Origin of the sequence: Sinomicrobium weinanense, from assembly GCF_018863395.1 — a bacterium.
Lineage (GTDB): Bacteria > Bacteroidota > Bacteroidia > Flavobacteriales > Flavobacteriaceae > Sinomicrobium > Sinomicrobium weinanense.
On record NZ_JAHKRR010000003.1, the window covers coordinates 461,372 to 519,042 of the forward strand.

Below are 57,671 nucleotides of genomic sequence, written 5' to 3' on the forward strand. Positions count from 1 at the left end.
GCTCCCCTTGGTCTTTAACCGGATTGTACCGAAAGGAAGATTGATATCATCGGTAACGACCAGCACATTTTCCAGGGGTATTTTCTCTTTGTCCATCCAGTATTTCACGGCCTTTCCACTCAGGTTCATGTAAGTACTGGGTTTTAACAGTATAAGGTTCCTCCCTTTTACCTTGCACACACATTTATCCCCGAGTTTTACGGTTTCAAAGCTCTGGGACTCTTCTTTTGCAAGGCTGTCCAGCACCCGGAAACCGATATTGTGACGGGTATTTTCATATGCTGCCCCGATATTGCCCAAACCTACTATTAAAAATTTTTTCATCGTGTCCTGTTCGTTTAGTACAGATGGCTTTCGTTTAAATAATGTTTTGACAAAAGAGATCATTTTTACCGTAAATACTATAACTCAAAATGAGTTCAGTGGGTAAAAATAAAAAACATCCCGACAAAGGCCGGGATGTTTTTCTGAAAAATATGAAATATCATTATCTGTCTGCAGGAGCTTTTTCCTCTTTTTCTGCTTTTGCCGCATCCTGGGCAGCTTTCATAGCCGCACGCGAAACCCTTACCTGGCAAACCACGGTATTGTCCGGGTGTACTATTTTATAATCTTCATTGCCAAGGGCTGTTACATAGAGCTTGTTCCCTATTTCCAGACCGGAAACATTTGCTACGATATAATCCGGCAGGTTAGCAGGCAGTGCTTTTACTTTCAGCTTGCGCTTGGTAAGGCGAAGTACCCCACCTTTGATAACACCGGGAGCACTTCCTTCGATTTTTACAGGGATCTCCAGTGTTACTTCCCTATCGTCATACAACTGATAGAAATCGATGTGAAGGATTTCATCAGTAACCGGGTGAAACTGGATATCCTGCAGGGTAGCATTGAATTTCTCCCCGTTTTCCAGGTCAATCACTACGGTGTGTACATCCGGAGTGTAAACCAGTTTGCTGAATGCAAGTTCATCTGCTGAAAAGTGTAATGGCTTATCTCCTCCGTATAGTACGCAAGGAACCTTTCCAGCATTACGTAAGGCCCTGGTCGCTGCCTTGCCCACGCTTTCTCTTTGAGATCCTTTGATTGTAATTGACTTCATTATATATAACTATTAAAATATTTCCGTTTAATCCCCTAAACCTTGTTTCCCTGTTCCTACATGAGGAACTTGGAACTGATAGAGGTGTTGTGGTGTACTCTGTGCATCACATCGGCGAACAGGTCGGCACAGGTCAGCACTTTTATTTTGGGGCTTTCTTTCCTCAGCGGAATGGAATCGGTAACGATCAGTTCTTCCAGCCTGGAATTTTCTATTCTTTCGTATGCATTACCCGAAAGCAGAGCGTGGGTGGTAATAGCCCTTACGCTTATAGCACCCCTTTCTATCATAAGGTCTGCCGCCTTGGTCAGCGTACCTGCTGTATCTACCATATCATCTACCAGGACCACATTTTTGCCTTCCACATCGCCTATGAGCTCCATATGGTCAATGATATTGGCTTTTTTTCGTTGTTTATAGCAGATCACTACCTCGCTTTCAAGGAACTTGGAATAGGCATAAGCTCTTTTGGAGCCTCCCATATCGGGAGAAGCTATCGTCAGTTTATCCAGTTTAAGCGATTCCAGATAGGGCAAAAATATAGTGGACGCAAACAAATGGTCAACCGGTTTTTCAAAAAAGCCCTGTATCTGATCGGCATGCAGGTCCATCGTTATGATCCTTGTGGCCCCTGCGGTCTCCAACAATTTGGCTACCAGTTTTGCCCCTATGGGCACCCTGGGTTTGTCTTTGCGGTCCTGCCTGGCCCATCCGAAGTATGGCAATACTGCGGTGATGTGCCTTGCCGAAGCCCTTTTTGCAGCATCTAGCATCAACAGCATCTCCATGAGGTTTTCCGTACCTGGGTTCGTGGAACCTATGATGAATATCCTCGATCCTCTTATGGACTCTTCAAAAGACGGTTGAAATTCTCCGTCGCTGTATTTAGAGAACGTTACACTTCCTAATTTTGCCCCGAAAGATTTTGCAATTTTTTTCGCAAGCCCCATGCTTTGCTCACATGCAAAAATCTTGGGTTCAGGCATTGTATAAGACATTATTATGGTGTTGTTTTTAGTAGTTTATGTCCTGTTTCCAAATGAGGTGCAAATTTAGAAATTATTTTGACATGCGCACTTTTTATTTGCCTTTTTATTGATTTACACGGGTATACGGGTGCGCGGGTATTCGAGTAAGAATAACCCGTACACTCATACACCCGAACACCCGTTTATCAGCCCAGCATTGCTTTGGCTTTTTTCACAGCAGCCACAAGGGCATCGATCTCTTCCTTAGTGTTGTAGAATGCAAAACTGGCTCTTACAGTACCCGGGATCTTGTAATAATCCATAATGGGTTGTGCACAATGATGGCCTGTACGCACTGCAATTCCCAGTTTGTCGACTATGGTACCTATATCGTACGGATGGATCCCTTCCAGATTAAAGGAAATCACCGAGGTTTTGTGTTTTGAGGTCCCGTAGATCTTCAGCCCTTCAACCTTCAGGAGTTCCTTTGTAGCGTAGGCCAGCAGTTCGTGTTCGTATTCCTCGATATTTTCGAAGCCTATACCGTTGAGATAATCTACGGCCACACCAAAAACAATACCACCGCAAATATTTGGAGTTCCGGCTTCAAATTTGTGAGGCAAACCGGCATAGGTGGTTTTCTCGAAGGTCACTTCGGCGATCATTTCACCGCCTCCCTGATAGGGCGGGAGTTCGTTCAGCCACTTTTCCTTGCCGTAGAGCACCCCGATCCCGGTAGGACCACACATCTTATGGGCCGAAGCCACATAAAAATCTACATCCAGTGCCTGTACGTCGGGTTTTATATGCGGACAGGCCTGCGCTCCGTCCACCAGGACGGCAGCACCGGCACGATGCGCCTTTTCTATAATCTCTTCGATCGGGTTTATGGTCCCCAGGGCATTGGAAATATGGTTACAGAACACCAGCCTGGTCTTTTCGGAGAGCAGTTCTTCATAGGCATCCATCAACAACTCTCCTTCGGTGTTCATGGGAATTACCCTGAGTATGGCCCCGGTCTTCTCGCACAGCATCTGCCACGGAACTATATTGGAATGATGCTCCATAGCAGATACAATAACTTCATCGCCCTTTTTCAGGAAAGAAGCAAAACCGTTGGCCACCAGGTTAATACCATGTGTGGTCCCGGAGGTAAAGATCATTTCGTGCGCTTTGGCCGCGTTGAAGTGTTTTTGCAGCTTTATCCGTGATTTTTCATAGGCATCGGTAGCTTCCTGCGACAGGGTATGCACTCCCCGATGGATATTGGCATTGTACCGGGAATAATAATCCACAATAGCATCGATGACCACTTTCGGCGTCTGGGAGGTCGCCGCATTGTCAAAATATACCAAAGGGTTTCCGTTTACCTGTCGCTGCAGGATGGGAAAATCTTTTCGTATTTTCTCTACGTCAAAAGGTGTGGTATGTGTTGATGTTGTGGTCATGTTACTAGGTGTTCGGGTATTCGGGTACACGGGTGTGCGGGTATTCGTTTCATCACATACCCGCACACCCGTGTACCCGAATACTCGTTTATTACAATTCAAAACCGAGATTAACCCCGAGTTTTTTAGCTATGAGTTTATTGATACGCGCTTTTACTTCCGGTATTTTTACGCTTTCCAGCACGTTGTTGGCAAAGGCATACATGAGCAATGCCTTGGCTTCTTTCGCAGGGATCCCCCTGGAGCGCAGGTAAAAGAGAGCATCTTCATCCAGCTGCCCTACGGTACAACCGTGCGAACACTTTACATCATCGGCAAAGATCTCGAGCTGGGGCTTGGTGTTTATCGTAGCCTTGTCGTCCAGCAAAATGTTATTGTTTTGCTGGAAAGCATTGGTTTTCTGTGCTTCTTTCTCCACAATGACTTTACCGTTGAACACGCCTGTACTTCTGTCGCCGAAGATCCCTTTGTAATCCTGGTGGCTCTCACAATTGGGATACGCATGGTTTACCAGGGTATGATGGTCTACGTGCTGTTTATCCCCTATGATGGTTATTCCTTTTAATGTTGAGTCCAGGTGTTCGTCCTTGTGGTAAAAATTGAGATTGTTACGTGTAAGATTCCCCCCAAGTGAAAAGGTATGCACGAAAGCATGACTGTTCCTCTTCTGGGAGATATAGGTATTGTCTATAAGTGACGCAGACTGTTTGTCGTTCTGTATCTTGTAATAATCCACTATTGCCTGTTTATTGGCAAATATCTCAGTCACGGAATTGGTAAGTACCGGGTTGTCCGTGAGACTTTGGTGGCGTTCGATGATCTGTACGTGTGCATTTTCACCAACAACGATCAGGTTCCTCGGTTGAAGCATGAGCGCGGGCTCTTTCCCCGTAGAAAAATGAAGGATCTGAATAGGTTTATCCACCACTTTCCCCTTGGGAATATTGATAAAGGCACCTTCTTTAAGGAATGCCGTATTCAGTGCGGTAAGGCTGTCTTCTGTATTGGCCACCTTATTGAAATAGTTCTCTATGATGATCCTGTATTTGGGCTTGCTCAGGGCAGAACTCATCAGGCATACATCCAGTCCGTCATGCGACGTGGCAGACAGGTTAGAGCTGTACCTTCCGTCTACAAAAGCGATCTTGTACGAATCGATCTCGTGAATGAAATACCTCATTACGTCCTTGAACTCCAAGCCTGTATCTCCCTTGGGGTACAGATTGTAATTCTGCTTCAGGACAGCATTTAGCGAAGTGTATTTCCATGCTTCTTCTTTCTTTGTGGGAAATCCCTTTTTGTCGAACTTCTTAATGGCATCCGAGCAAATATCGTGTATGGGCGAATGTACATCCAGCCCGTTGCCTTCATACGCGAAGAAAGAAGAAACCAATTTATCTTTTAATTCCATTATTCTTTGTTTCTGTTGTTTCTGGTTTTTACCAACCTGAAACTCTTTTTTGTTTCTGTTGTTTCTTGTTTCTGTGGTTTCTGGTTTATTGTCTTGCTAACCTGAAACTTGAAACTAGAGAAACCTGAAACTAATTACTAACTTTTTCCTGTTTTATCCAGTCATATCCTTTCTCTTCCAGTTCATGGGCCAGTTCGGCACCTCCGGATTTTACGATCTTTCCGTCCAGTAATACGTGTACGAAATCCGGAATGATGTAGTCCAGCAACCTTTGATAGTGCGTGATCAATACTACGGCATTGTCTTTGGACCGTAAACGGTTTACCCCGTTGGCTACAATGCGGAGGGCATCTATATCCAGTCCGGAGTCGGTTTCGTCAAGGATGGCCAGTCTGGGTTCGAGCATGGCCATCTGGAAGATCTCATTCCGTTTCTTTTCTCCTCCGGAAAAGCCTTCGTTGAGAGAGCGGGACAGGAACTTCCGGTCTATTTCCAGCAGCTCAGACTTTTCCCTGATCTTTTTCAGCATTTCACTGGCGGGCATCTCTTCCAGGCCCTGGGCCTTACGGGTTTCGTTGATAGCGGTTTTCATAAAGTTGGTCACCGATACGCCCGGGATCTCCACAGGATACTGGAACGACAGGAAAATCCCCTTATGCGCCCTTTCCTCGGGCGAAAGTTCGTCAAGGTCCTCTCCTTCGAAAACAATATTGCCTTCGGTAACCTCAAATTCCTCTTTTCCGGCTATAACGGATGACAACGTACTCTTACCGGACCCATTAGGCCCCATAATAGCGTGTATCTCCCCGGCATTGACCTCTATACCTATACCTTTTAATATCTCCTTGCCTTCTACTCCGGCATGTAAGTTGTTTATTTTTAGCATTTCTAATTAAAATTTAAAATCGGACACCTGTATCCCGTATCGCCGTACCGGAGCCGGGATATCCGGTTATCAGACTTTTGCATTACTACTCATCGGCTGTATTCCAAAAAAATATATGGTGATTTTTTTAAGACTGTTATCCTACGGACCCTTCCAGGGATATTTCCAGCAGTTTCTGTGCTTCCACCGCAAATTCCATCGGCAGTTTATTGAGCACTTCCTTACTGAAGCCGTTTACGATCAGTGCTATGGCTTTTTCGGTGTCTATACCCCGCTGGTTACAATAAAATATCTGGTCTTCCCCGATCTTGGAAGTGGTTGCTTCGTGTTCTATCTGGGCTGTCTTGTTTTTGGCTTCTATGTACGGGAAGGTATGCGCCCCGCAATTGTTGCCCATCAGCAGGGAATCGCACTGCGAAAAGTTTCTTGCATTTTCCGCCCTGCTGTTTACCTGCACCAGTCCGCGATAACTGTTCTGTGACTTCCCGGCAGAAATACCTTTAGAGATGATCGTACTTTTGGTATTTTTCCCGAGATGTATCATTTTGGTCCCGGTATCGGCCTGCTGATAATTATTGGTTACGGCAATGGAATAGAATTCTCCCACCGAATTGTCTCCTTTCAGCACACAACTGGGATATTTCCAGGTTATGGCACTACCGGTCTCTACTTGTGTCCAGGATATCTTGGCATTGGTTTCGCAAAGCCCCCTTTTGGTCACGAAGTTGTACACCCCGCCTTTGCCGTCTTTTCCACCAGGGAACCAGTTCTGTACGGTAGAGTATTTGATCTCGGCATCATCGAGGGCAATCAGTTCCACTACGGCTGCGTGGAGCTGGTTTTCGTCACGCATCGGAGCGGTACATCCTTCCAGGTAGCTCACATAGCTGCCTTTATCGGCAATGACCAGGGTCCGTTCGAACTGCCCGGTTCCGGCTTCGTTGATCCGGAAATATGTAGACAACTCCATGGGACATCTCACCCCTTTGGGGATATAGCAAAACGATCCGTCGGAGAACACTGCCGAATTCAGCGCCGCATAAAAATTATCTTTCTGAGGCACCACAGAGCCGATATATTTCTTTACCAGTTCCGGATGTTCTTTGATGGCTTCACTGATGGAACAGAAAATAATGCCTTTTTCGGCCAGGGTTTTCTTAAATGTGGTAGCTACCGAAACGGAGTCCATAACCACATCAATGGCCACTCCTGCCAGCTTTTTCTGTTCGTCCAGGGATATCCCCAATTTATTGAAGGTCTCGAGCAATTCCGGGTCTACTTCATCCAGGCTGTTGTATTTGTCCTTTTTCTTGGGTGCGGAGTAATAGCTGATATTCTGGAAATCGGGTTTTTTATAGGTGACATTCGCCCATTCCGGCTCAATCATCTGCTCCCAGGCCCGGAAGGCTTCCACCCTCCATTCAGTCATCCATTCGGGTTCTTCCTTCTTTCTGGAAATAGCCCTTACGATGTCTTCATTCAACCCCACGGGAAATGTATCCGACTCTATGTCAGTATAGAAACCATACTCGTATTCTTTGGTTTCGAGTTCTTTTTTTAATTCTTCTTCAGTATATCCCATCCTTTAAATTTCATACGATTAACATTCGTCCTGCCATATGCAACAAAGAACTCTCTATAACGAGAAACTCTCCCCGCATCCGCAGGTTCGCTGTGCATTCGGGTTGTTAAACACAAATCCTTTTCCATTCAGCCCCCCCGAATATTCCAATATAGTCCCTACCAGGTACAAAAAACTCTTTTTATCTACCAGGATACGCACTGTATTATCTTCAAACACCTTATCATTTTCATTCTGAAGTTTATCGAACTTCAACTCATAAGATAAACCGCTGCATCCGCCGCTTTTAACGCCGACGCGTACAAAGTCGTTTGAAGCGTCATAACCTTCTTCGGTCATGAGCTCCACAACCTTTCGTCTCGCTGTATCTGAAACTTTTATCATGGTCTTATTATGGTTTGATCCTAAATTACAATGCAAAGATAGGAACTATAATAGACTTAATAAACTATTTATGCAGCAATTACGTTAATAGCGGTATAAGGGAAATTTATTGCATAACCACTTAAAAAAGTGGTAAATCCACGTACCGGGATCATTTTTTACCGATCCCCGGTATCAGACTACTATTACCCTTTAACAATATCTCTCAAAAACCGCTACCTTTGCAACATGATAGAAGATAAAAACCCGCAACGGACCTCCCTGTCCGAACTCGGTGAGTTCGGGCTTATAGAGCACCTTACCAAAGATTTTAGGATCACGCAAAAATCTACTGTAAAAGGCGTAGGAGACGATGCTGCTGTCCTCGATTTCAAAAACAAAAAGGTAGTCGTTTCCAACGACCTCCTGGTTGAAGGCGTACATTTTGACCTGGCCTACATGCCGCTAAAGCATTTGGGGTACAAGGCTGTTATGGTAAATTTATCGGATATCTATGCCATGAATGCCACGGCTACGCAAATTACCGTTTCCATCGCTGTTTCTAACCGCTTTCCCCTGGAAGCCATGGAAGAGCTCTATGCCGGGATTGCCCTGGCGTGTAAACTCTACAATGTAGATATGGTGGGGGGTGACACCACCTCTTCCAACAAAGGATTGCTTATTTCTGTCACTGCCATAGGCGAAGCCAAAGAAGAAGACCTGGTGTACCGCAACGGGGCGCAACCCAACGATCTCCTCGTAGTCACCGGCGATATCGGCGGGGCTTATATGGGACTGCAGGTACTGGAACGTGAAAAAGAGGTATTCAAGGTCAACCCGAATAACCAGCCCGATCTTTCGATGTACACTTATATCGTAGAAAGACAATTAAAGCCCGAAGCCCGGAAAGACATTCCGGAACTCCTCAGGGAACTCGGAGTAAAACCCACTTCCATGATCGACATTTCTGACGGCCTTTCTTCGGAAGCCATCCATCTGTGCAAGGAATCGGGAGTAGGGTGTAACCTGTATGAAGACAAGATTCCACTCGATCCGCAGGTGATCTCTACCTGTGAGGAATTCGAGCTCAACAGCACCATGGTTGCCCTCAGTGGCGGAGAGGACTACGAATTGCTCCTCACCATCTCACAGGACGATTATCCGAAGGTCAAGGCCAATCCCCATCTGAGCATTATAGGCCACATCACCCCCGAAAGCGAAGGCATGCACCTTATTACGCGGGCAAACACAAAAATTCCCCTGAAGGCACGAGGGTGGAATGCCCTGAAAGAAGAAGAATAGCCCGTCAGGCCGCAGAACTGGAATGTTGCTTTTTCTGGTGTAACTCGGCCAGTGTTTCATTGATCTCCTTAAGCTGGGAGGTCAACGAAGTAAGGCGGCCCTCATCATTCACAGTGACTTCGGCCCTGCAACAGCTGCATTGATATTCTTTGATATGAGAGGTAACTTCTTTGGTTACTTTAAATCGATGTCCGAAGATAAAGCAGAGCATTCGGGCCATAGAAAAAACGGATTTATTAGACTTTATACGCATAGGTTTGGGTAGTTTTGGTTTAACGACCCCGAAGATACTATTTTATAAATCAAATATCAAAAAAATTGACCCTATTTATTTAAAAACCAACATATTGCACGCAAAACTTCATTTTTATTCTCAATATGCCCCATGTGTCCGTCCGGAATTTCAAATATCGTAATATCTGCTCCCCGGGCCTGGTCCATTAAGGTATCAAAATCCAGAACTGGATCTTTTTTTCCCGCGATCATCATCTTCCTGTAAGGCGAAAAGTGCAGCAACACCTCCCTGTCGTCTCGTATTTTCATTCCTTCCAGGGCAGCAACAATACCCTGTAAAGGTGTTTTGAGAGCCTCAGTTTTGATCTCTTTAATCTCTTTACGGAATATGCTGCGGTTTTTAGGCCGGAAAATATTGGTAATGGCCATCCGGATAAAGCTCTTGTGATCTTTTTTCACAGCGGCGATAGCCCGATCCCGGTTTTTCCTGCGCATTTCATCATCAGCCCTGGCGGTAGAATTAAGCAATATCAATCCTTTTACGGTATCCGGATGTTCTTCTGCAAAGGCCAGGGCCACATACCCTCCCATGGAATGCCCTATAAAAACCGCCCTGCGTACTTTCAGGTACTTTAACACCTCTTCCACCGCCCCGGCCATCATTTCCATGGTATGCACATAGCCCAGGCAGCCTGTCTGCCCGTGACCGAGAAGGTCTATGGCGATCACCCTGTTTTTCCGGGACAATTCAGGAACAAGGCCGTTCCACACCCTGGAGCTTTCCAGAAGGCCATGTAAAAGCACTACGGCCGGGCCTCTGCCTCTTTCTTCATAAAAAACAGGGATACCTTTGTGGTCAATTGTCATTTGCTGTACATTCTGATTATGAATTTACAATCTCTTCTCGGGGCAAAATAACAAATTAGATACTACGCGTGCAAAAGCCTTTTTACTGAAAATACAGAAGACCATTCTTTTTTTTATTTTTGAAAGAAAACAGAAACCAATTCTCGCTCAAAAAGACCAATCCATTCGTAAATGTTCAAAAAAATAAAACAACAACTATTGAATCAAAATAAGATTAAAAACTATTTGGGTTATGCCGTCGGAGAAATCTTATTGATCGTGATCGGTATACTGATAGCCGTCTCCATAAGCAATCACAACGAAAAAAAACGACAGGAAAAAGTGACCCATGGCATTTTTAATATTATTGTTGAGGATATAAAACAAGACACCACTGAGGCCAACGCAATACTGGATTTTTACAATGAAAGAAAAGCGACATTTCTTGAAATCACCGACGGTATCCTGACAAAAGATGAAATTACGACATGTGACCCCTGTTGTTATTTAATTACCAACAGAAGGTTATTCAACATAAACAAGAGGGGATTTTATCAGTTAAACAATTATAAGGATCTCGCCCTTAATGACAAAGACCCGCTTATTTTTGAACTTATGAATTTCTATACTGATTTTATTCATGAGATTGAGCCTACGACAGACAGAATATCAAAGGATATTCATGAAAATCTCACTTTTTGGCGGGACACCTATCCCTGGTTTGCTGCTTATATACAAGTACAATTAAAAAAAGAGGACAGGACATATTTTGTAAGCCAGGAATACAGAAATAAAGTAGCTTATCACCGCACTTTAATTTACAACATATATATACCGTCTATGGAAACATTTAAAAAGGAGTCTGAAATTATTTTAAAAAAACTAAATGACAGGCTGAAAAATCAATAAGAGTATAAAAATCATAGGGAAGACCACCGAAAAGAAATGTTTTCCCGGCACTTCCCTATTCTATTCGCAAAGATGCTATGCTTTTGCACGAACAGCTTTTTCCATCCCCGCTACGGGTTGACCACCCATGAAACATAATACTGACTTCCAACCAACCCCGTTCCTACGGCCGTAAAATACTCACTGCCCCCAATATTGGCAGCCCCGATCTTAAAAGTGGATTTTAACGATGGCACGCGGTAATTGAATTGCGCATCAAACACCGAAAAAGCGGGTACATCACCATCGGCAAAGCTGGCCTGCCAGAAAAAGGCATCGCTCCACCGCCAGTTGACCTGAAAGCCAAAATTTTCGAACAGGTCCGTATTGCCGAAGGAGGCCTTGACCTTGTGTTTGGGCGTATTGAAACCGGGGCGGAAATCCGGGTCCTTGTCCTCATCAAAATCAAAATCGGCATAGGTATAGTTTATCCCGAAGTCGTAATTTCCGAAAACCCTGGCATCCACCCCTACCGTAGCTCCATAAGAATTGATGTCCACGGATGAATTGGTATAGGTCTGATAGGCCTGAAAATCGCCCTGGCTCAAAGCTATCAGCGCCATAGGCACAGGCCCTGTTCCCGGGTCTACGGGGTCTGAAAGGTCCAGAGCACCATAAAACGGGACCACTACGGTCTCATTGGCAATAAAGTCTTTATACTGATTGTAATACACACTGGCGTCTATGGTAATATTTTCTAACTGCCCGCGGTACCCTACCTCAAAAGCAGTGATCTTTTCGGGCTTTACTTTTTCCACATCGGCAACGGCCAATAGTGAAGGATCGGGTGCCCCTGCCTCTGCCGAGGCGGTGAAAGCCTGTACGGACCGGGCGGAAAAAGCCCGCTCATAAGCCTGCCTCCCTGAAACCTCCATAGTAGGGCTGCCTGTTAACGCCGCCCCGGTATCGCTTAAGTCATATGTGCGCACATAACGGTCCAGGTTTTCTTCTGCTGAACCCACCAATATTGCTCTCCCGACATCCAGGCCGATAAAGAGGTCCTGCGTGGTGGGATTCCGGAAACCGGTCTGGAAAGAGGCCCTGAAATTATGATTCCTGTCCTGTCCTGCGGTATACCCCAGGGAAAACCTCGGCGACACAAAACCGTCAAACAGTTGGGATTTATCATAACGAAGCGACCCTGTAAACTTAAAGCGTTCATCCATAAACTTTTTCTGTACCTGGGTATAGGCCCCATATTCCGAATAGCTTATAGGTCCTTCATAGTCGGTAAAGATGGTCCCGGAAGAGTTGAGCACATATTCCCGGAACGACCCGCCTACCTGGATATCGGCAAAACTTCCGGTCAGGTGACTGAAATTGTAGTTGACATCTATATGACGTAACTTGGTATTGTCCTGGAATTTAGATCCATTGGCCAGGTCCGGGCTTCCTGTCACCTGGCGAAAAGCGTTTTTAAATTCCGGGGTGCCGGGCTCCAGCCTACCCATATCAGCTACCTGCCTGGCAAAGGCATGGGAAGCCGTTTCATCACCGGGAGCGAAGCCGGCCCCACCCTGGAGGGCTGTAAGATATGCCCCGACATATTCCCCGTACCACTGTTCGTCGGGTTTCCACAACCGGTTCATATTGATCCCGGTAAACCTCATATCATAGGAATCTCCCGCTTTTTCGGCAGTGATATATCCCCGGACAAAAAAATTGTCGTTCCTGAACTCCAGCTTATGCTGCTGGATAAAAAAGTCGCGAAGGGCATAGCGATTGGCCCCCTGATAGACCGTAGACCCACGGCCCAGCCTACCATTATAGATAATTTCGAAATCATCGGCAAAAGGGCGGTAGTGCAATGCAAAATCGGCCTTGACACTCTCGGCCTTGTAATCCGTAAGGTTCCTTTCTGCATATCCGGTACGGCTTACTATCTGGTCGGGCACCAGGTTCTGGGCACCGTCGGGTAACAGGCCCTGCGCCACCATGGAATTGGCTACACCTTTGATATTGGTACTTACCTCGTCTCCATAGATATTCATCCCGTCATAATCGGGGTCTGCCCTCGTAGCGCCGGGGTTCAATACATCTTCCTCACTCACGGCATACCAGTCAGTACCGCGCAGGTAGGAGAAGTTGGCCTTGCCGGCGAATTTATCACTGAAGGCATGTGCCATTCTAATCCCAAAATCGTAAAAAGTATGGTCCCCGGCCGCTTCCTGCGAGGTGATACCGCTCTTGGCATAAGCACTTATTCCCTGATCATCGAAAGGGCTTTTGCTGGTCATGAACAGAATACCGTTAAAAGCGTTGGCCCCGTACAATGCGGAGGATGCCCCCGGGAGCAGCTCCACACTATGGACGTCGAGTTCTGACATCCCCACCAGGTTTCCGAGCACAAAATTCAGTGCCGGAGAGGTATTGTCCATACCATCTACCAACTGCACGAAACGCGTATTGGCAAAAGTGGCAAAGCCGCGGGTATTTACAGACTTAAAGGTTAATGAACTGGTATTGATATCCACTCCTTTCAGGTTTTCCAGTCCGTCGTAGAAGGTAGCGGAAGAAGTATTCCGGATCTCCCGTATACCGAAACGCTCTACCGTAACGGGCGATTCGAAAATACGTTCCGGGGTTCGGGATGCGGAGATCACAATCTCGTTCAGCAGAGTTTCCTGTTCCTGAAGCCGAACATTCACCTCCTGACCGGAAGAGGTAACGGTCACGGAAACGGGAGCATATCCAATACTGGAAACCTTTAGTGTAAAAGGCAGATTTTCCGAAGTTTCGAGGACAAACATGCCCCCGGTATCCGTCACGGTGCCTATGGTTTTACCGGCGATAACCACGTTAGCGTCGGAAACAGGCATTCCGTTTTCATCGGTCACCTTCCCGGAGACCGTAGTCTGTGCGTAGGAAAAAAATCCCCAGAGAAGGCAAAGTGTAAAAATGGAAATCCTCATAATATGTGTGTTGTTGATTTAGCAACAACAAGATACTAATTTTTACAACACACTAATAATCAGGAGATATAATTAATTAACGTGAATAATGGATAAGCCACAGGGAGCACAAATATCTCAAAATTACAACCTCTGTTTGAGATTTTTAAAAAGCTCCTCCCTTAAGACAAAGGCGTGGTACTGAGCCTGTCGAAGTGGAGGTGGTCCCGATTTCAATCGGGATCGGAGGGTTTGAAAGCCCAAGCCATTGGATAAATACAAAAGTTGGGGGTATGCCCAAGGTTTGGGCATGGTTAAACTCCCCGTCCCGCAAGCGGGACACCCCTCTTCGTCTCAAGAGGGAATCCCTTTTTCTTATCCATTATTCACGTTAATTATCAATATTGAACCCGTTAAAAACAAGAAAACTCAATAAATAAGAGACCCCATCCGGGAGGAAAACATTTTCACACTCCGAACGGGGCCTTTTTTAATATTCTATTGCCGTTTATTCCACCGTCACCGACTTGGCCAGGTTTCTTGGCTGGTCTACATTACATCCGCGCATCACAGCGATGTGATAGCTCAGCAACTGTAACGGGATCGTTGTAATGAGGGGGCTCAGGACTTCGGTAGTTTCCGGTATTTCTATAACGTGGTCTGCCAGTTCCCTTACCGTGGTATCTCCTTCCATAACGATGGCAATGATCTTTCCTTTCCTGGATTTTATTTCCTGGATATTGCTCACCACTTTATCGTAGTGTCCGTTCTTTGTAGCTATGATCACTACGGGCATCTGCTCGTCTATCAGTGCAATAGGCCCGTGCTTCATCTCAGCAGCAGGGTACCCTTCTGCATGGATATATGATATTTCTTTCAGTTTCAGTGCGCCTTCCAAAGCTACGGGGAAATTATACCCCCTGCCCAGGTAAAGGCAGTTCGGTGCATCCTGGTACAAGGCTGCGATATTCCTAACGCGATCGTTATTCACCAGGCATTCCTCCACTTTGGCCGGTATGGCTTCCATTTCAGTCAGATAGCGTTGGAGTTCCGGCCTGGAAATAGTTCCCTGGGCCGAAGCCAGTTTCAGGGCCATCAGGGTCAGGACTGTGATCTGAGTGGTAAATGCCTTGGTAGAGGCTACCCCGATCTCGGGCCCGGCATGCGTATAAGCTCCGGCATGAGCTTCCCGGGCAATGGAAGAACCTACTACGTTACAAACTCCGAAAACAAAGGCTCCTTTTTCCTTGGCCAGCTTTATCGCGGCAAGCGTATCGGCCGTTTCACCGGACTGGGAAATAACGATCAGTACATCCTTCTCCGTGATTATGGGGTTGCGATACCGGAATTCCGATGCATATTCTACCTCCACCGGTATCCGGGCAAGGTTCTCAAAGATATATTCGGCGACAAGGCCGGCATGCCAGGAAGTACCACAGGCGGCAATAAGTATCCTTTCAGCCTGAAGAAACTTCTCCAGGTTGTCTTCCATACCCGCCATTTTTATGATGCCTTCATCTACCCGTAAACGCCCGCGATAGGTGTCACGGATAGCTTCCGGTTGTTCGTAGATCTCCTTGAGCATAAAATGGTCGTATCCGCCTTTTTCTATCTGCTCCAGGTTGAGCTGCAATTCCTGCACATAAGGATCTACCTGTGAATCGTCCTTGATCTTCCTTACCTTGATCCCTTTTCCCCGCCTTAAAATGGCCATTTCCTCGTCTTCCAGGTAAATGGCATTGTTGGTATATTCAATAAAGGGAGAAGCATCAGACGCTACGAAAAATTCGTCCTCCCCGATGCCGATCGCCAGCGGACTTCCGAGCTTGGCCGCCACTATTTCATTGGGCTTGGTCCTGTCAAATACTACAATGGCATAGGCGCCGTGTACCTGGTTCAGGGCTATCTGCACTGCCTTGCCCAACTTCAGATCGTGATTCTTCTTTACATCTTCGATCAGGTTCACCAATACTTCGGTATCGGTCTCCGAGGTAAAGGTATATCCTCTTTGTTGCAGCTCCCGCCGCAGGGGTTCATAATTCTCGATAATCCCGTTGTGAATGATCACGAGGTTTCCTGAATTTGAATAATGCGGGTGCGAATTAATATCATTGGGTTCTCCATGGGTAGCCCAACGGGTATGCCCTACGCCAAGAGTGCCCTGCAACGCAATTTCCCCTTTTGCTTTCTTATCCAGGTCTGCCACCTTTCCTTTGGTTTTGGACAACTGAATGTCAGTACCGTCATACAACGCAATACCAGCACTGTCATAGCCCCGGTATTCCAGCCGTTGAAGGCCTTTTACGATAACAGGGTAGGCTTCCCTGTAACCAATGTAACCTACAATTCCACACATTTTGTTTTTGTTTTGTTTATTTTGATCTGGGTTTAATCCACCTTTGTATAGAATATCTCCAGCTTCAGCCGCTTATCTTCATTTCCGGTTTCCATATCTCCACCTCCGTAGAGTATTGTTCCCAGCGGATTTATAACTGAAGCCTCGGGAACGTGCAACTCCGTATCGCCGTTTTCCCCGGCTCCGGCAGAGACATTATTGGTGTAATTGATGTTGGCTGTAACGGCAAGACCTAGTTTTACATTGGCCGCATCTTCATTCAATATCTGGTTTATGTGTTCTGTGATCCTAATTTTATAGCGCACTCCTTTATCGTCTTCCTTTTCCAGGATTCCTCCGAAGATCTGCTTGGCCAGATTATTGTCCTGGCTGGTGGTATAATCCAGTTCCACATCTGCAAGTACTTTGTTATCTTCCAGGTTATAGACATATATCCTGGGCGGTTCTGTAAGGCCCTGAAGGGCATCCAGTTTTTCCCGGTCGATATAGAACGTAAGGTTGGCATCATTGATGATCCACCCTTGCCCTTTTACTTTTTTCAGCTCCGTACTATCTCCGGGCGGATCGAACAGGCGGAGTTCCGGCAGGGTTCCTGCACCGCCCTTCACATAGATCCGGGAGGCATTGGTCTCCGTATCCATTTCTCCTTCGATCTCCGAGGGATAAGGATCATTCGTCAGTATATTCACTACATTATTTTGCTTACTCCGTCCTCCCGTATTAGAATTTATCGTAAAAGCAGCCAGACTCAATGAAAAAGAAGAATTATTCTTAACGATTTCGTTGTTATTGGAAGTATTGACCCTGTCGTATTGATATTCTACCTGGATATTCGCGTTGTTCCAATCGAGGAGCATCAGGACGTCATTCGAAAAATTATAAGCGGAAAAACGCAAGCCTTTGATAAACTCCTTGAAGTTGTTACTGCTCAGCAGTTCATCCGAACCTTCTTTATCGAGTATCTGCTGAAAGAACTCATTTTTTAGCGGCACCCGTATCCTCGGGGTTAACCTTTGGCTCACTTCATCCCCTTCATTGACATCATCGGTATCGGGATCATCTTCTTTATAGATCAATATTTCCTTGTTGTCGATCTTTGCCACACTGTCATACAGTATCATCCCGATATGCCCGGAAAAATCCCTGTCCGAAAAATACTCCTGCTGCTCCACAAAGCCGCTGGAAGGATCCAGGTCCCTGAGGTAATAGGTAAGCTCTTCTACTTTTAACTGGAATTCTGCACTTTTATCTCCAAAGATAGAGTCCAGGTCATATTTTCTCGCCACAGGATTTCCATCCTCGTTGTTTTCCGTTTCGCCGTCGGCCACCCTGCTAAAAAACGGGATATTCAGGTATACTTTGGTTACCTTTTCGTTCTCGGGGGTTGTGCTCGCCTTACCGTCGTTTGCGTATTCCTCTTCTTTTGGCTGGGAAACTACTCCGAAGGTACTGGTTGCCAAATACAATTGCGACACAATACCGGCTTCTGTTTTTCCGTAGATCGGGTCGTTAAAAACCCCCAACTGATACAACGGCATTCCATTGGTCTGGACAGCGCTCAATTTGTGGTTATAGGCGTATACATCAAATTCAACCCGTTCCGTTTCAAAATTACCGCCCCCTATGATATCGGTGCCGAGCGTATTGACCTCATTATCGCAAGAAGCAAAAAAAGCAATGCCGCCCAAGAGCAGTATTGCTTTGTATAATCGAAAATTCACTTTCTTCATTCTGTCTTTTATTTTTTCGGACTGATGCCCCGACTTCGGTTTATCCTGAGCTCGCCTGCATTGAGCACTTCGATAAACTCAGTATATCACTTGTCGAAATGTCGAAGGACTCGGCAACCGTAGACATTTCCTTTTTGTCCCGATCTGTATTTTAAACCCGGCCCTAAAAAGGCGGGAGAGCTTCGTCACATCATTTTATCAACCCTGATTTAACCTAAAACCTTTGTTTCGTAAAATTGTTCGTAAGCATCTTCAAACTCGTAAATGGAGACATAGGGCAACACAGGCTTGTCTACATTTTTCAGATATTCTTCCAGGTCTCCGGGTATTTTTTCCGAAGCTACCACAACTGCATCGGAATTGTCGATAGCCACCCTGAGGATATTGGAATAATCCGGATTTTCCAACGCACCGACATCGTCTCCGGAAATACCGTCGAACTTCACCTTTTCTATCATTTGCTTATCTAACGTGCCATCGAAATCTTTGTTGTATACAGAAGTAACTATTTTACTGTCTGCAAATAACGGCTCATCGGCATAATATTTTTTCAGGTAGAGCGGTAACATGCTGGCCATCCAGCCGTGAACGTGAATAATATCGGGAGACCAGTTCAGTTTTTTAACGGTTTCTACAACTCCCTTGGCAAAAAATATAGCCCTTTCATCATTGTCCGGAAAGAGATTTCCGTCTTCGTCGGAAAAAGTGGCTTTGCGCTTAAAGTACTCCTCGTTATCTATGAAATATACCTGTATCCGTTCTTTGGGAATAGATGCCACCTTGATGATCAGGGGCATGTCCATATCGTTAATTACCAGATTCAGTCCGGAGAGGCGTATGACTTCGTGAAGCTGGTGCCTTCTCTCATTGATATTCCCAAACCTGGGCATAAAAATTCGTATTTGCCCGCCTCTGTCATTTACCATTCTCGGATTTTCATAAGCCAGTGAAGACACTTCGTTCTCCGGCAAATAGGGTATCATTTCGGAGGCAACAAATAACACTTTTTTATCAGTCATAAATTCGTTTTGTTTACAATAAAACTTTTGTCCAAGAAGCTGTTCGTTTTTTTCAAAAAACTCTCAAAGCACGCAAAAATACAAAAAATATGCCTAACGAACTCATTTCTACTTCCTCTATTCCCGGCAAAATCATCATTTTGAGGCGACTTTTTAATTTCCCGGTATGGAGCTTCCCGATTTTTGGAAGAAATCCCTTCCAAAAGTTAAAAAAGGCCACATAAAGGCCTGTTCTCAATGATTTTACCCGAATATCTGAACACAAATATGTTCAATTCCATTAAAATACATAGTTTTGCCCTTCCCTTCGGCTTTAGTTTATGCTGAGCACAGTCGAAGTGCTCTGGGACCGATGATGTTTTATTAATACAAATTTGACCATGGCTGTTTTCCATAAAAAAGAATTGCTCCGGGCAGAACTTCTCGGGCTGAAAAAGGAAGGAAAAAGCATAGGGCTTGTCCCGACCATGGGTGCCCTGCACCAGGGCCACCTTTCTCTGGTAAAAGAGGCCGCCGCCAAAAACGACGTGGTGGTGGTAAGCATTTTCGTAAACCCTACCCAGTTTGACAATAAGGACGACCTGAGCAAATATCCCCGCGACCTGAATACCGATGTGCAACTCCTCTCCCCGATAAGCCCGGACATCATCGTCTTTGCCCCAACCGTAGAAGAGATGTACACCGACAACGTATCTTCGGCCTCCTTTGATTTCGACGGGCTGGAGCTGCCGATGGAAGGCCGGTACAGGAAAGGGCATTTTGACGGAGTAGGCACTATCGTAAAACGCCTTTTTGAGGCCGTGGAACCACACCATGCATATTTTGGCGAAAAAGACTACCAGCAGTTACTTATTATAAAAACGCTTGTAAAAAAACACCGGCTTCCCGTACAGGTACACGGATGCCCCATTGAAAGGGAAGAGAACGGCCTGGCTATGAGCTCCCGCAACGAACGCCTGACAAAAGAGCAGCGAGAGGAAGCAGGTTTCATCTACCGCACCCTGCAAACTGCCAAAGAAAAATTTGGCACGGATAGTGTAACAGAGATCAGGGAATGGGCAACGGAGCAATTTCAAAAACACCCTATGTTTAACCTGGAATATCTGGAAATCGCGGATGCCAATACCCTGAAACCGGCAGATCATAAGGTAAAAGACAAGAAATACAGGGCTTTTATCGCAGTCTATGCGGATGATGTACGTTTAATAGACAACATTGCCCTGAATTAGTTTTGGAGTCGTGGAGTTTTGGAGTTGAGTAGTTTTTGAACCGACACCTAACAAACTACACGACTCACCAACTCCAAAACTAAACAACTCAACTTAACACAAATATAATTACCTTTGCACCATGCAAATACAAGTAGTAAAATCGAAGATACACAGGGTTACGGTCACCGGGGCCGAACTCAATTACATAGGCAGCATCACCATAGACGAAGCACTGATGGAGGCTGCTAACATCATTGAAGGAGAAAAAGTACAGATCGTAAACATCAACAACGGGGAACGCCTGGAAACTTACGTTATTAAGGGGAACAGGGGCAGTGGAGATATTACGTTGAACGGTCCTGCTGCCAGGAAAGTGCAAAAAGGCGATATTGTCATTATCATTTCTTACGGCATTATGGATTTTGAAGAAGCCAGGTCCTTTAAGCCCTCTCTGGTTTTCCCCAACGAAAAGGACAATTCCCTCAGGTAAGAAAGCCCGGCAACTTTTCAAACCCGATCTGATCCGAAAACAACATGGCTCCGGCCTCCTGATATGGAAACGGGGATCGCGAAACGGCAAACCGAATAGTGAAAAAGAAATTATCCAAGACCATTCAGATAGTGCTCCCCCTTGCCCTGGGTGTTTTTTTGATCTGGTATACTTATACCAAGTTCACTCCCGAGCAACTGAAGCAACTGAAAGAAAACTTTCTCAAAGCAGACTATCTCTATATCTGGATTTCCATGATCTTCGGTATGCTGAGTCATTTCTCCAGGGCTTATCGCTGGAATTATCTACTGGAACCCCTGGGGCACAGGGCCCGGGTTCCCAACAGTTTTATGGCGGTCAGTATCGGTTACCTTCTCAATTTTGCCATTCCGCGTTCGGGAGAGGTATCCCGGGCAGTGGTGATCAACAAATACGACAAGGTTCCCTTTGAAAAGGCTTTCGGCACCATTGTGGCAGAAAGGATAGCAGACCTTTTTATATCGGTATGCATTCTTTTCCTGGCTCTTTTTCTGCAATTCGATACCTTGTGGGGATTGCTCAACACCCACAATATCAATGCCGGCAAACTGCTCATCATCGGAGCAGCCGGGATCTTGTTCGCCTCCCTTTTCTGGATCTACCTCCGCCGCACCCGTTCTGCCCTGGGCCAAAAGATCAAAAATTTTGTCAAAGGGTTGAAGGAAGGTATGTTGAGCATCCTTTCCATGAAAAAAAAGTGGCTTTTTATTGCACATACCCTGTTTATCTGGATCATGTATGTGCTGATGTTCCATATTTGCATCTATGCCTTTCCCGAAACACAGTCTATCACCTTCTCACAATCGCTGTCACTTTTTGTAGTAGGGTCTTTTACCATCGCTTTTACTAATGGAGGTTTCGGCACTTACCCTTTTCTCATCGCCGAAGCGATCCTCCTGTATGGTATCGATTATACCGTCGGCACCTCTTTCGGATGGATCGTGTGGTTGTCCCAGACCGCCGTTATTGTGTTCCTGGGTGTGATTTCCTTTCTTTTCCTCCCGGTTTACAATAAAAATAACTGAGTGTTTACCCCAGGGTAAATGCATCTTATACAAAAAAGATTGTGCTTCTATCGCACGGTTCTTAAGGTAGGGTGGTGGTCGGTATTCAGTAATCGATATTCGGTGATCAGTATTTAGTTATTCAAAAAAACTGATCACTGTTTACCGAATACCGATTACCCCCCTTCCTCTTTAGCCTACCCTGGTCTTCACGTTGTCTTTTCGTTAAAAAATCTTTCGCAATTTGAGATTGGAGCAATATTTAGTATCTTGCCATATCATCCAAACTGCCTATACACGAGTACAATAAGATATTGAACGGGAATATCGAAGACAGCATTTCCTTTGTTAATAAGTCCGAAGCTACGGTTCCGGCCGGGCATCCGGAAATTTTGTGTTTGTTGTTCCCGAATACATAAATACCCCAGATTAACCATACGCCAAACCTTATGATGTCTGTTTATATATGAAATCTTTATGCTATATCCTGTTGGGATTCCTTACCGTAACGACTATGTATCCCCAAACCCGGTCGGTCCCTTTCGATTCTGAACACCTTGAGGAAACAAGGAACATACAGCTTTATGTACCGGAAAACTATTCGGAAGACCATCCTCACCCCCTGATCCTGGTACTGGATGCCGATCGCCTTTTCGATCTCGTGGTAGCCAATACCAAATTCTACGCGGCCAATGGCCAGATGCCGGAAAGTATCATCGTGGGGATAGACCAGAAAGGAAAGGCCTCCCAGGATTGCAGCTATGATGCCCAAAGCGGGTTCCCCGCCGGAAAAGGGGCTGGTTTTTTCGAGTTTATAGGCATGGAACTACTGCCTTCGATATCCGAGAAATACAACCTGGCCAACTTTAAAATGATCATCGGGCATCTTTTTACAGGCAATTTTATTAATTACTACCTCTTTAAGGACGACCCCCTGTTCGATGCTTATATCGACATACACCCGGACTTTGCCCCTAATATTGAAAAGCTCCTCCAAAAGCGGTTATCCGGCATAAACTCGGTGAAATTCTATTACCTTGCCGCCGGGGAAGACGGGGATAAAAAACAGGTAGAGCGCATTCAGGACCTCAACACCTCATTAAAGACCATAAACAATGATAAGCTGTTCTACTTTTTTGACAGTTTCGAAAACACCGACGATTTTTCTGCCGCTTCCTGCGCCATCCCCAAAGCGCTTAACCAGATATTCTCCATTTACCGGCCTATTACCCCTAATGAATATAAAAATAACATACTCACTTCCGAAGCCCCGGTTTTCGAATACCTGGAAAAAAAATACCAAAGGGCCGAAGAGCTTTTTGGTTTTCACAAACAGGTAAGCCTCAACGACATGATGGCCATCTATGCCGGATGCCTTAAAAAAGAGGATTATTCTTCGCTGGAACAACTCAGTAAACTGGCCAAAAAGGAATTTCCCGGGACTATGATGGGATATTTTTTCGAAGCGGAATACCTGGAAAAAACAGGAGATCCGAAAAAAGCGACCCGAACCTACAAAAAGGCTTTCGGCATGGAGGAGATAGACTTCATCCACAAAGACCTTATTATGGAAAGGATTGAGGCGCTCAATTATTAGCAGGACCGGGATATTTGGTGATCGGTGTCTGGTGTGTTGCCAGTTGCAAATTTAAAACTCAAACTTTCATTCTGAAAACTTTAAATGTCCAACCATCCAACCCTGGTGTATTTTTGGATTTCTCCCTGTTGAATCCAAAAAATAATACCTACTTTAGACCGGGAAAACACCTTATCCGAACCCGATAAACATGGCTAAAGTCAAGACCTCTTATTTTTGTCAGAACTGCGGTGCCCAGTATGCCAAATGGCAGGGGCAGTGTACCTCGTGCAGGGAGTGGAACACCATTGTAGAAGAGGTGATCCAGAAAGAAGAAAAGCATACCTGGAAACAAGGGCCGACCAGGAGCAAAAGGGCTGTAAAACCGCTTAAAGTCAATGAGATCGTCCGTTCTGAGGAAAACCGGATGTCATCGGGCGACAATGAATTTAACCGTGTCCTGGGCGGAGGTATCGTACAGGGGTCGGTGATCCTGCTGGGAGGTGAGCCGGGTATAGGAAAAAGCACCCTGCTGCTCCAGATCGCATTGCAACTCCCTCACAAAACCCTCTATGTCTCGGGAGAGGAAAGCCAGGCCCAGATAAAAATGCGCGCGGAACGCATAAACCCCAGCAGCGAAAACTGCTATATCCTTACCGAGACCAAAACACAGAATATTTTTAAGCAGATAGAAAGCATAACGCCCGATATACTCATTATCGACTCCATTCAAACCTTACATTCCGACTATATCGAATCGTCGGCGGGGAGTATTTCACAAATCCGGGAATGCACGGCCGAATTTATAAAGTTCGCCAAGGAAACAGACACCCCGGTCATCCTTATCGGGCATATCACCAAGGACGGGAACATCGCCGGACCGAAGATCCTGGAACACATGGTAGACACTGTGCTGCAGTTTGAAGGCGACAGGAATTACGTATACCGCATCCTGAGGGCCTTGAAAAACAGGTTCGGCTCAACAGCAGAACTGGGCATATACGAAATGTTGGGCAATGGCCTTCGGGAAGTGACCAATCCGTCGGAAATACTTATTTCCCGGAATGAAGAATCCCTCAGCGGAACGGCCATCGCCGCTACTGTGGAAGGTATCCGCCCCCTGATGATAGAAATACAGGCACTGGTGAGTACGGCCGTCTACGGCACACCGCAACGCAGTACCACGGGCTACAATGCAAAACGGTTGAATATGCTCCTGGCCGTCCTGGAAAAAAGGGCCGGTTTCCGGTTGGGCACCAAGGATGTCTTTCTGAACATCACCGGCGGGATCTCCGTGGACGACCCCGCCATAGACCTGGCTGTCATTGCCGCCATATTGTCCAGTAACGAAGATATAGCCATTGAAAAAGATATTTGCTTTGCGGCCGAGATAGGCCTCGCCGGAGAGATCCGCCCCGTACAACGGGTGGACCAGCGTATCCTGGAAGCGGAAAAGTTAGGGTTTTCTACGATTTTCGTATCAAAACAGAATAAAATCACCATAAAAAAACCGGGGATACGGGTGGCCTTAGTCTCCAAAATAGAAGACGTTATCAGCGATCTATTCGGATAAGACCGTGAATAATTCATCAATAGAGACGCACGGCCTTTTTGCATGTTTGAGACGCACGGCCGTGCGTCTCTACCGGAAAGGCAAAGACCGGGTGTTACAGCCCTACGGTAATTATTTTATAATTGCATTTCGGGAATATCACCTTCTACGATCAGCCTGCCTTCGGTAGCCCCTTTTATTTCTTCCACGGATACTCCCGGCGCACGTTCGAGCAGTTTGAATCCCTGGCCGGTAACCTCCAGCACGGCCAGATTGGTCACTATTTTCTTTACACAGTTCACTCCGGTCAGCGGCAAAGTGCATTTTTTCAGTAATTTAGACTGGCCTGCCTTGTTGGTGTGCATCATCGCCACTATAATATTGTCTGCAGAAGCCACCAGGTCCATCGCTCCGCCCATGCCTTTGACCATTTTTCCGGGGATCTTCCAGTTGGCTATATCGCCGTTGTCCGCCACTTCCATAGCGCCGAGTATCGTCAGGTGTACATGTTGCCCGCGGATCATCCCGAAACTTGTTGCCGAATCAAAAAAGGAGGCGCCGGGTAAGGTGGTCACTGTCTGTTTTCCTGCATTGATCAGATCGGCATCTTCTTCTCCTTCATACGGAAAAGGACCCATGCCCAGAACACCGTTTTCGCTTTGGAACTCTACATCTACCCCTTCCGGAACAAAGTTGGCCACCAGGGTAGGGATCCCTATACCGAGATTTACATAATATCCGTTCTTTACTTCCCTGGCTATTCGTTTTGCTATACCGTTTTTGTCTAACATAATAAGTGGATCATTGAAAGTTTAAGGGATGACTACCTTTTCCTCACGGTTCGTTGCTCTATTCTTTTCTCATAGCGCTTTCCCTGGAATATTCGCTGCACGTAGATCCCCGGTATATGCACCTGGTTAGGATCCAGTTCGCCCGCAGGTACCAGTTCTTCCACTTCCGCCACCGTGATCTTCGCGGCACCGCACATACAGGGGTTAAAATTCCTTGCCGTTCCTTTGAAGATAAGGTTCCCGGCTTCGTCTCCTTTCCACGCTTTTACTATGGAGAAATCGGCCCGGAAGGCTTCTTCCATGACATACATTTTACCGTTGAACTCCCTGGTTTCTTTTCCTTCCGCTACTTCGGTACCGTAACCGGCAGGGGTAAAAAAAGCGGGGATCCCCGCCTGTGCCGCCCTGCACTTCTCGGCCAGGGTACCCTGGGGGGTGAGCTCTACCTCGAGTTCGCCACTGAGCATCTGGCGTTCGAACTCGTCGTTTTCCCCCACATAGGACGATATCATCTTTTTGATCTGATGCTTTTGAAGTAAAAGGCCAAGGCCAAAATCATCCACCCCGGCATTGTTGGAAATACAGGTTAGGTCCCTGATGCCAAGACGCACCAGTTCTGCTATACTATTTTCGGGAATTCCACACAAACCGAAGCCTCCCAGCATAAAGGTCATCCCGTCCCGGGCACCTTGCAGGGCTTCGGCAACTGAAGCCACCCTTTTGTTTATCATTCCGTAAATTTTTAGGGGAAAAATACGAATAATTTAACAAAAAAGACGGTTTTGGCAGCCTGTATTTTCAAATACCTAAAAAATAGCCCCTAAAAATCAATTTCCTCAAAATCCCCTTCTTCCGGTTCCCCGGATATCGGTACTTTGGAGCAGTCCAATTCTATGGAAAGATCTTCGGGTTCCCTGAAGTCTTCTTTGGAAATGCCCAACTCTTTATCTGCGTAGCATTTTTTCATATACACCGCCCAGATGGGTAGCGCCATACTGGCTCCCTGCCCGTACTTGATACCCCTGAAATGGATAGCCCTGTCCTCTCCGCCTACCCATACCCCGGTAACCAGATTGGGCACCATTCCCATAAACCAGCCATCGCTCTGGTTTTGTGTGGTCCCTGTTTTTCCGGCTATGGGATTGGTAAACTCATAGGGATATCCTGTGACGATCTCTTTGTAAAAGGTATTATTCACCGCCCAATTACCACGCAGCCTTGCTCCGGAACCGGACTGTGTAACTCCCTCCATGAGCTTTACGGTGGTATAGGCCACTTCATCACTCATGACATCCCTGGTTTCCGGCACGGATTCGAACAGTACGGTACCATTCTTATCTTCGATACGGGTAACCATTACGGGTTTTACATACACTCCCTGATTGGCAAAAGTACCGTAAGCCCCGACCATTTCATATACGGTAAAATCGGGGGTCCCCAGTGCGATAGAAGGTACCGGGGAAATATCGGACTCTACCCCGAGGTTTTTTACCAACTGTGATACCGGCACCGGCCCCACCTTGTCTATAAGGGTAGCCGTAATACTATTTACAGATTTAGCCAGTGCTTCCTTAAGCGTCAGCATTCTACCCGTATACTTGCCGCCAGCATTCTTTGGGCACCAGGGCTTGGCATTCCCATATTTATTGGCCTCTACACAATGCTGTACATCCGGAAGCCGGTCGCAGGGCGACATACGCAGTTGGTCTATCGCAGTGGCATAGACAAAGGGCTTGAATGTGGAGCCCGATTGCCTGGCACCCTGTTTTACCTGGTCGTACTGAAAATGCTTATAGTTTATTCCGCCGACCCAAGCCCTTACATGGCCCGTCTGCGGCTCCATGGACATCATCCCGGTACGCAGAAAGAACTTGTAATAGCGGATGGAGTCCATCGGGGTCATAATGGTATCTTTTTCCCCGTCCCAGCTAAAGACGGTCATCTCGGTCTTCTTTTTAAAGGACTCCCGTATTTCATTTTCAGACTTATCCAGGTCGTCCCTCATTTTGCGCCAGCGTTCCGATCGTTTCATGGAACTTTCCATGGTAGCATCGACCTCTTCCTGGGTCAGCCCTAAGAATGGTGCTGTTTTATTCCGGTCGGGCGTATTCTGATGAAAAAATTCTGCCTGGAGTTTTTTCATATGCTCGGAAACCGCCTCCTCGGCATATTTTTGCATACGGTAATCTATCGTAGTGTAGACTTTAAGCCCGTCCAGGAAGATATTGTATTTATCACCGTTGGGTTTACGATTTTCAGGGTCGCTGGTCCAGTCTTTCAGGAAGCCCTGAAGATACATTCTGAAGTAGGTAGCCAGGCCTTCCCGATGGGATTCCCTGTTGAAATTGAGTTTTATGGGAAGGTTTTGTAACGAATCCTTTTCTTGTTCGGTTATGAAGTCGTTTTTCTCCATCTGGCGCAATACCACGTTTCGGCGGCGCTGTGTCAATTCCGGACGCCTCACAGGGCTGTAATAGGATGAATTTTGCAACATTCCCGCAAACATGGCAGATTCCTCTATTTTCAGGTCCCCGGGTTCTTTTCCGAAATATATCCTGGAAGCTGACCGTATCCCGTCGGCCATATTATCGAAATCGTAGATATTGAGATACATCGTTATGATCTCTTCTTTGGTATATTGTCTTTCCAGGCGGACCGCAATGATCCATTCTTTCATTTTCTGGATTACCCTTGCCACTATATTATTAGAGACCTTCTCTGTAAAAAGTTGCTTGGCCAACTGCTGTGTAAGCGTACTGGCCCCTCCCTTTTTCCCCAGGAAAACAATAGCCCTTAATGTTCCTCTTGCATCTATCCCGGAATGTTTAAAATACCGTTCATCCTCCACGGCAACCACCGCTTTGACCAGATGATCCGGTAATTCATCATACGAAACCGGGGTTCTGTTATCGTTCAAGTAAAATTTACCCAAGGTTTTCCCATCGGCCGAAATGATCTCCGTAGCCAGGTTGGTCTGCGGGTTTTCCAGGACCTCAAATGTAGGCATGGTGCCGAACAACCCCCACGATGCCAATAAGAAGAACAACCCCGCCAGGGCAATCCCTCCGAAAAAAAGTCCCCAGAACCATTTTATATACTTGCCAAAACCTCGTTTTTTATCTTTTTTAGCAGGCTTTTTTTCCATTACTCTAAGTTATTTGGTTATGGGGCTACCAGGTTATTGGGCTATGGGAGGGGGACTTAATAACTCAACAACCAAGTAACCAACTTTATTTTTTATCCGGTTTATCTATCTCTATTCCCACATCGGTGATCCCTTCCAGCTCTCCTACGCCTTCTACTTCCCCTACTTTCCTCATCGCGTGTTTAATGGCTACGGTATAGTTGCCCGAAGCAGGGAAAACCACATTTTCCTTATACCACAACTTACTCTCCTTCAACTCGGTAAACCCCTGTCCCAGCCATTCCCCGTCGGGCCTTGCCATTTTGTATTCGAGGGTATCCGCAATGACCTTGCCATCGGGAAAATTCAGGTTAACAATAAGAAACAAGTTACTGAATTTATAGTTTTCATCGTTCCGCAAATGGATAAACATATTGTAGGGCTGTACGGTATCGGGGGGCCGGAAGGTAAAATCCACACTTTCGTCCTTGTCCCAGGCATTGTGAAGAGCCTGGTAATCGGAATACACATTGTTGGAATTACAGGATAACAAAAACATACATCCTGTCCAAAAAAATGATCTGATGATCTTATCCATCCGGATTTTAGATTTACGGTTTACGATCTCAGATTTACGGTCTCAGGTTTGTTCTACTGTAAAATCCCAACGCGGAAATCTAAAATCGCAAATCATTAATTATGTTCATCCTCTTTTCTTTGTGGCCCTTTTGTGGTTTCTCTTTTTCCTGGTCTTGTTCTTCCGTTTCTTTTTGGGCTGGTCGAACCTGGTGAGGCTATCCTGTCCTACAACGTTTTCAAACTCCCGTTTAGTATCTTCCTCGGCAATTTCCGAAGCGTATTCTTCCAGGCTTTCCACCTTGACATTGTCCTGATTCTTGCCAATGATCTCCTGTACCTGGTCCAGCATCAGTTTGTGCCAGTTGGCACTGTTTTCTTCATAGGCATACCACAGAAAACCTTTGAATATATCTATTTTCTGGCAAATGGCCTTTCCTTTCCTGGTCTGCAACTTTACATCGGTCTTGGGAAATTCCTGGAGGGCATCGAGATAGGCATCCAGTTCGTAGTTAAGGCAGCACTTCAGTTTGCCGCACTGCCCTGCCAGTTTTTGCGGGTTGAGAGACAATTGCTGGTACCTGGCCGAAGAGGTATTGACCGACCGGAAGTCGGTAAGCCAGGTAGAACAACACAATTCCCTTCCGCAGGACCCCACACCTCCAAGGCGTGATGCTTCCTGGCGAAAACCTATCTGCCGCATCTCTATGCGTACATTAAAGGCCCGGGCCATATCTTTAATGAGTTGCCTGAAGTCTACCCGTTCATCAGCCGTATAGTAAAATGTGGCTTTAGAACCATCTCCCTGGTACTCAATATCGGAAATTTTCATCTGAAGGCCCAGGGCAATAGCCAGTTCGCGCGATTTTTTCTTTACTTCTTCTTCCTTGTTCCTCACGGCGGTCCATACATCGACATCCCTTTGAGAGGCCTTGCGGTATATTTTAGGAAGGGAAGGGTCTTCCCAATCGGTCTTTTTCTTTTTCATCTGTACCTTTACCAGCTCGCCGGTAAGGGTAACGATCCCTACATCATGGCCCGAAGCGGCTTCGGTAGCTACGACATCTCCCATGGAAAGCGGTAGCTTTTCACTATTTCTGAAAAATTCCTTTCTGCTGTTTTTAAAGCGGACCTCCACACAGTCAAAAGATTGCTGGCCCGACGGAAGTGCCATATTGGAAAGCCAATCAAATACAGTAAGTTTATTGCAACCATCAGTCCCGCATGTTCCATTATTCTTACATCCTCGTGGCTGTCCTCCCTTACCGGTTGAACAACTGCTACATCCCATATTTCATATATATTGTACCCGTATATCCCCGTATTTTTCACGGAAATATGCAGTAAAAGGTTCATAAATAATTCTCTCCGCGTAAGGCACCTCTGCACCTTACAAAATGTAAAGATACGGCTTTTTTTAGTTTACGGGTATTCGGGTATACCGGTATTCGGGTTGCGGGTTTTTGGTTTCATATTCATACACTGGAATACCCGAATCCTCGCCTACCCTTTAAATTTGAGTACCTCCGAACGTCCCTTCTTAAAAATGTTGTTGCTCTTATATTTTCCTTTGCGCAGGGCTTTTTGTTCTTCATACGGAAGGGCTACGACCTCCATACAGGCTTCCGAGCAACATCTGTTCATCTTTTCGGCGCATTCTTCGCATTGGATAAACAGCAAATGACAGGCTTCATTGGCACAATTCACATGAGTGTCGCAGGGTTTACCGCATTGGTGACAATGGGCTATGATATCTTCCGATATACGCTCGGCCCTGCGTTCATCGAAGACAAAGTTCTTCCCTATAAACTTATTTTCCAGATCTTTGCCTTTCACCTGCCGGGTATATTCAATAATACCACCCTCCAGCTGGTACACATCCTTAAAACCTTTGTGCTTAAAGTATGCACTTGCCTTCTCACAGCGGATGCCTCCGGTGCAGTACATCACCAGTTTTTTGTCTTCCTTGTGCTCCTTGAGGTCTTCCTCTATGATGGGCAGGGAATCCCGGAACGTATCTACATCGGGGGTGATAGCATTTTTAAAATGTCCTATCTCGCTTTCATAGTGGTTACGCATATCCACCAGAATGGTATCCGGGTCTTCGATAAGTTCGTTGAATTTTTCGGCATCTACATGCACCCCTTTATCGGTGACATCAAAAGTATCGTCGTTCAGTCCGTCTGCGACAATCTTGTTCCTTACTTTTACCTTCAGTTTCAGAAAGGACTTGTCATCGTGCTCTATGGCGATATTGAGCCTTACATCCTTCAGGAAAGTAATGCTGTCCAGGTGTTCCTTGAACGCCCTGAAATTATCTGCCGGGACGGAAAGCTGCCCGTTTATTCCCTCTCTGGCAATATATATCCTGCCGAGCACATCCATTTCGTCCCAGGTAACAAAAAGGTGATTCCGGAAGATCTGCGGATTTTTAATGTGATGGTACTTGTAGAAAGAGAGTGTAAGGCGGTCCTTACCCGCTTTTTCGATAAGCTCTGCTCTTTCCTTAGCACTTAAAGTATTGTACAGTTGCATGCTATACGAATTTTTAAGATTAAAGAAATCGAATAAGAAACTATCTAAGTTTTATCCCTTCGGCAAGCTCAGGGCATCGCCTTTGGTTCTTTTACGCGTCTTTTTCCGCCATGCTTCGGCTGCGCTCAGCAACCGTACTTCAGCTATTTTTCGCCACGTAGCTTTAAAATACCTTCGCCTGACGAAAAAATACACTATAAAATATTCCAAAAACAAAACATAGACAGCTTCTAATTTTTTTTGCAAAAGTAACTTTTTTTAACAGCACTGCAAAGTCCGCGTATTTTACGGAACACAGGCCATTTTTTCGCAGAGGGCATACGAAAGGGATAAACAACACCTTTCAACCCGTTGTTACTCTGAAAAAGAAACACTAATTTAGCACGAATTATTTTTTAGAAAAAACGCAGTAATGAGTTCAGAGAAAGACGCAAAACTAAAAGCCCTGAAGCTAACGCTGGATAAACTAGACAAGACCTACGGAAAAGGGGCGGTGATGAAAATGGGAGACCATGTGGTGGAAGACATGGAAGTCGTGCCCTCAGGGTCCATAGGCCTCGATATCGCCCTGGGAGTAGGCGGTTATCCAAAAGGCAGGGTCATAGAGATATACGGACCGGAATCATCGGGTAAGACCACCCTTACACTTCACGCCATGGCTGAGGCACAGAAAGCCGGCGGGATCGCGGCCTTTGTCGATGCGGAACACGCCTTTGACCGTTTTTATGCCCAAAAGCTCGGTGTGGATGTGGACAACCTCATCATTTCCCAGCCCGACCACGGGGAACAGGCCCTGGAGATCGCCGACAACCTTATCCGTTCGGGAGCCATTGACATCGTTATTATCGATTCTGTTGCGGCACTGACCCCGAAAAGCGAGATCGAGGGCGAAATGGGAGATTCCAAAATGGGACTGCACGCCCGGCTTATGTCTCAGGCCCTGCGAAAACTCACGGCCAGCATAAGCAGGACCAAGTGTACCGTAATATTCATCAACCAGCTCCGGGAAAAGATCGGGGTTATGTTTGGCAATCCGGAGACCACTACCGGAGGTAACGCCCTTAAATTCTATGCCTCCGTACGGCTCGATATCCGGCGGTCTACCCAGATCAAGGACAGCAACGGTGAGGTAGCAGGTAACAAGACCAAGGTAAAAGTGGTGAAAAATAAGGTGGCCCCTCCCTTCAAGGCTACGGAATTCGACATTATGTATGGCGAAGGTATTTCCCGCGTAGGTGAAATACTGGACCTGGGCGTGGAATACGAGATCATTAAAAAGAGTGGTTCCTGGTTTAGTTATGGCGACACCAAACTGGGACAGGGGAGAGATGCCGTAAAACTCCTCCTGGAAGACAACCCGGAACTCCTGGAAGAACTGGAAAGCAAGATCAAGGAAGCCCTGAAAGCCATAAAAAGCTAAGAGACCGTCTAATAACTGCATTTTATATTCGAAATCCTGCTCCCCTGACACAGAGAGCAGGATTTTTTTTGTTTTCTGCGCAACCATATTATTCCATCAGCATCTTCTAAGCAGAAAATCGTCGTTAATTGCGTTTGTGCGATAAAAACCACAAATGTAATTTTACACCCGAGAAGAAAATAAAAATACGTTTATAAAATAATAAAACCTCCTAAAATTAAAAAGAAATAACATGAAAAAAGTAAGTATTGCAGCAGCATTTTTAACTCTGGTATTAGCTTTATCCGGATGCCTGAATGATGATGGTGTGAATTTTTATAACGAACCCATCCCGATAACGGAAATAACCGATCTTCCCGACACCCTGGAGCCCGGAGAAACCTACACCATTGATTTTACATATAAAATCCCTACCGACTGCCACTCATACATTGGCTATCAAGGATTTATAGACAAGGAAAAATCTAACGATTCCGTACGTGTAGTTACGTTTGCAGCACTTGCCCAGGTTCAGACGAGCAAGGATTCGTGCCGGACATTAAACAGCGAAAAAAGCAGTACCATAGACGATTTCAAAATATCCGATGCCTCTCCAATCCCTTCTAAATATACAGTTCAATTCTGGACGGGAGTAGATGCTGACGGAGAAAGTGAATATATAATTTATGACATCCCGGTAAAAAAAGAAGAAGACGAAACTAATTAACCCCGATCCCTGTAACCATTACAACAGTCCTACAGGGCCACCAAAACTAACGTAAAACTATAAGTGAGTTTAGAAGAACTCATAAACCGGTGCAAGGACCGGGACAGAAAGGCACAAGAGCAGTTATACCGTTTATTCAATGGTAAATTATACAGCATTTGTCTCAAATATTCCCGGAACCAGACAGAGGCGGAAGACAATCTGCAGGATAGCTTTATGGCCATATTCAACAAGATCGGCCAGTACCGGTTCAAGGGTTCTTTTGAAGGCTGGGTGCGGAGAGTAACCGTAAATACCGTACTCCAGAAATACCGCAAGGAAAAGGTCTTTAACATCGTTTCGGAGGAAATCGAAGATGAAGTAGAAGTAGAAATTGAAGACGAGGACATCAGCCTGGATTACCTGCTGAGCATTATACAGAAATTGCCGGACAAGTACAGGCTGACCTTCAATCTCTATGTCATGGACGGCTATTCCCATAAAGAAATTTCCGAAATGCTCGGGGTAACGGAAGGGACCTCCAAATCCAATCTCTCCAGGGCCAGAACGATCTTAAAAACATATATCGAAGAAGACCATCGTAAAAAAAAAGTGACATCACTATAAGGTAATGGGCAATAAAAAGAACATAGACAGATTGTTCCAGGAAAAGTTCAAGGACTTTGAGGTTTTTCCCGATCGCGACCTATGGGCTGATATTGGAGCAAAGCTGGACGGCATTCCTTTGGGAGCAAGCAGTGTACCCGAAAGGCAGAAAAAAGCCACTCCCGCATTCTGGTGGCGCCTTGGAGGGATCGCCGCTGCCATCGCCCTGTTACTCTCTCTCGGGTTGAACTTCCTGTCTACAGAACCTGCAGACATCCCCGATGACGTCCTGGAGAAAGTCGTGAATGGCCCTGATAAACCCGCCGAAGGAAAAGAAATTTCCCGGGAAGGAGACCTTGAAGATAACGATCCACTGGTATCGACAGGTAATGCTGCAAAACCCGGAAAGGATGGAGGTAAAACCACCGATCCTTCCCAATCCGTAAAGACGCAAGGCCCCCGAAATACCGGGACAGGCAGTGCGTCTCCGCAGGAAAGCAACTCCCAAGGGGGTACCGGAATTGCTCAACAGGGAAATGATCCTAAAAACGCCAATACAGACCAACAGTCTGCAAATACCGAAATTGCCGTGACGGATCCGCCATCTGCCAAAAACAAAGGGGAGATCAATAAAGGAAATCAAATCGAGAACCCCCGCATTGCAGACGTTTCAGACAAGGAGCAAAACAAAGCTGAAGGCACCGGGGCTACTGAAAAAAACACTGCCCAGGCCACCACGGACAAGGAAAAAACAGGTATTAGAGACAAAGAAGAAAAACCGAAGAAATCCCTGCTGGAAGCCATTGCCGAGATGGAAAATGAATCGGAACGGGAGAAGGAACTGGCCTCAAAACAAGGAAAAGGCACCGGAAAATGGAGTATAAACCCCAATGTAGCCCCTGTGTATTACAATTCGATCAGTGGCGGATCGCCCATTGCTTCCGAATTCAAAGAGAGTCCCAAATCGGGGAAGGTCAATCTAAGCTACGGTATCAATGTGGCTTACAAGGTGAGCAAAAGAGTCAGTGTGCGTTCGGGAGTAAACAGGGTAAACTATGGCTATAATACAAACGATGTCGCTATTACCCCCAGCCTCCTGGCCCAATCACTGGACAATATCAATTATTCACGCCCCACCGAAAGAGCGTCCGCACCATATGTTTCCAATGCCAAAGACAAAATCGACCCTCCACTGGCTGCCAACCAGGAGATAGCTTCCAGTTTTGCTTCGCAGGAAGGACACATGCAACAGGAATTTGGTTATATCGAAGTCCCCATGGAAGTCAAGTACAGGGTTGTAGATCAAAGGTTGGGGCTCAACCTCATCGGAGGAGTCAGCTCCCTTTTCCTCACCGACAATGCCCTGCTGGTAAAATCGGGATCATCGTCTACAAAACTGGGAGAGAGCAACAACTTAAACGACGTTAATTTCAGTACCAATGTGGGCCTGGGTGTGGATTATCTGCTATCAGACCAACTCCAGCTCCAGATAGAGCCCATGTTCAAATATCAATGGAATGCATTCTCCAATGACAGCGGCGGTTTCAGGCCGTATTCATTTGGTGTATATACAGGTTTTAGTTTTAGGTTTTAGTTAGTTAGGTTAGTTTTATTACTCAAAAAGCGCGTTAAATGCTGTAAAAAGGTTGTCTAATTTATTGGCAACCTTTTTTCATTTTTAACACTCCGGTCAACGCGGCTCCAGGAGATCCCAGAGATTGCCGTATAGGTCCTCAAAAACAGCTACGGTTCCGTATTTCTCTTCTTTAGGAGGACGTACAAAATGCACTCCCCTTGCCTTCATCTTTAAATAATCTCTTTGGAAATTGTCCGTATACAAAAACAGGAAAACCCGTCCCCCAGCCTGACTGCCTATATATCTTTCCTGTTCTTTTCCATCCGCCCTGGCCAATAACAGGCAACACCCATCTTTTCCCGGCGGCCGGACCAGCACCCATCTTTTCGTGGCACTCAGCCGGGTATCTTCAACAAGGGTAAAGTCCAGTTTTTTGGTATAGAAATGTATGGCTTCGTCATAATCGGCCACAAGCAGGGCCAGGTGTGCTATAAATTGTTCCATGTCCGTATTTTGCCACGCCGGTCAGAACGGTCCGGGCGATCTGTTATTTTTTGAATTTTTCCAGCGCCTTACGGGTAAATCCGGAAAGGACCAGCCTTCCGGTGATCTCAGCCCTGGAGCCCAGCAGTTCATCCCAGTGCGAAGTTCCTTCCCACAATACCTTTTTCATTTCCGAAAGGGCATCCGGATTGTACGAAGCCAGTTTTTCGGCAAAGAGCATCACTTCCCTGTCCAGTTCGCTTATACGGTCAAAAACGCGGGCATACAGGCCTTTTTCTTTGGCCCAGTAGGCATTTTTCCACTGGTCGGGTGCCAGGGTAAGCTCTGCCAGGGCTGCTTTTCCCATTTTACGTTCTACGGCCGGGGCAATGACAAAGGGGCCTATGCCCACGGTAAGTTCAGATAGTTTAATGGCAGCCGCTTCAGCAGCCAGCACATAGTCACAGGCAGCTGCAAGCCCTACCCCTCCGCCTACGGTCTTTCCCTGTATCCTTCCAATGATAAGTTTCCGGCACTTACGCATGGCATTGATAACTCCTGCAAAGCCACTAAAAAAAACCTTTCCTTCTTCCGCAGTAGAGACCGCTACCAGTTCATTAAAGGAGGCTCCCGCACAAAAGGCTTTGTCCCCCTCGCTTTTCAGTACAATAACCTGGATATCGTCTCTTTCGGAAAGATCGTAAAATTCCTTTTTTAACCGTTCCAGTAATTCCAGGGGAAATGAATTGCTTGCGGGATGGCCAAATTCCACAATAGCCACCCGGCCTTCGGTCCTGGTGTATAAGCTGCCGTTGGGACGTGTTGTAGACATAAAATAAAATGTTTAGTAAAATGAAATTATACAGACGAAAATACAAATATTAATTGACAGCTTCTTTATGGTTTCAGGTTTAAAGCTTCAGGTCCCGGGTTAAAAAATTGATGGGTAAATAATCGTAAATCTAAAATCCCGACTCTTTACCCGTCTCTTCCTTTCTGCATTTACGCTGCATCTGTCTTGCCTGCAGCCCTGAGATACTTGTTCCGGAATTTAATGACCAGAGCACTTGCCCGGATAAGCATCCACACCATAAAAGCCATCCATATCCCGTACAGCTTCAAATTAAAATGGTCCGCGATGAGCAGGGTAGGGGTAAATCCGAGAAATGTAGCCGCGAGCAGTACATTTCTCAGGTATACAGCTTCCCCCAATCCTTTAAAGATACCGTCGAACATAAAGGCCACCGCATTTACGGGCTGCATTAGCAATACGATCCAAAAAACCGATGTGAAAAACGCCAGTACCATCGGGTCTTTGTTAAAGATCTCTCCTATGGAGTTGTAGAATGTACCACAGACTACCATCAGGATCACAGCTATGCTTATTGCATACTTACTGATATCGACACTCAAATACCACAACCGCCTGTAATTCCGCTCACCCAGCAATCTCCCGGAAATGGCATTGCCGGCATTGGCATAACCATCGATAAAAAAAGAAAAGAACAGCCAGATATTCATCAGCATACTTTGGGCCGCAATGTAGTTTTTGCCGTAACCCGTAGCATAAGCATTGGCCAGGTAAATGGCAAAATTAAGTGCAGCCGTACGGATAAAGAGGTTAAAGCTCATAAAAAGCAGGTCTCTGATCTTCGGGTTGATCCTGAGGTGCAGCTTCAGGGAAAACGGGGTTCTGGTAAAGAAAAAATACAGGGCAATCAGGAGCATGATCAACTGAGAGGCCAGACTGGCAAAAGCAGCGCCTTTTAAGTGTAACGGAGGTATAAAGCCCTCTATTCCATAAACCAGCATATAATCCAGGACCACATTGAGCACTGCCCCGGTGAGACTGGCTTTCATGGCCCACAGGGTATTCTGCAGGCCCCGGAAAACCCCGAAAAGAGCAAAGGTCACCAGGGTAAGAGGATAACCGATAGCCCTGATCTGGTAATATTCCACACTATAACGCAAGATCAACCCTTCTGCATTGTAAGCTCCAAAGATGGAACGGGCAAAAAAGGCGGTGATCCCGTAAATAACCATGCTCAACAAAAAATTCAAGGCAATGGCCTGGGGCACCAGGGTCTTCACGGCATGTAGTCTTTTGGCCCCGAAATGCTGGGATATAATGGCAGAAATGGCAGTTTTCGTTTGCGCCACGATCCAGATGATCGCTGAGAGAAAAGAACCCACAATACCCGCCGCTGCAAGGGCTTCTACCGGGTTTTTATCCACATTGCCGATAACAGCAATATCCGTCAGGGAGATCAGAGGTTCGGCAATACCTGCAATGATGGCCGGGATTGCCAGCTTATTGATCGCCCGGAAGGAAACCTTGTCCTTTGCAACTGTGTCTTTAATTCCAAACAAAATACTGCTTTTTGGTGCACAAAAATAGCACGAATAAAACGTTATGCTCGTCCTAGCAAATTTCTTTTTTAAAATTAATGTAGTCGACTACATTTTTTATATATTTGTGTAGTCAACTACATAATTATGGAAAACGATTTTGTCAAGGAGCTGGGATATTTCGGATTTACCATGCGGTTAAAACGCATTAACGATATGCTTATCCAGGAAGGCCGCAAGCTCTACAAAGAACTGGGGGTGGATATAGAACCGAACTGGTATGTTATATTCGAACTGTTAAAAGTGCACCAACGGCTTTCCATTACGGAAATTGCCAACAGGCTATTACTCGCCCATCCTTCAGTGATCACTATTACCAATAAGATGATAAAGGCCGGTTACCTGGAGTCCGGCACCGATAAAAATGACAACCGGGTCCGGGTGCTGAAGCTTACGGAAAAGGCCCGTAAAAAACTCCCGGCCTACGAAAAGATCTGGAAATCGGGCGAAAAAGGTATCGCCAGGGCTTTTGAAGATAAAGACGCCCTTGGCTTCCTGGATCTTATGGAAAAAACCTTTGGCCAAAACGGCTTTGTAAAACTCACCCTTGACGAATATCGCAAGGATCAAAATTAAAACGGACAATCATGAATAAGCACACTTCCCCATCTCAATTTATTGAGATCACCGAGTTTCAACCGGAGTACGCCACTGATTTCGCCCGGCTCAACTACGAATGGCTCGCCAAGTATTTTACAGCAGAATCGCACGACAGCGAAATGCTGGAGGACCCTTACGGCACCATCATTGAACCAGGCGGACAAATACTGATTGCACTGGACGGAGACAAAGCCGTGGGCACAGCTGCACTCATCACCGACGGCCCGGATACCTACGAACTGGCCAAAATGGCTGTCTCAGAAGGCTACAAAGGACAAAAGATCGGCAAACGGCTTATGCTGCGAGCCATAGACTATGCCATTAAAACGGGCAAGAAACGGCTTGTGCTCGAATCCAATACCAGCCTGACCCCGGCCATAAACCTGTATATCAAATCCGGCTTTAAAGTGGTTCCCTTAAACCCGGACTCTCCTTATGAGCGGGCCAATATTAAAATGGAGCTCATTCTCTGAAAAAGGATTTGCAGTTCATTAATATCCATTCCTTCGGGTCGGATACCACGGGACAGAGCATTTTAAATCTCACTTAGGGAATAAATAATTTTCTCCGGTAAAAAATATTTGCGTTCCGGCCTGCGTTGTAGGATTAACAAACACGAAACACAGATGAAGCGGATGAAGATAGCTGCGGGGCATCAGCAGGTTATGCCCTACCTGCTTGTAGAACAAGCCGATGCCCTGGTAGATTTTATCAAAAGGATCTTTCAAGGCCAGGAAATGATGCGTATCCTGAGTGCCGACAGAAAGATACAGCACTCCGAAATAAAGATCGGCGACAGTACTGTACTGCTTGCGGAAGCATCCGGAAAGCAGATCATACCAGGCAGCATGTACGTATATGTAAGGGATACCGACAAAACCTATTACGATGCGCTCGATGCGGGAGCCAAGCCTCTTATGTCCCCTATCGATGAAGACGATAATATGAGAAGCGCGGGTTTCAGGGACCCGTTCGGGAATATCTGGTGGATAGCCACATTGGCTTAGGAGGGCGTGTTCGGTGATCGGTATTCAGTATCTCAAACTGGCTACCGAATCCCGGCTACCACAACAACGATTTCTCCCTTCGGAGGTTTTTTCTCAAAGTGGTCCAGTATCTCTCTGGCAGTACCGCGAACGGTTTCTTCATATAACTTAGTGAGTTCCCTGGACACGGAAACCGGGCGATCGGCCCCGAAAAAGGTTATAAAATCATTCAGGGTCTTTATCAACTTATAGGGAGATTCATAAAACACCATGGTACGGGTTTCCTCTACCAGGGCTTTAAGACGGGTCTGTCTTCCCTTCTTTACGGGCAGGAAACCTTCAAATACAAACCTGTCATTCGGCAGGCCGCTGTTCACCAGGGCCGGGACAAATGCCGTAGCTCCCGGCAGGCATTCCACCTCAAGCCCTTGTTCGAGGCATGCCCGGGTAAGCAGAAAACCGGGATCGGAAATGGCCGGTGTACCCGCATCAGAGATCAGGGCAATAGTTTCACCACCTGCTATACGGCGCACTATGCCATCTACTGTTTTGTGTTCGTTGTGCATATGATGGCTTTGCAGCGGGGTATTGATATCGAAATGTTTAAACAGCTTGCTGCTGGTACGCGTATCTTCTGCAAGAACGGTATCTGCCTGTTTCAGGACTTCGACCGCCCTGAAGGTCATATCATCGAGGTTACCTATGGGCGTGGGTACTATATAGAGTCTGGCCATGCTGTATATTGCTTACCTATACCGCACAAACCGCCTTTCCGGACAAGCGTCCGGGATATAAACGGGTACGGATTTAACGATGTATTGAGATCAGGCGAATTTCTGTTCGAGGATCATCATAAAGCGCTCTTCGTACTTTTCTTTTCCTTCCCAGTTGTTATAGTCCGGTTTTATCATGTGCTGAATAAAGCTCCTGGCTTCTTCTTCGCTTCCTATGGTATTTATCTGGGAGATCACCCTGTTGTAGTCTTCCGTACTGTCGTTAAAGAGGTGCTTTATAAAGGCCAGTTTATCGTTGAGCCCTATGATTATCCCGTCTTTTAGCCTATCGTTGAGTGATTTCTTTTTCACCTCGGTTTTTTCCATGACCGGGGCAATATCTTCCGCCTGTCTTTTTTCGAATACCGGATCGGGCATAATATCGGCAAGGATATCCTCGAGGGTCTCCCTTTCCGGCATTTCTGCCACCATATCCTTTATGGTGTCTATTCCCGGAATGATGATGTCCTCGGAATGCGGGTTGCTCTCGGGCACCCCGGTATTCTCTTCCATAACCGCTCCTGCAAGCTGTTCGAACTTCATAAGGGCTTCACTCTTTCCGCCGGAGGGCTGTACCTCGCCCAGGTGCTCTTCTACGAATTTCAACACGGTCAGCTTCTCATAAACCTTTTGCGCCCGGATCTGGAGGGCCGCCACATCTTCCGTCCCTTTCAACTTGAGGATATCGTGGGCTATGCTGACCAATTCGGATTCCAATTTCTTTTTCATTGCTTTTACTTTATTAGGTTTATTTCTTTATCTGTTTAGGGGGAAATTCCTCTGACTCTTCTTTTTATATTGAAGATCGTCTGCCGGAAGGTTATTTGTATTACAGTCATAATATAGCCTTTTCCCCGAACAGATACAAATATATTAGTATTATTCTAACATTTATCCATTTAAAAAAGGCCCGGGCTTCATAAAAACCCGTCCCGTTTTTTTGCTTAGCTTTGCATAGATTTTAATGAAAAAAGATTTACTTTAGTCTATGCAAGTTCCATACCAAAAGGGTATGGCATTTGTTTTAACAGGGTGATTTTTTTACAGGCTTTAATATCACAACAATAATTTACTCATATTGCGGATCACGAGCACAAAATTCGGCTTTTCCCTGGTAACAACGAGCCGGTTGGCATTACAAAAATTGCCTGTGCCTTTTCCGAGCTGAAAAATACAAAATGTTTCTCGAAAATACGGTTAATCATAAAGAACAATTTGGCTGGATAGAGGTGATTTGCGGTTCCATGTTCTCCGGAAAAACGGAAGAGCTTATCCGCAGGCTCCGACGGGCACAGATCGCCAGGCAGAAAGTAGAAATATTCAAGCCCTCCATAGACACCAGGCACAGCGATGAAATGGTGGTATCTCACGATGCCAACGAGATCCGTTCCACCCCGGTCCCGGCTGCTGCAAACATCCGGATACTGGCCGACGGCTGTGATGTTATAGGCATAGACGAGGCCCAGTTTTTTGACGATGAGATTGTGACCGTATGCAACGACCTGGCCAACAAAGGGGTCCGTGTTATCGTTGCCGGCCTTGACATGGATTTCAAGGGAAACCCTTTCGGCCCGATGCCTGCCCTTATGGCCACCGCAGAGTATGTTACCAAGGTACATGCCATCTGTACGAGAACGGGAAACCTGGCTCATTACAGTTTCCGGAAATCCAATGACGACAAGCTGGTATTACTGGGAGAGACCGAAGAATACGAACCGTTGAGCAGGGCTGCATTCTACAAGGCCATGCTGAGGGAAAAAGTAAATAAAATGGACGTAAAAGATCCCGAAGACCTGTCTGAAAAGAAAGAAGGCAACTCCCCCGGAACATCTGTCCCGCCCCGACTATAACACACCACCCCGACACACCACAAGGAATACACATTAAAAGCTGAACATCATCATGTCAAAAGTTGCAGAGACTGTGCTTGAAATCGATCTCGGGGCACTACGTCACAATTACGAATACCTGAAATCTACCCTTCATCCGGGAACAAAGTTCGTTGCCGTGGTCAAGGCGTTCGCCTATGGTCACGACGCTACGAAAATCGCCCCCTTCCTGGAAAAACTCGGAGTGGACTATTTTGCCGTGGCCTATACGAGTGAAGGGATAGAGCTTCGCGAGGCAGGCATTCAAACACCTGTCCTGGTATTACACCCGCAAAGCGTACATTTTGACAGTCTTATAGACCATTCTCTGGAGCCCTGCATATACTCCGATCATATTATGAGCCGTTTCCTGGAAATCACAAATGCGCGCGGGCTCAGGGATTACCCCATCCACCTGAAATTCAATACCGGACTGAACAGGCTCGGTTTCGGGGAAGATGAGGCCGAAAAGGTATTTACGGTGATCTCCGGCAAACATTCAGTGAAGGTTGCCTCGATCTTCTCCCACCTGGCCGCCCCGGAAGACCCGGACGAAGACCGCTTTACCCGGAGTCAGATCAATGCATTCCGGCGAATGACGGAGATGTTCGAAAATATAGCAGGGTACAGGCCTTTGCTTCACCAATCCAACACTTCCGGTATACTTTGCCACCCCGAAGCACAGTTCGACATGGTCAGGAGCGGCATAGGGCTTTACGGCTATGGCAATGACGAAACAAAAAACAGACATCTCCGCCCGATAGGAACCCTCAAAACGGTGATCTCTCAGATACACCGGCTGGAAAAAGGGGATAGCCTGGGCTATAACAGGGCTTTTATTGCCGAAAAACCCACGCTCACTGCCACACTTCCCCTGGGGCATGCCGATGGCATCGGAAGACCGTACGGAAACGGCAAAGGCTATGTACGAATCAATGGTAAGTACGCTCCTATAATCGGCAATGTATGTATGGACATGATTATGGTGGATATAACGGATATAGACTGCCGGGAAGGGGATGAAGTGGTGGTGTATGGCAAAAACCCCAGTGCAGAGGAATTCGCCGCCACGGCAGGCACCATTTCCTATGAACTCATCACTGCCATTTCCCGCAGGGTAAAGCGGGTATATATCGGGGGCTAAAGACTATACCATAAAATTCCCCGGCGATAACAGAAGATGGGCGAGTTACCGGTTTAAAGAGCTTCCTGCTATTTTAACAGCGACTCATATTTTGCCCTGTCTTTCAACAAACCGGAGGCGGCCACGATGGCTTCGTCGTGAGACAAGTAGTAACTATACAGCCCTTCCCGGTAGAAATACCTTTTAATGATCTCATCTTCTATTTCCTTGGAAAGCTCTTTTTTATAGTTGTCCAGAGCCGTGATCTTGCTTTTTTCTATGTCTTTGAGCAATTTCTGATAGTCTTGCTGCACCTGAGTACCCAACAGTTCCATTTCTTTGTTCCCGGCAGCTTTCTTCAGCAACATCTCCACTTCGGTCTCATAATTGAAGCCGCTTTGCACTACAAACTTTTTAAAATCCTCATAATCATTATCCGTAAAAGAAAAACTTTGCAGGTCGTCCACTTTCCGGGTATAATAGTAATTGGTGGCATAGTCGAAGATTACATGGTTTGTGAGCAACTCCCTTATAATCTTGTTTTGTTTCAGGGTCTTTACTTCCAGATCGGGTGTGATCCCCCCACCGTCATATACGGTCCTGCCTTTCCGGGTTTTAAAGGCATTGTATTGGGAAGCATCCGTCCGGACGGCATGGCCGTTTTCATCCCTGTGTGCGTAATCCAGGGCCTGGATACACCTTCCGCTGGGAGTGTAGTAGCGGGAGATCGTAACTTTCAGCTGAGTTCCGTAGGTAAGTTTAAGCGGCCTTTGCACCAGGCCCTTTCCGAAGCTCCTCGCCCCCACGACCACAGCCCTGTCCAGGTCTTGCAGGGCTCCGGAGACGATCTCACTCGCAGAGGCACTCCTGCCGTTGATCAAAACCACGAGCGGTATTTCGGTATCTACCGGTTTTTTCCTGGTCCGGAATTCCTGGTTAAATTTTTTCACCTTGGATTTTGTGGTGACAATAGCCTCTCCCTTGGGCACAAAGAGGTTGGTGACATCAATGGCTTCGGTGAGCAATCCGCCAGGGTTTCCCCGGAGATCGAGAACGAGCTGTTTAATTCCCTGTGATTCCAGGTCTTCCAACGCTTCCCGGGTCTGGCCGGAAGCCTTGCGGTTAAAGCGGGAGAGTACGATATACCCGGTATCGTCGTTTATCTTTCCGTAAAAAGGTACGGCATCCACATCTATTTCCTTCCGGGTAAGGGTGGTTTGATGTGTTTTGCCCTGTCTTTTGTATGTAATGTCTACCGAGCTGTTTACCGCTCCCTGCAACAACTCTCCGGCATTATCTTTAAAGTCGGCTATGCGGACGTCACCGATCTTCAGTATTTCGTCGCCTGCCTTTAACCCGGCTTCATCGGCAGGATAGCCCTTGTAGGGTTCCACAATGAGTAGTTTATCGCGATAACTCCGAACCACGGCCCCGATGCCGGAATACTCACCGGTGTTCTTCATTTTGTATTCTTCCACATCCTGTTCGTTCATATACACGGTATAGGGATCCAGGTTACTCAACATTTCCTTGATGGCCCCGTCCATTAATTCTGCAGGATTGGTCTCATCGACATAGTTCATGTTCAGCTCCTTGAACAGGGTGGTAAATATCTCTATCTGCTTGGCGATCTCGAAAAAATCGTTCTTAAACGAGGTCGCCGTAAAAAAAAGACATACGGCTATAACCGGAAAAACGATTCGCCTGTTGAGAAATTTTTTCATGAGTCGTGGGTTTTACGTTGGTCTTCCATCATACCTGGGCCCGGTTAAGAGCCCTGGCTTCATATCACAATTCGTCAGTTGTTATCAAATGTACTCCAATTTGCTGTAAATCGGAAATCGCTTTTTCGTAAGTATCCCGGCTTATACACCTGGTAGCATCGGTAAGATAGTAGGTTTCAAAGCCGGAATTCCGGGCGTCCTTTGCCGTGTAGTACACACAATAATCGGCTGCGAGGCCGCACACATACACTTCTGTGACCTTCATTTCCCGAAGGTAGGAGGCAAGCCCCGTGACATATTTTTTTCCATTGTCAAAAAAACCGCTGTAACTATCTACTTCCGGGTGCATGCCTTTCCTGAAGATCGCTGCTATCCTGTTCTTTTCGAGTGCAGAAGCAAAATCAGCTCCCTGACTACCCTGTACGCAATGGTCCGGCCAGAGCACCTGTTCCAGCCCGTGAAGATCGACGACCTCAAAAGGATCTTTACCGGGATGTGCAGAAGCAAAACTCTGGTGCCCCTGCGGATGCCAGTCCTGGGTGGCCACAACGAGGTCAAAACGGGGTTGCAGGGCATTGATTTCCGGAATTACTTCATCTCCCTGAGGTACGGCCAGGTTTCCTCCTGGTAAAAAGTCATTTTGTACATCGACTATTAGCAATGCTTTCATCGGTTTAAGGTTCAAAGTTTTCCGGTAGCCGGGCTAAATTATTTGATCATTTTCAGTTTTTCGGCTTTGAGGTTGTTCCGCAGTTCTTCAATCTGCCTGCTCAGCCCCACTTTGTACACGTGCGGAAAATCGAAACGTTTGTGTTCAACAGGCAGGTGTTTCAGGTTTTCTGTCGCCGCTGCGGCTATTTCTCTTACTCCACGAGCCCCGGTAAGCCGTTTGCCATCCTTCATTACAGGATGCAGGAGCGGTTTGGCCCTGGCGGGGTCCAGCGGCATTCTCTTGTGGGGTTCGAAAGGATGTGCCATACCTTCGGGAGCTTCCAGGCTGGCAAAGGTTATGGCATCTGCCATATATTCCTGTTTGCCGTTGTAATAGCGATAGACCTGTTTTTCTCCGGGGAAGTTCATCTTTTTCAGGTTTTCGGATATTTTTATACGGGGCTCCCCTTCAAAATTACACAATTTATAAACCCCGTCCAGCGCGGCATTCTCGTGCCCTACCACCAGGTTGGTACCTACACCGTAAATATCTATGGCCGTCTGTTGTTCTTTAAGGCTGCGGATCACATGCTCGTCGAGCTGGTTGGAGGCGGCGATCTTTACATAGGACAAACCTGCGTCATCCAGCATTTTTCTGGCCATTTTAGACAGGTAGGCAAGATCTCCGCTGTCGAGCCTTATCCCTATCAGCCTTTTGCCTTTTTGTTCCAGTTCATGAGCTATGGTAATGGCATTAGGGATACCGCTTTCCAACGTATTGTAAGTATCTACCAGCAACACACAGTTATCCGGATGGGTCTCGGCAAAGTCCCTGAAGGCAGTCAGCTCATCGTCATAGCTTTGCACATAGGCATGGGCCATGGTCCCTGTTACCGGGATGCCGAAGGTCTTTCCGGCAAGCACATTGGACGTGGCGTCAAAACCTCCTATAAAAGCGGCACGGGAAGCCTGCAGCCCTGCATATCCCTGCGCACGGCGCAACCCGAACTCGGCTAGCGTCCTGTCTTTACCCGAGATATAGCGGATGCGGCTGGCCTTAGTGGCTATCAGCGACTGAAAATTGAGGGTGTTCAGTAAAAAGGTCTCCACGATCTGGCATTCTACCACGGGCCCGGTAACCGTCATTATCGGGGCAAAGGGAAAGACCACCTCTCCTTCGGCCACACTTTGCACAGTGCCCGTAAACCTGAAATTGCGCAGATAATCCACAAAACCGGGGTTAAACCCTTCCTGCAGGAGATAATCCAGGTCTTCCTCTGAAAAAGAAACCTGCTCCAGCCACTCCAGGGCGTCTTCCAGTCCGCAAAAAAGTACATAACCTCCGTCAAAGGGGGCTTTTCTGTAAAAATAATCGAAAGAAGCCTCTACCTGGTGTTTTCCTTTGAGGTAATAGGCCTGCCCCATGGCAAGCTGATAGAGATCGGTATAGAGTGCAGTGTTAAAAGTCATTGTCTTCCTTTTTACAGTGGGCAAATGAAGCCGAAAAATCAGAACAAAACGTCATGCCGGACTTATTTATATTTTCTTACCGGTTTCCTTCTCCAGGAAGAGGGCCAGTAATTGTTTCATTTTATGGTCTATTTTCTCATATTCCGGTATCTCCCGGCCGAGATACAGGATCATAAAGGCATAGGAAGCATCGGTCTCCTCTGTTATCCTGTACTTGTTAAGGCGATAGGCTTCCCTGAGCAGCCGCTTTATCCGGTTGCGGTCTACGGCTTTCTTAAAGTTTCGCTTGCTGGCGGAAACGGCGGCCTGTATTCTTGTTTCTTCCGGCAAACCGGTCTTTAAATATACTAACCGGAGCGGAAATTTAGAAATACTCTTTCCTTCGGCAAAAAGCCGTTCGATATGCTTTTTGCTCTTTAATTTTTCCGCTTTCGGGAAACTCTGGTTCATCCGGATATCTTTTTGTAAAAATAGAAAAAACCTCCCGAAAGCGAGAGGTTTTCATATATAATAAGGGAAGTTTTTCCACTATTCATAGGTTATTCCGTTATTGCTCTTATCCACATCGGCCATAAGCTCGGACGGGTCGATAACGATAGCTTTTATATCGCTCTTAGGTCTGTCTATGGTAAATTCATAGGTAGGATAGGCCCATGCCCAGTCTGGCAGAACGGTTCTCTTCAGGTTGGGATACGGGTTTTCCTTTTCGCCATACATCATGCGCAGGGGAGCATAAAAGCTCTCGTAAGATTCGTCCTTGTACACCACCAGCACATCGACAGGCATAGGCATCAGCCCGATACGTTCGAGGGTTACCTTCGTCTTGTTCCCTTCTTCGGCAACCTCTTTAATACCGTAGTCTATGGTATTGGTAGTCATGGTCCAGTCAGTCAGGTACCAGTCCAGGTTAAACCCGGACACCTTTTCGGCCACGCGTTTAAAATCGTTGGGCGTAGGGTGCTTGAATTTAAAATCCTCATAATATTGATGCAGGGTTTCCATCAACTTGTCCTGCCCGATAATATATCCCAACTGAGCCAAAAAGATCTCTCCCTTGCTGTATGCGGCAAAAGAATACGGCATGTTTTCCGCATAGCGGTCGCCATGTGTGGTCTGGGGTTGTTCCTTACCGGATTGCACCAGCATAAAGTAGCTTCGATATGCATTTTCGAAAGGATTGGGTTTGTTCCTTTCCATGACCTCATTTTCGGCCAGGGCAGAAATAAACGAGGTAAAACCTTCATCCATCCAGGGGTGCTTGGACTCGTTGGTGGCCAGCAGGTGCTGGAACCAGGCATGTGCCATTTCGTGGGCCGTCACCCCAACCAGGCTTCCGAAACTGCGCTCACCGGTGATCAGGGTACACATGGCATATTCCATACCACCGTCACCTCCCTGGATTACGGAGTATTGCTTCCACGGATAAGGGCCTATGTTCTTGTTGTAAAAGTCGAGCAACTGAGCTGTTTTGGGTTGTAATTTTTTCCAGTTCTCAACGATATCCGGGTTGTTCTTGTAAAGAAAATGCAAGGTTGTTCCACCTGGTGTTTTCAGTGTATCGTGAAGAAATTCCGGATCAGCCGCCCATGCAAAATCGTGTACGTCGGGGGCTATGAAATGCCAGGTGAGTTTCTTTCCTTTATGGCGTTTTACTTTTGTCCCTTCTTTCTCATAACCATATCCTATTTCATCTCCGTTCTGAAGGTAGCCTGTTCCGCCGAGGACATAGTCTTTATCAATAGTGATCTTTACATCAAAATTGCCCCATACTCCGTGAAATTCCCGGCCAATGTAGGGATCGGCATGCCAGCCTTCAAAATCGTATTCGGCCATTTTAGGGAACCACTGTGTCATGGAAAGGGCTACACCTTCCTCACTGTTACGGCCCGACCTGCGGATCTGCAGGGGCACCTGTCCTTCAAAGCTCATGACAAATTTGGAAGATGCACCGGGTTCAATGGGTTTGGCCAGTTTTACCTCCAATACAGTTCCTTTTACTTCATAGGTAACGGGCTGTCCGTCCTGTGCAAGGGAATGTACTTTTATATAGCCTGTTTCATCTGGTTTAAGTACCCCGATACGGCTTTCGTAATCTGGTTCTTCTTTAGTGCCTTTATTGGTGACCATCCGCCGGTCCGGATCGGCAATGGTCTTTAAACGCACATCCATTTCACTTCCCGGCTGGAAGGCGTTAAAATACAGGTGATAGAACACTTTATCCAGAACCTCGGGAGAATTATTGGTATACACGAGTTCCTGTTTTCCATCATAACGGAAGTTCTCCACGTTCATGTCCACCTCCATCTTGTAGTCGACGTGTTGCTGCCAGTAATAGGGGTTGTGTTCCTGTTTTGCCTGGGCATTTGCTTTAAACACGATCAGGAGAACAGAACATGCCAGAAATATCTTTTTCATTTGTTTGTCTTTGAGGTCCGAAGTCCGGAGTCCGAAGTAGAATTGCTCCGTATGCAAGACTTCGGACTCCGGACTCCGGACTTTTTCACTTGTTCGTTTTTACATTTATAAATAGTGGGCAGGCAAGTTAAGTTTTTTTCCGGGAACACCGGTTATCTGTAAGATTTTTATGGTTTTTACAGGTCCAGTTTCTTTCTCGAGACCTTATCGGCCATAATGATGGCATTATAGGCATTTACCATCCTTCCGGACCTGGAGATCTCGGTAAAAGGCTTCTTTTTTTCCGGGTTGCCTTCCAGGATGACATTGGTCCTGGCGGCAAGGCCGGAATGCATGATGATCTTTTTGACCTGGGATGCACTAAGGTCGGGATAATACGAACGTATCAGTGCAGCTACCCCAGCCACCTCGGGTGAAGCCATGGACGTACCCTGTTCAAATTTGTATTTATTGTCTGGAATAGTAGACCAGATCTTTGTACCGGGGGCAAAGACATCCACATTGTTTTTCCCGTAATTGGAAAATTTGGCGATCATTTCCGGGCCATAGGTATAATCTAACGCTCCTACGGTAAGGAAATTATCGGATATTTCCTTGCCGTTATCCACGGCATCATTGGGATATACATTGGTCTTGTCCAGATCTTTGGATTCATTTCCGGCGGCATTGACGATAAGTACGTCATTTTCGGCGGCATATTTTATGGCGTCCCTTACCCATTCGGGGTGAGGAGAATAGTATTTACCAAAACTCGTATTGATTACCTTCGCTCCATTGTCTACGGCATAACGTATGGCCAGGGCGATATCTTTGTCGTACTCATCTCCGTCGGGCACTGCCCTTACGGCCATGATCTCCACATTGTTGGCCACACCGTTCATTCCTTTTCCGTTATTCCGGCTTGCAGCAATGATCCCGGAAACATGGGTACCGTGCTTTGCTTCTTCCTTATCGGGCCCCGTAACATTATTGTTACCGTAATCAGTGTCATTGATATCATCGGGGTCATCGCCAACGAGTCCCCTGCCGTCAAAATCGAGGTTCAGGTTGTAGTTGAGCTGATCGGAAAAATACTCGACCCCTTCTTTGAGTTCTTCTTTTACTTCTGCAACAGTGCTCAGCGAAGGGTCTATGGAAAGGACATTGGTCAGGACGCCCCGGGCCTGAAGTAGTTTCAGGTCGGAGGAAGGGAGCCCTTCAAGGTCTTCACGGGTGTAATCTTCCTTTCCGAGTTCTTCCTGTACGGTAGCATCGGCATTCTTTACCATTTGCAGTATTTGTTCGTACTGGGTCTTGTTCAGTTGGGCTTCCTGATATTCTTTTTCGTATTCGGCCTTAGCCTTTTTGTAGGTTTCGGAACCATCATCACCTTTTTTGAGTACCCTTACGTATTCCAGGTTCTCGTGAAGAGCATCACCCAGGAAGTTCCAGCCATGCACATCGTCTACATAACCGTTGCCATCATCGTCTATACCATTATCGGGGATCTCCTTTTCATTGGTCCAGAGTACATCCTTGAGGTCTTCGTGCTCTATGTCTACTCCTGAGTCTACCACTCCCACGACCACTTTTACACCTTTCCGCCCTTTCAGCAACTCTTCGTAGGCCTTGTTTACACTCATCCCGGGGATGGTGTCTGCAATGAGGTCGGCGTGAGGCCAGGCCTTGAATTCATCATTATTCAGGTCGGCAACCTTTAAAGGCACCGCGTCTATATTCTCTATGGGCGTGGATACGATAGCCGTAGTTCCGCAACCTGCAAGCAACAACGCTGCCGAAACCGGAAATAGAAATGATCTTGATAGGTTCATATTATCTGTATACTTTATTACTTTGGTTTTTATTTTTTGTTCTTTGTACTATGTTCTTTATACTTTGTACTTTTTTGTCTTAGCAGGGGGAACACCCCCCTTACCCCTACTTCGACTTCGTTCAGCACACCGCCTCAAGGGGGGGAGCTATATAAGGTTAAAAGAAATTTTTAATTAAAGACCTCATCAAACTTAAATGTTTCTTTGAGGCGGACTCCTTTTTCGGTATGTTTCAGGGTACAGATCTGATTATGGGCATCGTGTTCCAGGAAGAGGAAAAACTCTTCGGACGCCGCTTTGCCCAGGAACTTTGCTTTTTCATCGAGGGTAAGCAACGGACGGGTATCATAGCCCATGACATAAGGCAGGGGGATATGCCCTACGGTAGGCAAAAGGTCTGCTGTGAACACCAGGGTTTTGCCTTTGTATTTAAGGTGAGGGATCATCTGTTTGTCGGTATGCCCGTCTACATACAGGATATCGAAGCCCAGCTCCGAATTTTCGAGGTAACCGGAATTTTCGGAAGGCAAAGGCATAAAGCACAACTGTCCGCTTTCTTCCAGGGGCAGGATATTTTCTTTGAGAAAAGAGGCCTTTTCCCTGGCATTGGGCGTTACGGCCCATTTCCAGTGCGCTTCGTTGCTCCAGAACCTGGCATTTTTGAACGCGGGTTCATATCCCGTTCTGTCTTTATTCCATTGTATACTACCTCCGCAGTGGTCAAAATGGAGATGGGTCATAAATACATCGGTGATATCGTCGCGGTGAAAACCGTGTTTGGCAAGAGAGCTGTCGATGCTGTCATCTCCCCAGAGGTAATAATATCCGAAGAATTTATCGGACTGCTTGTTTCCCATCCCCGTGTCGATAAGGATAAGCCGGTCTCCGTCTTCGATGAGCAGTGACCTTGCAGCCATATCGATCATATTGTTCTCATCTGCAGGGTTGGTCCTGCTCCACAGGGACTTGGGTACTACACCGAACATGGCCCCGCCATCCAGCTTGAAATTTCCTGTTTCTATCGGATATAATTGCATGCTATTGAGTTCAAGGTTTCAGGTTCAAAGTTCAAGGTTCATTCAGTTTACTTTGCGCATCTCTGTGTGTTCTCTGCGGTTCTGTGTACCAATTCCTGTACTCCATATGTTATTACTCAGAGGGACACAAAGATTGCACAGAGGGTCACAGAGAATTGTGTAGAAATTATAAAGTATAACTCAAAACATCTTGATTTTTGTTCAACATTTAAATACTGAACAGAGGCTACCAACCCCGAAGGGATGGCACATTTATAGCCCGCAAATTAAGAAAACCGCAGTAGATAATGCCAAAAACCCATATTTTATTGGGTGTTTTTTAACATTTTTATATTTTGGCGGATATTTAAAAAGTAAATGTATGGCTATTATAAAATATTGATTTATTTTTAAAGCTGAAGCGGGGTCCGGGAATGTTTTTGCTCCCGGAGCGGTTTTCGGACCCTGGCAGGGCCACCTTCTCTTTAAAAACACCACCGAACCCTTAATTTCAGAACCATGAAAAAAATGCTCCCGTTCCGAAAAATGCAACTTCTGAGATTTGGTCGTGATTTTCACCGGGATGAAGAGATCATACTCAGGGATCATTTGTCCGTAGAACGAACCCGGTTATCCAACGAAAGGACTTTACTATCCTATATCCGGACATTCCTATACCTGGTATTAGGGGGGATTACCTTCATTCAGCTGGATGATTTTTACAATCTTAAATATTTAGGAATATTATCTTTGATCCTCAGTGTTATATTCCTCATTATAGGCATATACAGGTTTTTATTACTGAAAAAGAGCTTAAAACAATTTTATTACAAACCCGACGGGGATACGGAAGAATAATCTGTCCGGATATATCTGGAGGTTTATATTATAACTATAATATATGGAGTTAGAACTGCTTAATCTGTTTTTAGTCCTCGTGGTAGCATGGATAGGAGGTTCTGTTGCTACCCGTGTAGGCTATCCTTCAATCCTGGGAGAACTCATAGCCGGGATTATTTTCGGCCCGGCACTATTACAGGTACTGGCTCCAACAGAGACCACTACGGTACTGGCAGAAATAGGTGTGCTCCTGATGATGCTCTACATAGGCATGGAAATAGATTTCCGGGAACTGGGCAAGGCGTCCTGGGCCGGTTTACTGGCTGCCATAGGGGGGTTTATCGTTCCCTTTGCATTAGGATATTATGCCGTACTGGGATTCGGTGGTTCCAACCTGGGCGCCTTATTCGTGGCCATTGCCGTCGGAGTTACTTCCCTTGCTACAAAATCGCGCATACTGGTAGACCTGAAACTGCTCAATACCCGTATTGCCCATGTGCTCATGGCAGGAGCATTAATATCGGACACCCTGGCCCTGATCATCTTTGCAGGCATTATCAGTTTTACTGATGCGGGCAGTATCGAATTCCTGGAAATACTGGTAGTCACCGGTAAGGCCGTATTGTTCTTTGCAGTAACAGGACTGCTGGGAATCTACGTCCTTCCATATCTCGGAAAGCAACTGGAAAAAGCGGGTTTTACCAACCGCACACTGTTTTTTACCATTATGCTTATCATTGCTATCGGGTTTGCAGAACTTGCAGAGCTTGCCGGCCTGCATTCTATTCTGGGGGCATTCATTGCAGGATTGTTTTTACGCGAAAGTATTTTTAACCGAAAACTTTCCAAAGAGCTAAACAAAGTGTTTTACGATATTTCTATTGGCTTTCTGGCCCCTATCTTCTTTGTTACTGCGGGTTATCATGTGACTTTCGATGTTTTCCAAAACAATCTCACCTTACTGATAGTCATTCTGATTGTAGCCGTAGTAGGCAAGATATTCGGCACTGCCCTTTTCTATCTGCCCAGCGGCAACGGATGGAGAGAAGGGATTACAGTGGGCACCGGGATGAACGGCCGCGGAGCCGTGGAAATTGTTATAGCAGGTATCGGGCTGAGTTTGGGTTTTATAGACAATGAGATCTTCTCCATCCTGGTTTTCATGGCCATTTTTACAACAGCCACGGTCCCGGTATTCCTTACCTGGACCACCACATGGCTGCGAAAGCGTGGAGAACTGGTACTTTCTTCTTCCGAAAAAAAAGGTATCCTTTTTCTGGGAGCCGGACCCCTGTCGCTCTATATCGCAAAAAAGCTAAACAACAAGGCCCCCTTATCACTGATTGACTCTAATATCGACAATTGTGTCCGGGCCAATAATCTCGGATTGAAATGTATCCAGGGCAACGCACTTAAAGAAGAGACCTTGATGGAAGCCGGCGGAAATGAGGCAGGCACTTTTGTAAGCCTCACCAATAACAGTGAAATTAACGTACTGGCAGCACAGTTGGCCAGTGAGACTATGGGCATCCCCAACATATATGTTTCCCTGACACCTTCTACGGAAGGAGCCAATGTAGAACTGCTGGACCCCATAGGCGCTTCTACCATTTTTGCCAAGAAAACAGATCCCTACAAATGGGATTACAAACTGGAAAACAAGGCCTTCGAGGAAATCCTTACGGAAATAACAGAACATATCTCTTCCAGAGACTTCTTGAAGCAAATATCCCAGAAGGAAGGCGATATCCTTCCTATTTTCTACGAGAATGGTGAAGGAGAGTTGAACATCTATCATTACGGAATTGAATTGGAGCCCGGGTATAAGGTACATTATCTCAAATAACCCCGGTTCGGAATTTTCCGGACAATGTTAAAAAGTATAAGATCCCGCCATTTAGCTTATATTAGCATATATTTATGGATAGTTTTTTAGAACATTTGCTACACGAATTCACACTTCCCCTGGAAAATCCGGTACTCGCTTTTACCCTGGTGTTGCTTATTATTCTTTTGTCCCCCATATTGCTCAAAAGGTTAAATATCCCTGGGATTATAATATTAATTCTTTCCGGGGTACTGATCGGCCCTTACGGATTAAACCTGTTAGCCAAAAACTCGGCAGTGGACTTATTTTCCACAATAGGCTTGCTATACATTATGTTTATCGCGGGCCTGGAGCTCGACATGAATGAATTTAAAGCCAACAGGAACAAAAGTATTCTATTCGGCTTTTTCACATTTGTTATCCCTTTAGGCACGGCTTTTCCCGTTTGTTATTACTATCTGGGACTTGACTTTAACTCCAGCTTTCTGACTGCCAGTATGCTTGCTACACATACCCTTGTCACATATCCGGTGGTAAGCAAGCTCGGTGTATCAAAAAACCAAGCTGTGGCTATCACGGTCGGCGGCACCGTTCTGGCCGATACTGCTGCCCTGATCATTCTGGCCATTATACTTGCCGAAAGTCAGGGTTCATTAAACCAATCTTTCTGGATCCAGCTGGGGGTTTCATTAGTCATTTTTTCCGCCATCATGTTCCTGGTTATCCCAAGAATTGCAAAATGGTTTTTTCGCAAGATGGAGAACGAAAAACATTCGCACTATATTTTTGTTTTATCGGTCGTTTTCTTTGCTGCTTTTCTGGCCGAGGTGGCAGGGGTAGAATCCATTGTGGGAGCGTTTATCGCCGGACTGGCCCTTAACCGGCTTATCCCGCATTCCTCTGCTTTGATGAACAGGATCGAGTTTATCGGTAATTCGTTATTTATTCCTTTTTTCCTGATCAGTGTAGGAATGCTGGTCGATGTAAGTGTTATTCTAAAAGGACCGGCAGCCCTGGTAGTAGCCGGGGTATTAACTACCGTAGCCCTTTTCGGGAAATGGCTTACCGCCTGGTTCACACAACTCGTTTTCAAATACTCAAAGGCAGAACGGCGACTTATTTTCGGACTGAGCAGCTCACGCGCAGCTGCGACCCTTGCCATTGTATTAGTCGGTTATAAAGCCAAAATCCTGGATGAGAATATCTTAAACGGAACCATCATTTTAATATTAATAACATGTATTATAGCCTCCTTTGTCACGGAAAAAGCTGCCAAGCAAATGGTCATTGCTTCGGATGAAGAGTTTAAGATACCAAACGATTCCATAATATATGACGAACACATTCTCTTGCCCATTGCCAATACATTAAATATGGACAAGGCCCTGGAATTTGCCATTCTCATC

At 46.2% G+C, this 57,671-nt stretch carries 52 protein-coding genes (2 of these 52 running past the window's edge); 19 read left to right on the forward strand and 33 right to left on the reverse strand.

Annotation, left to right across the window (positions count from 1 at the left end; translation table 11 throughout):
• From pth to KN811_RS11540, 8 genes are all read right to left on the reverse strand, one after another.
• On the reverse strand, positions 1-387 hold the 5' portion of the coding sequence (gene pth / locus KN811_RS11505; RefSeq protein ID WP_187965900.1) for an aminoacyl-tRNA hydrolase. 243 nt of this gene lie to the left of the window's left edge; only the first 387 of its 630 coding nucleotides appear in the window; its start codon is at positions 385-387; its stop codon lies beyond the left edge, outside the window.
• 100 nt (positions 388-487) lie between these two features.
• Positions 488-1,099, reverse strand: a complete 612-nt coding sequence (locus tag KN811_RS11510; protein ID WP_187965901.1) for a 50S ribosomal protein L25/general stress protein Ctc — start codon at positions 1,097-1,099, stop codon at positions 488-490.
• A gap of 56 nt (positions 1,100-1,155) precedes the next feature.
• Positions 1,156-2,097 carry a ribose-phosphate pyrophosphokinase gene (locus tag KN811_RS11515; protein WP_187965902.1) on the reverse strand — a complete coding sequence of 314 codons (942 nt, stop codon included), beginning with the start codon at positions 2,095-2,097 and terminating at the stop codon, positions 1,156-1,158.
• Between the two features lie 176 nt (positions 2,098-2,273).
• The gene (locus tag KN811_RS11520; RefSeq protein WP_187965903.1) at positions 2,274-3,515 is read right to left on the reverse strand and encodes an aminotransferase class V-fold PLP-dependent enzyme; all 1,242 of its coding nucleotides are present in this window, start codon (positions 3,513-3,515) and stop codon (positions 2,274-2,276) included.
• Between the two features lie 91 nt (positions 3,516-3,606).
• Complete coding sequence (gene sufD, locus KN811_RS11525; protein WP_216334826.1) at positions 3,607-4,926, reverse strand: Fe-S cluster assembly protein SufD; 1,320 nt, start codon at positions 4,924-4,926, stop codon at positions 3,607-3,609.
• Positions 4,927-5,056: 130 nt separating this feature from the next.
• On the reverse strand, positions 5,057-5,812 hold the full coding sequence (sufC, locus tag KN811_RS11530; RefSeq protein ID WP_187963710.1) for a Fe-S cluster assembly ATPase SufC: 756 nt from the start codon (positions 5,810-5,812) through the stop codon (positions 5,057-5,059).
• 136 nt (positions 5,813-5,948) lie between these two features.
• The gene (sufB, locus tag KN811_RS11535) at positions 5,949-7,394 is read right to left on the reverse strand and encodes a Fe-S cluster assembly protein SufB (protein WP_187963711.1); all 1,446 of its coding nucleotides are present in this window, start codon (positions 7,392-7,394) and stop codon (positions 5,949-5,951) included.
• A 54-nt stretch (positions 7,395-7,448) separates the two neighbouring features.
• Positions 7,449-7,778, reverse strand: coding sequence for a HesB/IscA family protein (locus tag KN811_RS11540; RefSeq protein ID WP_187963712.1), 330 nt, complete (start codon positions 7,776-7,778; stop codon positions 7,449-7,451).
• A gap of 228 nt (positions 7,779-8,006) precedes the next feature.
• On the opposite strand from KN811_RS11540, the gene thiL reads away from it, so the two are divergent.
• Entirely contained in the window at positions 8,007-9,059 is a 1,053-nt protein-coding gene (thiL, locus tag KN811_RS11545) for a thiamine-phosphate kinase (protein WP_187963713.1), read from the forward strand.
• 4 nt (positions 9,060-9,063) lie between these two features.
• Here the strand turns inward: thiL and KN811_RS11550 are convergent, their stop codons facing one another.
• Complete coding sequence (locus KN811_RS11550) at positions 9,064-9,312, reverse strand: hypothetical protein (protein ID WP_247716473.1); 249 nt, start codon at positions 9,310-9,312, stop codon at positions 9,064-9,066.
• A gap of 71 nt (positions 9,313-9,383) precedes the next feature.
• Positions 9,384-10,160 (reverse strand): alpha/beta fold hydrolase, encoded by a 777-nt coding sequence (locus KN811_RS11555; RefSeq protein ID WP_187963714.1) that lies wholly within the window; start codon positions 10,158-10,160, stop codon positions 9,384-9,386.
• A 198-nt stretch (positions 10,161-10,358) separates the two neighbouring features.
• Between KN811_RS11555 and KN811_RS11560 the strand changes: the two genes are divergently transcribed.
• Positions 10,359-11,048 (forward strand): DUF6090 family protein, encoded by a 690-nt coding sequence (locus KN811_RS11560; RefSeq protein ID WP_187963715.1) that lies wholly within the window; start codon positions 10,359-10,361, stop codon positions 11,046-11,048.
• 110 nt (positions 11,049-11,158) lie between these two features.
• Here KN811_RS11560 and KN811_RS11565 read toward each other — a convergent pair whose 3' ends face one another.
• From KN811_RS11565 to KN811_RS11580, 4 genes are all read right to left on the reverse strand, one after another.
• Complete coding sequence (locus KN811_RS11565; protein WP_187963716.1) at positions 11,159-13,999, reverse strand: TonB-dependent receptor; 2,841 nt, start codon at positions 13,997-13,999, stop codon at positions 11,159-11,161.
• 487 nt (positions 14,000-14,486) lie between these two features.
• Complete coding sequence (gene glmS / locus KN811_RS11570) at positions 14,487-16,334, reverse strand: glutamine--fructose-6-phosphate transaminase (isomerizing) (protein WP_187963717.1); 1,848 nt, start codon at positions 16,332-16,334, stop codon at positions 14,487-14,489.
• A gap of 32 nt (positions 16,335-16,366) precedes the next feature.
• Entirely contained in the window at positions 16,367-18,064 is a 1,698-nt protein-coding gene (bamH, locus tag KN811_RS11575; RefSeq protein ID WP_187963718.1) for a BamH family beta-barrel-assembly machinery protein, read from the reverse strand.
• A gap of 209 nt (positions 18,065-18,273) precedes the next feature.
• A complete protein-coding gene (locus KN811_RS11580) occupies positions 18,274-19,083 on the reverse strand; it encodes a glycogen/starch synthase (RefSeq protein WP_187963719.1) in 810 nt (269 codons plus the stop codon).
• A gap of 380 nt (positions 19,084-19,463) precedes the next feature.
• Between KN811_RS11580 and panC the strand changes: the two genes are divergently transcribed.
• From panC to radA, 5 genes are all read left to right on the forward strand, one after another.
• Positions 19,464-20,312, forward strand: coding sequence for a pantoate--beta-alanine ligase (panC, locus tag KN811_RS11585; protein ID WP_187963720.1), 849 nt, complete (start codon positions 19,464-19,466; stop codon positions 20,310-20,312).
• A gap of 121 nt (positions 20,313-20,433) precedes the next feature.
• Positions 20,434-20,784 (forward strand): aspartate 1-decarboxylase, encoded by a 351-nt coding sequence (gene panD, locus KN811_RS11590; RefSeq protein WP_187963721.1) that lies wholly within the window; start codon positions 20,434-20,436, stop codon positions 20,782-20,784.
• 98 nt (positions 20,785-20,882) lie between these two features.
• Positions 20,883-21,848 (forward strand): flippase-like domain-containing protein, encoded by a 966-nt coding sequence (locus KN811_RS11595; protein WP_187963722.1) that lies wholly within the window; start codon positions 20,883-20,885, stop codon positions 21,846-21,848.
• Positions 21,849-22,293: 445 nt separating this feature from the next.
• The gene (locus KN811_RS11600; RefSeq protein ID WP_187963723.1) at positions 22,294-23,424 is read left to right on the forward strand and encodes an alpha/beta hydrolase; all 1,131 of its coding nucleotides are present in this window, start codon (positions 22,294-22,296) and stop codon (positions 23,422-23,424) included.
• Positions 23,425-23,614: 190 nt separating this feature from the next.
• Positions 23,615-24,976: a DNA repair protein RadA gene (radA, locus tag KN811_RS11605; protein ID WP_187963724.1), complete on the forward strand. Its 1,362-nt coding sequence runs from the start codon at positions 23,615-23,617 to the stop codon at positions 24,974-24,976.
• A gap of 116 nt (positions 24,977-25,092) precedes the next feature.
• Here the strand turns inward: radA and KN811_RS11610 are convergent, their stop codons facing one another.
• The 7 genes from KN811_RS11610 to KN811_RS11640 all read right to left on the reverse strand — a co-directional run bounded on the left by KN811_RS11610 (position 25,093) and on the right by KN811_RS11640 (position 32,227).
• Complete coding sequence (locus KN811_RS11610) at positions 25,093-25,746, reverse strand: CoA transferase subunit B (protein WP_187963725.1); 654 nt, start codon at positions 25,744-25,746, stop codon at positions 25,093-25,095.
• A 32-nt stretch (positions 25,747-25,778) separates the two neighbouring features.
• Positions 25,779-26,477, reverse strand: coding sequence for a CoA transferase subunit A (locus KN811_RS11615; protein WP_187963726.1), 699 nt, complete (start codon positions 26,475-26,477; stop codon positions 25,779-25,781).
• Positions 26,478-26,566: 89 nt separating this feature from the next.
• A complete protein-coding gene (locus KN811_RS11620) occupies positions 26,567-28,891 on the reverse strand; it encodes a penicillin-binding protein 1A (RefSeq protein WP_187963727.1) in 2,325 nt (774 codons plus the stop codon).
• 85 nt (positions 28,892-28,976) lie between these two features.
• Positions 28,977-29,468 carry a gliding motility lipoprotein GldH gene (locus tag KN811_RS11625; protein ID WP_187963728.1) on the reverse strand — a complete coding sequence of 164 codons (492 nt, stop codon included), beginning with the start codon at positions 29,466-29,468 and terminating at the stop codon, positions 28,977-28,979.
• Between the two features lie 105 nt (positions 29,469-29,573).
• Complete coding sequence (locus tag KN811_RS11630) at positions 29,574-30,737, reverse strand: PSP1 domain-containing protein (RefSeq protein WP_187963729.1); 1,164 nt, start codon at positions 30,735-30,737, stop codon at positions 29,574-29,576.
• A gap of 212 nt (positions 30,738-30,949) precedes the next feature.
• Positions 30,950-31,981, reverse strand: coding sequence for an oxygen-dependent tRNA uridine(34) hydroxylase TrhO (trhO, locus tag KN811_RS11635; RefSeq protein ID WP_187963730.1), 1,032 nt, complete (start codon positions 31,979-31,981; stop codon positions 30,950-30,952).
• A gap of 51 nt (positions 31,982-32,032) precedes the next feature.
• A complete protein-coding gene (locus KN811_RS11640; RefSeq protein WP_187963731.1) occupies positions 32,033-32,227 on the reverse strand; it encodes a hypothetical protein in 195 nt (64 codons plus the stop codon).
• A gap of 166 nt (positions 32,228-32,393) precedes the next feature.
• On the opposite strand from KN811_RS11640, the gene recA reads away from it, so the two are divergent.
• The 4 genes from recA (at position 32,394) to KN811_RS11660 (ending at position 36,286) form a co-directional block, all read left to right on the forward strand.
• A complete protein-coding gene (gene recA / locus KN811_RS11645; protein ID WP_187963732.1) occupies positions 32,394-33,401 on the forward strand; it encodes a recombinase RecA in 1,008 nt (335 codons plus the stop codon).
• Between the two features lie 232 nt (positions 33,402-33,633).
• A complete protein-coding gene (locus KN811_RS11650) occupies positions 33,634-34,107 on the forward strand; it encodes a hypothetical protein (RefSeq protein WP_187963733.1) in 474 nt (157 codons plus the stop codon).
• Between the two features lie 63 nt (positions 34,108-34,170).
• The gene (locus KN811_RS11655; protein WP_187963734.1) at positions 34,171-34,713 is read left to right on the forward strand and encodes a sigma-70 family RNA polymerase sigma factor; all 543 of its coding nucleotides are present in this window, start codon (positions 34,171-34,173) and stop codon (positions 34,711-34,713) included.
• Positions 34,714-34,717: 4 nt separating this feature from the next.
• Positions 34,718-36,286 carry an outer membrane beta-barrel protein gene (locus tag KN811_RS11660; protein WP_187963735.1) on the forward strand — a complete coding sequence of 523 codons (1,569 nt, stop codon included), beginning with the start codon at positions 34,718-34,720 and terminating at the stop codon, positions 36,284-36,286.
• Between the two features lie 96 nt (positions 36,287-36,382).
• Here the strand turns inward: KN811_RS11660 and KN811_RS11665 are convergent, their stop codons facing one another.
• The 3 genes from KN811_RS11665 to KN811_RS11675 form a co-directional block, all read right to left on the reverse strand.
• Positions 36,383-36,772 (reverse strand): VOC family protein, encoded by a 390-nt coding sequence (locus KN811_RS11665; protein WP_187963736.1) that lies wholly within the window; start codon positions 36,770-36,772, stop codon positions 36,383-36,385.
• A gap of 43 nt (positions 36,773-36,815) precedes the next feature.
• Positions 36,816-37,583, reverse strand: coding sequence for an enoyl-CoA hydratase/isomerase family protein (locus KN811_RS11670; RefSeq protein ID WP_187963737.1), 768 nt, complete (start codon positions 37,581-37,583; stop codon positions 36,816-36,818).
• A gap of 170 nt (positions 37,584-37,753) precedes the next feature.
• Positions 37,754-39,121: an MATE family efflux transporter gene (locus tag KN811_RS11675; RefSeq protein ID WP_223129339.1), complete on the reverse strand. Its 1,368-nt coding sequence runs from the start codon at positions 39,119-39,121 to the stop codon at positions 37,754-37,756.
• A 126-nt stretch (positions 39,122-39,247) separates the two neighbouring features.
• On the opposite strand from KN811_RS11675, the gene KN811_RS11680 reads away from it, so the two are divergent.
• From KN811_RS11680 to KN811_RS11690, 3 genes are all read left to right on the forward strand, one after another.
• The gene (locus KN811_RS11680) at positions 39,248-39,736 is read left to right on the forward strand and encodes a MarR family winged helix-turn-helix transcriptional regulator (protein WP_187963738.1); all 489 of its coding nucleotides are present in this window, start codon (positions 39,248-39,250) and stop codon (positions 39,734-39,736) included.
• Positions 39,737-39,747: 11 nt separating this feature from the next.
• A complete protein-coding gene (locus tag KN811_RS11685) occupies positions 39,748-40,233 on the forward strand; it encodes a GNAT family N-acetyltransferase (protein WP_187963739.1) in 486 nt (161 codons plus the stop codon).
• Positions 40,234-40,386: 153 nt separating this feature from the next.
• The gene (locus KN811_RS11690) at positions 40,387-40,767 is read left to right on the forward strand and encodes a VOC family protein (protein WP_187963740.1); all 381 of its coding nucleotides are present in this window, start codon (positions 40,387-40,389) and stop codon (positions 40,765-40,767) included.
• A 41-nt stretch (positions 40,768-40,808) separates the two neighbouring features.
• On the opposite strand, the gene rsmI is transcribed toward KN811_RS11690, so the two are convergent.
• Both rsmI and KN811_RS11700 read right to left on the reverse strand, forming a co-directional pair.
• The gene (gene rsmI / locus KN811_RS11695) at positions 40,809-41,480 is read right to left on the reverse strand and encodes a 16S rRNA (cytidine(1402)-2'-O)-methyltransferase (RefSeq protein WP_187963741.1); all 672 of its coding nucleotides are present in this window, start codon (positions 41,478-41,480) and stop codon (positions 40,809-40,811) included.
• 90 nt (positions 41,481-41,570) lie between these two features.
• The gene (locus KN811_RS11700) at positions 41,571-42,248 is read right to left on the reverse strand and encodes a hypothetical protein (RefSeq protein WP_187963742.1); all 678 of its coding nucleotides are present in this window, start codon (positions 42,246-42,248) and stop codon (positions 41,571-41,573) included.
• Between the two features lie 449 nt (positions 42,249-42,697).
• On the opposite strand from KN811_RS11700, the gene KN811_RS11705 reads away from it, so the two are divergent.
• Positions 42,698-43,369 carry a thymidine kinase gene (locus KN811_RS11705; RefSeq protein WP_187963743.1) on the forward strand — a complete coding sequence of 224 codons (672 nt, stop codon included), beginning with the start codon at positions 42,698-42,700 and terminating at the stop codon, positions 43,367-43,369.
• A gap of 52 nt (positions 43,370-43,421) precedes the next feature.
• Positions 43,422-44,531 carry an alanine racemase gene (alr, locus tag KN811_RS11710; protein ID WP_187963744.1) on the forward strand — a complete coding sequence of 370 codons (1,110 nt, stop codon included), beginning with the start codon at positions 43,422-43,424 and terminating at the stop codon, positions 44,529-44,531.
• A gap of 68 nt (positions 44,532-44,599) precedes the next feature.
• Here alr and KN811_RS11715 read toward each other — a convergent pair whose 3' ends face one another.
• The 7 genes from KN811_RS11715 to KN811_RS11745 form a co-directional block, all read right to left on the reverse strand.
• A complete protein-coding gene (locus KN811_RS11715) occupies positions 44,600-46,234 on the reverse strand; it encodes a S41 family peptidase (RefSeq protein WP_187963745.1) in 1,635 nt (544 codons plus the stop codon).
• Positions 46,235-46,298: 64 nt separating this feature from the next.
• Positions 46,299-46,904, reverse strand: coding sequence for a bifunctional nicotinamidase/pyrazinamidase (gene pncA, locus KN811_RS11720; RefSeq protein WP_187963746.1), 606 nt, complete (start codon positions 46,902-46,904; stop codon positions 46,299-46,301).
• A 38-nt stretch (positions 46,905-46,942) separates the two neighbouring features.
• Positions 46,943-48,355, reverse strand: coding sequence for a nicotinate phosphoribosyltransferase (locus tag KN811_RS11725; protein ID WP_187963747.1), 1,413 nt, complete (start codon positions 48,353-48,355; stop codon positions 46,943-46,945).
• Between the two features lie 66 nt (positions 48,356-48,421).
• Complete coding sequence (rnpA, locus tag KN811_RS11730) at positions 48,422-48,805, reverse strand: ribonuclease P protein component (protein WP_187963748.1); 384 nt, start codon at positions 48,803-48,805, stop codon at positions 48,422-48,424.
• 78 nt (positions 48,806-48,883) lie between these two features.
• Positions 48,884-50,770, reverse strand: a complete 1,887-nt coding sequence (locus KN811_RS11735; RefSeq protein ID WP_187963749.1) for a M1 family metallopeptidase — start codon at positions 50,768-50,770, stop codon at positions 48,884-48,886.
• A 176-nt stretch (positions 50,771-50,946) separates the two neighbouring features.
• Complete coding sequence (locus KN811_RS11740; protein ID WP_187963750.1) at positions 50,947-52,581, reverse strand: S8 family peptidase; 1,635 nt, start codon at positions 52,579-52,581, stop codon at positions 50,947-50,949.
• 170 nt (positions 52,582-52,751) lie between these two features.
• Positions 52,752-53,618 carry an MBL fold metallo-hydrolase gene (locus tag KN811_RS11745; protein ID WP_187963751.1) on the reverse strand — a complete coding sequence of 289 codons (867 nt, stop codon included), beginning with the start codon at positions 53,616-53,618 and terminating at the stop codon, positions 52,752-52,754.
• Between the two features lie 498 nt (positions 53,619-54,116).
• On the opposite strand from KN811_RS11745, the gene KN811_RS11750 reads away from it, so the two are divergent.
• From KN811_RS11750 to KN811_RS11760, 3 genes are all read left to right on the forward strand, one after another.
• Positions 54,117-54,455: a DUF202 domain-containing protein gene (locus KN811_RS11750; protein WP_345725257.1), complete on the forward strand. Its 339-nt coding sequence runs from the start codon at positions 54,117-54,119 to the stop codon at positions 54,453-54,455.
• A gap of 43 nt (positions 54,456-54,498) precedes the next feature.
• Positions 54,499-56,283 carry a cation:proton antiporter gene (locus KN811_RS11755; RefSeq protein ID WP_187963752.1) on the forward strand — a complete coding sequence of 595 codons (1,785 nt, stop codon included), beginning with the start codon at positions 54,499-54,501 and terminating at the stop codon, positions 56,281-56,283.
• A 74-nt stretch (positions 56,284-56,357) separates the two neighbouring features.
• On the forward strand, positions 56,358-57,671 hold the 5' portion of the coding sequence (locus tag KN811_RS11760) for a cation:proton antiporter (RefSeq protein ID WP_187963753.1). 708 nt of this gene lie beyond the right edge of the window; 1,314 of the gene's 2,022 nt are visible here — the first part of the coding sequence; the start codon lies at positions 56,358-56,360; its stop codon lies off the right edge, out of view.

Coding starts and splice junctions, on each gene's coding strand:
- KN811_RS11550 (WP_247716473.1), bottom strand. CDS start 9,312: ATGCGTATAAAGTCTAATAAATCCGTTTTTTCTATGGCCCGAATGCTC.
- KN811_RS11700 (WP_187963742.1), bottom strand. CDS start 42,248: ATGAAAAAGAAATTGGAATCCGAATTGGTCAGCATAGCCCACGATATC.
- KN811_RS11630 (WP_187963729.1), bottom strand. CDS start 30,737: ATGGGATGTAGCAGTTGTTCAACCGGTAAGGGAGGACAGCCACGAGGA.
- KN811_RS11660 (WP_187963735.1), top strand. CDS start 34,718: ATGGGCAATAAAAAGAACATAGACAGATTGTTCCAGGAAAAGTTCAAG.
- KN811_RS11580 (WP_187963719.1), bottom strand. CDS start 19,083: ATGACTGATAAAAAAGTGTTATTTGTTGCCTCCGAAATGATACCCTAT.
- KN811_RS11715 (WP_187963745.1), bottom strand. CDS start 46,234: ATGAAAAAATTTCTCAACAGGCGAATCGTTTTTCCGGTTATAGCCGTA.
- KN811_RS11515 (WP_187965902.1), bottom strand. CDS start 2,097: ATGTCTTATACAATGCCTGAACCCAAGATTTTTGCATGTGAGCAAAGC.
- KN811_RS11650 (WP_187963733.1), top strand. CDS start 33,634: ATGAAAAAAGTAAGTATTGCAGCAGCATTTTTAACTCTGGTATTAGCT.
- KN811_RS11690 (WP_187963740.1), top strand. CDS start 40,387: ATGAAGCGGATGAAGATAGCTGCGGGGCATCAGCAGGTTATGCCCTAC.
- KN811_RS11680 (WP_187963738.1), top strand. CDS start 39,248: ATGGAAAACGATTTTGTCAAGGAGCTGGGATATTTCGGATTTACCATG.
- sufC (WP_187963710.1), bottom strand. CDS start 5,812: ATGCTAAAAATAAACAACTTACATGCCGGAGTAGAAGGCAAGGAGATA.
- KN811_RS11735 (WP_187963749.1), bottom strand. CDS start 50,770: ATGAAAAAGATATTTCTGGCATGTTCTGTTCTCCTGATCGTGTTTAAA.
- KN811_RS11705 (WP_187963743.1), top strand. CDS start 42,698: ATGTTTCTCGAAAATACGGTTAATCATAAAGAACAATTTGGCTGGATA.
- KN811_RS11670 (WP_187963737.1), bottom strand. CDS start 37,583: ATGTCTACAACACGTCCCAACGGCAGCTTATACACCAGGACCGAAGGC.
- trhO (WP_187963730.1), bottom strand. CDS start 31,981: ATGCAACTGTACAATACTTTAAGTGCTAAGGAAAGAGCAGAGCTTATC.
- thiL (WP_187963713.1), top strand. CDS start 8,007: ATGATAGAAGATAAAAACCCGCAACGGACCTCCCTGTCCGAACTCGGT.
- rsmI (WP_187963741.1), bottom strand. CDS start 41,480: ATGGCCAGACTCTATATAGTACCCACGCCCATAGGTAACCTCGATGAT.
- KN811_RS11565 (WP_187963716.1), bottom strand. CDS start 13,999: ATGAGGATTTCCATTTTTACACTTTGCCTTCTCTGGGGATTTTTTTCC.
- KN811_RS11725 (WP_187963747.1), bottom strand. CDS start 48,355: ATGACTTTTAACACTGCACTCTATACCGATCTCTATCAGCTTGCCATG.
- recA (WP_187963732.1), top strand. CDS start 32,394: ATGAGTTCAGAGAAAGACGCAAAACTAAAAGCCCTGAAGCTAACGCTG.
- sufB (WP_187963711.1), bottom strand. CDS start 7,394: ATGGGATATACTGAAGAAGAATTAAAAAAAGAACTCGAAACCAAAGAA.
- KN811_RS11610 (WP_187963725.1), bottom strand. CDS start 25,746: ATGTTAGACAAAAACGGTATAGCAAAACGAATAGCCAGGGAAGTAAAG.
- panD (WP_187963721.1), top strand. CDS start 20,434: ATGCAAATACAAGTAGTAAAATCGAAGATACACAGGGTTACGGTCACC.
- alr (WP_187963744.1), top strand. CDS start 43,422: ATGTCAAAAGTTGCAGAGACTGTGCTTGAAATCGATCTCGGGGCACTA.
- KN811_RS11755 (WP_187963752.1), top strand. CDS start 54,499: ATGGAGTTAGAACTGCTTAATCTGTTTTTAGTCCTCGTGGTAGCATGG.
- KN811_RS11615 (WP_187963726.1), bottom strand. CDS start 26,477: ATGATAAACAAAAGGGTGGCTTCAGTTGCCGAAGCCCTGCAAGGTGCC.
- KN811_RS11740 (WP_187963750.1), bottom strand. CDS start 52,581: ATGAACCTATCAAGATCATTTCTATTTCCGGTTTCGGCAGCGTTGTTG.
- bamH (WP_187963718.1), bottom strand. CDS start 18,064: ATGAAGAAAGTGAATTTTCGATTATACAAAGCAATACTGCTCTTGGGC.
- panC (WP_187963720.1), top strand. CDS start 19,464: ATGGCTGTTTTCCATAAAAAAGAATTGCTCCGGGCAGAACTTCTCGGG.
- KN811_RS11520 (WP_187965903.1), bottom strand. CDS start 3,515: ATGACCACAACATCAACACATACCACACCTTTTGACGTAGAGAAAATA.
- KN811_RS11745 (WP_187963751.1), bottom strand. CDS start 53,618: ATGCAATTATATCCGATAGAAACAGGAAATTTCAAGCTGGATGGCGGG.
- KN811_RS11620 (WP_187963727.1), bottom strand. CDS start 28,891: ATGGAAAAAAAGCCTGCTAAAAAAGATAAAAAACGAGGTTTTGGCAAG.
- KN811_RS11750 (WP_345725257.1), top strand. CDS start 54,117: ATGAAAAAAATGCTCCCGTTCCGAAAAATGCAACTTCTGAGATTTGGT.
- KN811_RS11685 (WP_187963739.1), top strand. CDS start 39,748: ATGAATAAGCACACTTCCCCATCTCAATTTATTGAGATCACCGAGTTT.
- sufD (WP_216334826.1), bottom strand. CDS start 4,926: ATGGAATTAAAAGATAAATTGGTTTCTTCTTTCTTCGCGTATGAAGGC.
- radA (WP_187963724.1), top strand. CDS start 23,615: ATGGCTAAAGTCAAGACCTCTTATTTTTGTCAGAACTGCGGTGCCCAG.
- KN811_RS11555 (WP_187963714.1), bottom strand. CDS start 10,160: ATGACAATTGACCACAAAGGTATCCCTGTTTTTTATGAAGAAAGAGGC.
- KN811_RS11510 (WP_187965901.1), bottom strand. CDS start 1,099: ATGAAGTCAATTACAATCAAAGGATCTCAAAGAGAAAGCGTGGGCAAG.
- pncA (WP_187963746.1), bottom strand. CDS start 46,904: ATGAAAGCATTGCTAATAGTCGATGTACAAAATGACTTTTTACCAGGA.
- KN811_RS11625 (WP_187963728.1), bottom strand. CDS start 29,468: ATGGATAAGATCATCAGATCATTTTTTTGGACAGGATGTATGTTTTTG.
- KN811_RS11540 (WP_187963712.1), bottom strand. CDS start 7,778: ATGATAAAAGTTTCAGATACAGCGAGACGAAAGGTTGTGGAGCTCATG.
- KN811_RS11600 (WP_187963723.1), top strand. CDS start 22,294: ATGAAATCTTTATGCTATATCCTGTTGGGATTCCTTACCGTAACGACT.
- glmS (WP_187963717.1), bottom strand. CDS start 16,334: ATGTGTGGAATTGTAGGTTACATTGGTTACAGGGAAGCCTACCCTGTT.
- KN811_RS11665 (WP_187963736.1), bottom strand. CDS start 36,772: ATGGAACAATTTATAGCACACCTGGCCCTGCTTGTGGCCGATTATGAC.
- rnpA (WP_187963748.1), bottom strand. CDS start 48,805: ATGAACCAGAGTTTCCCGAAAGCGGAAAAATTAAAGAGCAAAAAGCAT.